50 protein-coding genes and 2 riboswitches (1 of these 52 running past the window's edge) are annotated in these 56,834 nt (G+C 67.3%); of the genes, 10 read left to right on the forward strand and 40 right to left on the reverse strand.

Annotated elements, in window-relative coordinates:
• The 10 genes from B5G43_RS05095 to B5G43_RS05140 form a co-directional block, all read right to left on the reverse strand.
• Nucleotides 1-2,716, reverse strand: a 2,716-nt coding sequence (locus tag B5G43_RS05095; protein WP_143382835.1) for a hypothetical protein, incomplete at its 3' end; no start/stop codon positions are given.
• A 3-nt stretch (nt 2,717-2,719) separates the two neighbouring features.
• A complete protein-coding gene (locus B5G43_RS05100; RefSeq protein ID WP_087259399.1) occupies nt 2,720-3,175 on the reverse strand; it encodes a phage tail protein in 456 nt (151 codons plus the stop codon).
• Between the two features lie 20 nt (nt 3,176-3,195).
• Nucleotides 3,196-3,339 carry a DUF6760 family protein gene (locus B5G43_RS05105; protein ID WP_204244524.1) on the reverse strand — a complete coding sequence of 48 codons (144 nt, stop codon included), beginning with the start codon at nt 3,337-3,339 and terminating at the stop codon, nt 3,196-3,198.
• 41 nt (nt 3,340-3,380) lie between these two features.
• Nucleotides 3,381-3,752, reverse strand: a complete 372-nt coding sequence (locus tag B5G43_RS05110) for a hypothetical protein (RefSeq protein ID WP_087259401.1) — start codon at nt 3,750-3,752, stop codon at nt 3,381-3,383.
• 91 nt (nt 3,753-3,843) lie between these two features.
• Nucleotides 3,844-4,266 carry a phage tail protein gene (locus B5G43_RS05115; protein ID WP_087259402.1) on the reverse strand — a complete coding sequence of 141 codons (423 nt, stop codon included), beginning with the start codon at nt 4,264-4,266 and terminating at the stop codon, nt 3,844-3,846.
• A gap of 26 nt (nt 4,267-4,292) precedes the next feature.
• Nucleotides 4,293-6,029: a phage tail sheath family protein gene (locus B5G43_RS05120; RefSeq protein WP_087259403.1), complete on the reverse strand. Its 1,737-nt coding sequence runs from the start codon at nt 6,027-6,029 to the stop codon at nt 4,293-4,295.
• 144 nt (nt 6,030-6,173) lie between these two features.
• Entirely contained in the window at nt 6,174-7,016 is an 843-nt protein-coding gene (locus B5G43_RS05125) for a hypothetical protein (RefSeq protein ID WP_087259404.1), read from the reverse strand.
• Entirely contained in the window at nt 7,003-9,048 is a 2,046-nt protein-coding gene (locus B5G43_RS17970) for an ATP-binding protein (RefSeq protein WP_087259405.1), read from the reverse strand. The genes B5G43_RS05125 and B5G43_RS17970 overlap by 14 nt, the downstream gene beginning before the upstream one ends.
• On the reverse strand, nt 9,048-12,128 hold the full coding sequence (locus B5G43_RS05135; RefSeq protein ID WP_158097358.1) for a BTAD domain-containing putative transcriptional regulator: 3,081 nt from the start codon (nt 12,126-12,128) through the stop codon (nt 9,048-9,050). Before B5G43_RS05135 ends, B5G43_RS17970 begins: the two co-directional genes overlap by 1 nt.
• Before the next feature lie 20 nt (nt 12,129-12,148).
• On the reverse strand, nt 12,149-12,508 hold the full coding sequence (locus B5G43_RS05140) for a hypothetical protein (protein ID WP_087259407.1): 360 nt from the start codon (nt 12,506-12,508) through the stop codon (nt 12,149-12,151).
• A 206-nt stretch (nt 12,509-12,714) separates the two neighbouring features.
• Between B5G43_RS05140 and B5G43_RS05145 the strand changes: the two genes are divergently transcribed.
• From B5G43_RS05145 to B5G43_RS05155, 3 genes are read left to right on the forward strand one after another with little or no spacing between them, the layout of a single operon-like run.
• Nucleotides 12,715-13,443: a response regulator gene (locus B5G43_RS05145; protein ID WP_158097359.1), complete on the forward strand. Its 729-nt coding sequence runs from the start codon at nt 12,715-12,717 to the stop codon at nt 13,441-13,443.
• On the forward strand, nt 13,440-15,251 hold the full coding sequence (locus B5G43_RS05150) for a hypothetical protein (RefSeq protein ID WP_087259409.1): 1,812 nt from the start codon (nt 13,440-13,442) through the stop codon (nt 15,249-15,251). Before B5G43_RS05145 ends, B5G43_RS05150 begins: the two co-directional genes overlap by 4 nt.
• Nucleotides 15,244-17,169 carry an ATP-binding protein gene (locus B5G43_RS05155; protein WP_087259410.1) on the forward strand — a complete coding sequence of 642 codons (1,926 nt, stop codon included), beginning with the start codon at nt 15,244-15,246 and terminating at the stop codon, nt 17,167-17,169. Before B5G43_RS05150 ends, B5G43_RS05155 begins: the two co-directional genes overlap by 8 nt.
• 50 nt (nt 17,170-17,219) lie before the next feature.
• On the opposite strand, the gene hemL is transcribed toward B5G43_RS05155, so the two are convergent.
• The 24 genes from hemL to cbiD form a co-directional block, all read right to left on the reverse strand.
• On the reverse strand, nt 17,220-18,509 hold the full coding sequence (hemL, locus tag B5G43_RS05160) for a glutamate-1-semialdehyde 2,1-aminomutase (RefSeq protein ID WP_087259411.1): 1,290 nt from the start codon (nt 18,507-18,509) through the stop codon (nt 17,220-17,222).
• Nucleotides 18,509-19,492 (reverse strand): porphobilinogen synthase, encoded by a 984-nt coding sequence (hemB, locus tag B5G43_RS05165; protein ID WP_087259412.1) that lies wholly within the window; start codon nt 19,490-19,492, stop codon nt 18,509-18,511. Before hemB ends, hemL begins: the two co-directional genes overlap by 1 nt.
• Before the next feature lies 1 nt (nt 19,493).
• On the reverse strand, nt 19,494-20,981 hold the full coding sequence (gene cobA / locus B5G43_RS05170) for a uroporphyrinogen-III C-methyltransferase (RefSeq protein ID WP_087259413.1): 1,488 nt from the start codon (nt 20,979-20,981) through the stop codon (nt 19,494-19,496).
• A complete protein-coding gene (gene hemC / locus B5G43_RS05175; RefSeq protein WP_087259414.1) occupies nt 20,969-21,844 on the reverse strand; it encodes a hydroxymethylbilane synthase in 876 nt (291 codons plus the stop codon). The genes cobA and hemC overlap by 13 nt, the downstream gene beginning before the upstream one ends.
• Nucleotides 21,844-22,281, reverse strand: coding sequence for an NAD(P)-dependent oxidoreductase (locus tag B5G43_RS05180; protein WP_087259415.1), 438 nt, complete (start codon nt 22,279-22,281; stop codon nt 21,844-21,846). Before B5G43_RS05180 ends, hemC begins: the two co-directional genes overlap by 1 nt.
• Before the next feature lie 13 nt (nt 22,282-22,294).
• Nucleotides 22,295-23,473 (reverse strand): glutamyl-tRNA reductase, encoded by a 1,179-nt coding sequence (gene hemA / locus B5G43_RS05185; RefSeq protein ID WP_087259416.1) that lies wholly within the window; start codon nt 23,471-23,473, stop codon nt 22,295-22,297.
• A gap of 1 nt (nt 23,474) precedes the next feature.
• Nucleotides 23,475-24,167, reverse strand: a complete 693-nt coding sequence (cobI, locus tag B5G43_RS05190; protein ID WP_087259417.1) for a precorrin-2 C(20)-methyltransferase — start codon at nt 24,165-24,167, stop codon at nt 23,475-23,477.
• A complete protein-coding gene (locus tag B5G43_RS05195; RefSeq protein ID WP_242960462.1) occupies nt 24,164-25,012 on the reverse strand; it encodes an ATP-binding cassette domain-containing protein in 849 nt (282 codons plus the stop codon). The genes cobI and B5G43_RS05195 overlap by 4 nt, the downstream gene beginning before the upstream one ends.
• Nucleotides 24,994-25,788, reverse strand: coding sequence for a cobalt ECF transporter T component CbiQ (gene cbiQ / locus B5G43_RS05200; RefSeq protein WP_087259418.1), 795 nt, complete (start codon nt 25,786-25,788; stop codon nt 24,994-24,996). Before cbiQ ends, B5G43_RS05195 begins: the two co-directional genes overlap by 19 nt.
• Nucleotides 25,778-26,068 carry an energy-coupling factor ABC transporter substrate-binding protein gene (locus B5G43_RS05205; protein ID WP_087259419.1) on the reverse strand — a complete coding sequence of 97 codons (291 nt, stop codon included), beginning with the start codon at nt 26,066-26,068 and terminating at the stop codon, nt 25,778-25,780. The genes cbiQ and B5G43_RS05205 overlap by 11 nt, the downstream gene beginning before the upstream one ends.
• Nucleotides 26,069-26,082: 14 nt before the next feature.
• Nucleotides 26,083-26,823, reverse strand: coding sequence for an energy-coupling factor ABC transporter permease (locus tag B5G43_RS05210; RefSeq protein ID WP_087259420.1), 741 nt, complete (start codon nt 26,821-26,823; stop codon nt 26,083-26,085).
• Between the two features lie 32 nt (nt 26,824-26,855).
• A riboswitch (cobalamin riboswitch) is annotated at nt 26,856-27,030 on the reverse strand.
• Nucleotides 27,031-27,034: 4 nt separating this feature from the next.
• Nucleotides 27,035-27,829: a sirohydrochlorin cobaltochelatase gene (locus tag B5G43_RS05215; RefSeq protein WP_242960463.1), complete on the reverse strand. Its 795-nt coding sequence runs from the start codon at nt 27,827-27,829 to the stop codon at nt 27,035-27,037.
• Nucleotides 27,826-28,482, reverse strand: a complete 657-nt coding sequence (locus tag B5G43_RS05220) for a precorrin-8X methylmutase (RefSeq protein WP_087259422.1) — start codon at nt 28,480-28,482, stop codon at nt 27,826-27,828. The genes B5G43_RS05215 and B5G43_RS05220 overlap by 4 nt, the downstream gene beginning before the upstream one ends.
• A gap of 5 nt (nt 28,483-28,487) precedes the next feature.
• The gene (locus B5G43_RS05225) at nt 28,488-29,984 is read right to left on the reverse strand and encodes a cobyric acid synthase (protein WP_087259423.1); all 1,497 of its coding nucleotides are present in this window, start codon (nt 29,982-29,984) and stop codon (nt 28,488-28,490) included.
• Nucleotides 29,985-31,025, reverse strand: a complete 1,041-nt coding sequence (locus B5G43_RS05230; protein WP_087259424.1) for an aminotransferase class I/II-fold pyridoxal phosphate-dependent enzyme — start codon at nt 31,023-31,025, stop codon at nt 29,985-29,987. It abuts the gene before it with no gap.
• A gap of 364 nt (nt 31,026-31,389) precedes the next feature.
• A complete protein-coding gene (cbiB, locus tag B5G43_RS05235; RefSeq protein WP_087259425.1) occupies nt 31,390-32,376 on the reverse strand; it encodes an adenosylcobinamide-phosphate synthase CbiB in 987 nt (328 codons plus the stop codon).
• Entirely contained in the window at nt 32,373-33,434 is a 1,062-nt protein-coding gene (gene cobT / locus B5G43_RS05240; protein ID WP_087259426.1) for a nicotinate-nucleotide--dimethylbenzimidazole phosphoribosyltransferase, read from the reverse strand. Before cobT ends, cbiB begins: the two co-directional genes overlap by 4 nt.
• The gene (locus tag B5G43_RS05245) at nt 33,431-34,813 is read right to left on the reverse strand and encodes a cobyrinate a,c-diamide synthase (RefSeq protein WP_206405005.1); all 1,383 of its coding nucleotides are present in this window, start codon (nt 34,811-34,813) and stop codon (nt 33,431-33,433) included. Before B5G43_RS05245 ends, cobT begins: the two co-directional genes overlap by 4 nt.
• Entirely contained in the window at nt 34,810-36,006 is a 1,197-nt protein-coding gene (gene cbiE / locus B5G43_RS05250) for a precorrin-6y C5,15-methyltransferase (decarboxylating) subunit CbiE (protein WP_087259427.1), read from the reverse strand. The genes B5G43_RS05245 and cbiE overlap by 4 nt, the downstream gene beginning before the upstream one ends.
• Complete coding sequence (cobK, locus tag B5G43_RS05255; RefSeq protein WP_087259428.1) at nt 35,996-36,751, reverse strand: precorrin-6A reductase; 756 nt, start codon at nt 36,749-36,751, stop codon at nt 35,996-35,998. The genes cbiE and cobK overlap by 11 nt, the downstream gene beginning before the upstream one ends.
• A 1-nt stretch (nt 36,752) precedes the next feature.
• Entirely contained in the window at nt 36,753-37,487 is a 735-nt protein-coding gene (gene cobJ, locus B5G43_RS05260; RefSeq protein WP_087259429.1) for a precorrin-3B C(17)-methyltransferase, read from the reverse strand.
• Nucleotides 37,478-38,530: a cobalamin biosynthesis protein gene (locus tag B5G43_RS05265; protein ID WP_087259430.1), complete on the reverse strand. Its 1,053-nt coding sequence runs from the start codon at nt 38,528-38,530 to the stop codon at nt 37,478-37,480. The genes cobJ and B5G43_RS05265 overlap by 10 nt, the downstream gene beginning before the upstream one ends.
• Nucleotides 38,527-39,285, reverse strand: coding sequence for a precorrin-4 C(11)-methyltransferase (cobM, locus tag B5G43_RS05270; RefSeq protein WP_087259431.1), 759 nt, complete (start codon nt 39,283-39,285; stop codon nt 38,527-38,529). The genes B5G43_RS05265 and cobM overlap by 4 nt, the downstream gene beginning before the upstream one ends.
• Nucleotides 39,282-40,433, reverse strand: a complete 1,152-nt coding sequence (gene cbiD / locus B5G43_RS05275; protein ID WP_087259432.1) for a cobalt-precorrin-5B (C(1))-methyltransferase CbiD — start codon at nt 40,431-40,433, stop codon at nt 39,282-39,284. Before cbiD ends, cobM begins: the two co-directional genes overlap by 4 nt.
• A 94-nt stretch (nt 40,434-40,527) precedes the next feature.
• Nucleotides 40,528-40,710: riboswitch (cobalamin riboswitch) on the reverse strand.
• Between the two features lie 220 nt (nt 40,711-40,930).
• Here cbiD and B5G43_RS05280 point away from each other — a divergent pair.
• The 4 genes from B5G43_RS05280 to B5G43_RS05290 are packed head-to-tail and all read left to right on the forward strand — an operon-like array spanning nt 40,931 to nt 43,057.
• Complete coding sequence (locus tag B5G43_RS05280; protein ID WP_087259433.1) at nt 40,931-41,230, forward strand: hypothetical protein; 300 nt, start codon at nt 40,931-40,933, stop codon at nt 41,228-41,230.
• Nucleotides 41,227-41,514 carry a hypothetical protein gene (locus tag B5G43_RS05285; protein ID WP_087259434.1) on the forward strand — a complete coding sequence of 96 codons (288 nt, stop codon included), beginning with the start codon at nt 41,227-41,229 and terminating at the stop codon, nt 41,512-41,514. The genes B5G43_RS05280 and B5G43_RS05285 overlap by 4 nt, the downstream gene beginning before the upstream one ends.
• Nucleotides 41,515-41,517: 3 nt before the next feature.
• A complete protein-coding gene (locus tag B5G43_RS17285; protein ID WP_158097360.1) occupies nt 41,518-41,688 on the forward strand; it encodes a hypothetical protein in 171 nt (56 codons plus the stop codon).
• Nucleotides 41,672-43,057 (forward strand): APC family permease, encoded by a 1,386-nt coding sequence (locus B5G43_RS05290; RefSeq protein ID WP_087259435.1) that lies wholly within the window; start codon nt 41,672-41,674, stop codon nt 43,055-43,057. Before B5G43_RS17285 ends, B5G43_RS05290 begins: the two co-directional genes overlap by 17 nt.
• A 32-nt stretch (nt 43,058-43,089) precedes the next feature.
• Here B5G43_RS05290 and B5G43_RS05295 read toward each other — a convergent pair whose 3' ends face one another.
• From B5G43_RS05295 to B5G43_RS17975, 3 genes are all read right to left on the reverse strand, one after another.
• Nucleotides 43,090-45,225: a HAMP domain-containing sensor histidine kinase gene (locus B5G43_RS05295; protein WP_087259436.1), complete on the reverse strand. Its 2,136-nt coding sequence runs from the start codon at nt 45,223-45,225 to the stop codon at nt 43,090-43,092.
• Nucleotides 45,200-45,901, reverse strand: a complete 702-nt coding sequence (locus B5G43_RS05300; RefSeq protein ID WP_087259437.1) for a response regulator transcription factor — start codon at nt 45,899-45,901, stop codon at nt 45,200-45,202. The genes B5G43_RS05295 and B5G43_RS05300 overlap by 26 nt, the downstream gene beginning before the upstream one ends.
• Nucleotides 45,902-46,062: 161 nt before the next feature.
• Nucleotides 46,063-48,231: a M28 family peptidase gene (locus B5G43_RS17975; RefSeq protein WP_143382836.1), complete on the reverse strand. Its 2,169-nt coding sequence runs from the start codon at nt 48,229-48,231 to the stop codon at nt 46,063-46,065.
• Nucleotides 48,232-48,441: 210 nt separating this feature from the next.
• Here B5G43_RS17975 and B5G43_RS05310 point away from each other — a divergent pair, with 210 nt between their 5' ends.
• Genes B5G43_RS05310 through B5G43_RS05320 form a run of 3 tightly spaced genes read left to right on the forward strand, consistent with a single transcriptional unit; the run spans nt 48,442 to nt 50,927 of the window.
• Nucleotides 48,442-48,810: a metalloregulator ArsR/SmtB family transcription factor gene (locus B5G43_RS05310; RefSeq protein ID WP_087259439.1), complete on the forward strand. Its 369-nt coding sequence runs from the start codon at nt 48,442-48,444 to the stop codon at nt 48,808-48,810.
• Nucleotides 48,811-48,828: 18 nt separating this feature from the next.
• Nucleotides 48,829-49,050, forward strand: a complete 222-nt coding sequence (locus tag B5G43_RS05315; RefSeq protein ID WP_087259440.1) for a cation transporter — start codon at nt 48,829-48,831, stop codon at nt 49,048-49,050.
• A 23-nt stretch (nt 49,051-49,073) separates the two neighbouring features.
• A complete protein-coding gene (locus tag B5G43_RS05320) occupies nt 49,074-50,927 on the forward strand; it encodes a heavy metal translocating P-type ATPase (protein ID WP_087259441.1) in 1,854 nt (617 codons plus the stop codon).
• A gap of 57 nt (nt 50,928-50,984) precedes the next feature.
• On the opposite strand, the gene B5G43_RS05325 is transcribed toward B5G43_RS05320, so the two are convergent.
• The 3 genes from B5G43_RS05325 to B5G43_RS05335 all read right to left on the reverse strand — a co-directional run.
• Entirely contained in the window at nt 50,985-52,631 is a 1,647-nt protein-coding gene (locus B5G43_RS05325; protein ID WP_158097361.1) for a stalk domain-containing protein, read from the reverse strand.
• A 161-nt stretch (nt 52,632-52,792) separates the two neighbouring features.
• Entirely contained in the window at nt 52,793-54,745 is a 1,953-nt protein-coding gene (locus tag B5G43_RS05330) for a bifunctional UDP-sugar hydrolase/5'-nucleotidase (RefSeq protein WP_087259443.1), read from the reverse strand.
• A 28-nt stretch (nt 54,746-54,773) separates the two neighbouring features.
• Nucleotides 54,774-56,834: the 3' portion of a homocysteine S-methyltransferase family protein gene (locus B5G43_RS05335; RefSeq protein ID WP_087259444.1), read on the reverse strand. The gene runs 333 nt beyond the window's last position; 2,061 of the gene's 2,394 nt are visible here — the last part of the coding sequence; its start codon lies beyond the right edge, outside the window; its stop codon occupies nt 54,774-54,776.

Raw genomic sequence — 56,834 nt, forward strand, 5'->3', positions numbered from 1 at the left:
GGTCTTGTGTCCGCTCCGAGGTTTGGACCACTGTTTCCGGAGAGCTCTCACGTGTAGTCTCCTGCCGGAGCACCATCTGCTCGCCGGGGATTGTCTGCCAGCGGGTCACTGGCAGCACCGAACGCTCTCGCGTCAGTCGTTCCAGAGCCTGGGTACGTTCTCGCTCGATGGTCCGGTCCAGCGTCCGCTCCGAAGATTGGACCAATCTTTCCGGGGAGCTCTCACGCATGGTCTCCTGGCGGAACACCATCTGCTCGCCGGGGACTGTCTGCCAGTGGATCACCGGCAGCACCGAACGCTCCCGCGTCAGTCGTTCCAGGACCCGGCTGCTTGCTCGCTCAATCGTCCGGTCCGAGGTTTGGGCCCTTATTTCCGGGGAGCTCTGTTGCACCATCTCCTGCCGGAGAACCATCGGCTCGCCGTGGACTGTCTGCCAGCGAGTTACGGGCAGCGTGGAGCGCTCCAGAATCCGGGTACCTTCTCGCGCAATCCTCCGGTCCGGCAACTCCGCCTCCGCGGTCAGGCGGGGCAGCGTCTGGGCCAGAATACCCAGGGGCGGCTCCTGCCGCTCCGCGGTCTGAAGGAGCCGGGCATAGACCAGGCCTTCCCCCCGGGCCAGCGCCTGGAGCACCGGGGCCGCCTCTGCCTCCCCGCGCTTCTCCGGCTGACTGCCCAGGAGATTCCAGGTCCACGCCGCCGGACGGCGCTCCACCAGCGGGGCCATTTGGCGGGCCACCGCCTGACCCTCAGCCCGGCGGCTCTCCTTCACCCAGCGCTCCAGCACCTGGGTGACCGGCTCGGCCGGGTGGGTATCCCTGCGCAGGTACTCATTCAGGCGGTAGCGGAAGGATTTATACTCCTTTTGGCTTTGAAAGGTGAGCATCCGCTCCACCGTCGCCAGTGCGGCGGACGGTGGGACGGCGGCGGGCGCCGGTGTGGTCCGGACCGCGCCGCTGTCGGTGAGGCGGCGGAGCAGGACCACGCCCTCCTCTTCCGCCAGTCCGGAGAGCAGGCGCTCCCGCTCTCCCTGCCAGCTGCCGCCCCGGCCCTGGACATAGGCGGTCAGGCGCTCCCGGACGACGCGCTCCCGCTCTGCCGCCCGCTCCAAGGCCCGGACCGGCTCCCCGGTCAGCAGGCGCTCCACCAGAGCGGCAGGGTCGCCGCTGCGCTCGATGAGGTGGACCAAGGTCTCCTCGCCCGCGCCGGTCGTGCCGCCCCAAATGTCCGGGGCTTCGGCCGCCAGAGCGGACGCAGAGGCCAGCAAAGCCTGCCGCTCCGCCGGGCGGGCGGCGGACAGGATCTGCCACAATTCCTCCCGCCGGTGGGTCCGCTGCTCGGTGACCAAGCTCCGCAGCTCCTCCAGTGCCCGGCTCTCCGCCGGGATGGGGGTGGCCTCCGCCTCTTGGGGGGCCTCCATCGCCGTCTCGTTCGGAATGGCGGGAACCGCGGGCGGCACGTCCAGAGACGGCCCGGCCGGGCGGCGCTCCTCCGCCCAGCGCACCAAGGCGATCAGCTCCCGCCGACGGCTCTCCCGCACCAGGATGCTCAGCCGCTCCCCTTCCGGGGCCTCTGCCGCCTTGGCCTGACGGCCCGGGGAGATGGCTCCGCTGCGCTGGATGAGCGTCAAAAAAGCCTGCTGCACCGGCTGCGGAGCGGCCTGGATGTACTCCAGCAGCTCCCCGCGCCGGACCGGTCCGGCCTCCAGCGCGGCGCGCAGCCACTGCACCACCGGTGCGGCCTGGACCGCGAGCGGTTCCGTCTCCCGGCCCCGGTCGGGACCACGGGACGCAGACGGTGCTTCCGGCACCCGGTCCGGGATGTGCTCCAGGGCCGTCTCCCCGCTCGCCCGATGGGCCGGGGCTTCTGCCGTCCGGGCATCGGCACGCCGGGCGGGCAGCGCTTCCCTCATTCCCGCCTGGACGGATACCGGGCGGCTCAGGCCCCGCTCCAGCACCCGCAGCAGCCGGGTATACTCCTCCCGGGAGCTCTCGCGGACCAGTTCCACGAGCCGGTCGCTGTGGTCCGAGCGGTCCGGCGTCTCGCCGTCCGGGGCGTGTTCGCGGCGGGGCACCAGACCCTGCTCCCGCTCCACCAGCGCCCACACCCGCTCCCGCTCCTCCCGGTCGGCCCGGAAAAAGAGGGATAAGAAGCGCTCTTTCTGGACGGTCAGGGTCTCCCGTTCGGCGGGTCTCGGGTGGGAGACCGGTGCACGCACCGTCCGCTCCACCTCCCGCAGGCGCTGCTCCAGCCGCTCCCGCAGGCGCTCCACGGTATGGGTGTGGGCTTCCCGGTCGGCCTGAGGCGCGGTCACCTGGCGCAAAATCTCCCGCACCTCCCGACAGGTCTCCCGGTCCCGGGTCTCCAGAGCGGTCAGGCAGTTGGTAAGGCTCCGGGTCACCGTCTGGCGCTCCATCGGCGCGGGGGCCTCCGCCCGGGCCGGAAGGCTCCAGAAGGAGCTGAACTGAAGGGCCAGACGCAGCGTGAGCTCCGTCAGACGGAGATCGCCCTCCTCCTGGACGGCCTCCCGCTCCTCTTCCTCCCGGAACACCAGCCAGGCCTCCGGATAGAGCTCCTCCCCCGTCCGGCCGAAGCGCTCCAGGATGGAGCGGGCAAACCGCGCCGCGCCGCCGTCCGACAGCGCCGCCGCCACAGGCCGGAGCCCGGGCCGCGTCAGCCCCCGGCGGATGGGCAGAGAGAGCACATGGGGCTTGAGCACTGCTTACACCTCCAGCTCGGTCAGTCCGCTGTGGGAGATCTCCAGCTTTTCCAGGGCCACGGAGCTGCCCAGGCCGTCCAGCTCGGTGAGCTCCCAGCGGGTGACCACGCCGTCCTCCAGCCCCCAGGAGCGCACCGCCGTCCACGTCTGCTTCTCGTTCCAGTGGTAGAGAGTGATGGTCACCGGCACCTGGATGCGCCTGCCCGGGGCCAGGGCGCGGAGCACCTTGGCGGCGTCCGTCTCCGCCAGGACCCCCTTTTCCAGGGTGAGGGTCCCGCTCTGGCTGCCCGGCCGGGTGAGCACATGGACGAAGTCATTGAGCCCGCCCTCGGTCAGCTCCTCGTGCTCCACGGCGCGCTGCAGGTTGCTCACTTTGGAAAAACTGACGCGGGTCTTGCCGAAATAGACCACAAAATACTGGTTGCCCACCACCAGATGGTGCTCCATCGTCGCGGCCATGGCCGGTCCCTCCTCTCCCCTCAGATCTGCTCAAAGATGTTTTCGCGCTTCTCCTCGTTGTTGAGCTGGGAGTTGATGCGCGATACCTCCCGGCACCAGCGCAGCCGCTCCAGGTGGTTCATGCTCAGCACCTCTTCCCGGCTCCAGTGGAGGTAGTAGCCCAAAAACGCGGCCTCCTCATAGATCTTTTCCGCCGGATAAACCGCTATTGTCCGGCTCCCAGAAAATTTACCGGGATCTCCACCTCTTCCCCGCAGTGAGGGCAGATCCCCTTGTAGCAGGGGGTCTCCATGGAGTTGATGCGCTGGTAGAGGTCCTGCAGGTAGGCCAGATCCATGGTGAAGAGCTTTTCCACGATCTTGGTGTCCACCGCCGGCAGCGAGCCCAGGCGCACGATCACCCGGGCCAGCAGGATGATGGTGAGATACGAGGGGTTCTGCTGCACCCGGGGGTCCCGCAGGGGCAGGATCTCATCCGCCGCGTTGGCCAGGCGCATGATGCCCTCCCGGTGGAGCATCCCCGTGTCGTCCACGTAGCCCCGGGGCAGGGTGAAATGAAATTCCGTCTCAAAGGTCATGCTGAAAACCTCCGCTCCTGGATATGCGGACAAGGCCGGAACGCCGCGGGGCTCCCCGCCCCGCGGCGCACCAGCCGCCGCTTTGGTCTATTTACGATACGCGGGTCATGCCCTCGTGGGCGATCTCCACCGTCTCGATGGCCACCTCGGAGGAAGTGGCGTTGAAGTCGGGGGCGGTATAGCGGATGGGCCAGGCGTTGATGACCTGCCAGGAGGCCACGTCCTGCCCCGCCTCATCCAGGGAGGTGATGGTGATGGTCTTGCGGTCCACGGGGCCGTCCACGCCGGTGATGAGCCACTCGTACATCACCAGGGAGTCGGTCAGGCCCTTTTTCAGGGTGATGTTGCCGTACTTCTTCAGGCCGGGGATCTTGTAGGGCGTCTGGACCATGTCGCCCTCCCGGTACTCCATGACGTCGATGGAGGCGTCGAAGCCAGTCACTTCGGAGAAGCCGCCGGCGTCCAGGCCGTCGATCTCCACCCGATATCTGAATTTTCCATAGGGGTAAGCCATAACTCAAGCGCTCCTTTCCAGTTGTGTTACTCGCCGGCCTCGCTGGTCTTCTGGGTGATGCGGAAGATCACGAATTCGGCGGGCTTCACGGGGGCCACGCCGATGACGCAGATCAGGCGGCCGTTGTCGATGTCGTCCTGGCTCATGGTGCTGCGGCCGATGTCCACGAAGAAGGCCTCCGAGGTCGAAGAGCCGGCCAGACTGCCGTTGCGCCACAGCCCGGTGAGGAACACATCGATGGTGCGCTTGACCCGGACCCAGAGCTGCTCGTCATTGGGCTCGAACACCGCCCAGTTGGTGTTGGCCTTGATGGACTCCTCGATGAAGATGAACAGTCGCCGGACGTTGACGTACTTCCAGCTGGCGTTGGAGGTGGCGGTGCGGGCGCCCCAGACGCGGATGCCCTGGCCGGGGAAGGCCCGGATCAGGTTCACGCCCTTGGGGTTGAGGATGTCCTGCTCCCCCTTGTTGAAGGGGGTGTCCAGTCCCACGCAGGCCCGGACCACCTCGTTGGCGGGGGCCTTGTGGACGCCGCGGGTGTTGTCGCTGCGGGCGTAGATGCCCAGGATGGAGCCCGAGGGCGGGATGGCGATGTTCTTCTTGTCCAGGGGATCGAAGATCTCCAGCCAGGGGTGGTAGAGGGCGGCGTAATTGGTGTCGAACATGTCGCGGTGGTTCAGGATGTCCTGGACCTTCCGGGCCTCCCGGGGCAGGTCCAGCACGGCGAAGCGGCTGCCCAGGTTCTCACAGTGGGCCACCAGCATCAGCTGCACGTTGGGGTCCACCACGCCGGGCACGGCCATCAGGGAGACCATGTCGTTGTCCAGGAAGGCCTGGATGCCGGTACGTCTGCCCGCGCCGTTGTCCACGCCGATGAAGTCGGCGGCGGAGAGATTCCCCACGCTGCCGTTGCTGCCGCCGGACAGGCCCACGGTCACCAGGGCGTCGCCCTCGGCGGCGCACAGGCTCTGGAAGGGGGCGGTGCTGTCCTCGGGCAGGGCGCCGAAGGACACGCTCACCAGCTCGGACTTGGCCAGACGCTTGCCCACGAAGGTGGGGGCCTCCACGTTGAAGGACAGGTTCTCATAGAGCTCCACCTGGTCGTCGTACTTGACCTCCATGGAGAACTCGCAGGTGCTGATGGTCTTGATGGGCAGCAGGTTCTTGTCCACCACGTCCTCGGCGAACTCCTCGGCGAAAGTGAGGACATTGTCCTGGCTCTTGACCACCTTGTTGTAGACGGCGGTCTTTTTGTCGTCATAGACCACCACGTCGCCGGCGTGGAAGCCCGCGCCGTTCTTCACCACGTACTCCTTGCCGTTGGGCGTCTCCCGGATCTCCAGGATCTGGGTCTTGGCCTTGCTGGCGGGGGTGAGGACCACCCGGATGTTGTCGCCCCAGATGCCGGGGTTCTTGGCGGCGAAGGTCAGCACCGCGTCCCCCTCAGCGGGAGCCGCGCCCTGGGCGCACTTGGCGTCGCCGGGGGCCACACGGGCCACGAAGCAGCGGGAGCCGCCGTTGATGAAGAAGTGCTCCACCGCGTAGGCCAGGAAGCGGTACTCCCCGAACTCGCTCTCGGACAGATACCCGCCATAGGTGCGCTTGAAGTCGGCAAAGTTGGTGATGAGCTGGGGCACGCCCTCCACAGGGCCGCGCTCGGCCAGACCGATGAAGCCCGCGGTACTGGTGCTCACACCCTCCATGGGCTTGCCGCCGGACTCGAACTCCTCGACGTAGACGCCCGGGGACAAATACTCAGCCATAGTTTCCCGGTCCCGGTCCTTCCCGGAACCGGCTTCCCCCTTTCTGATCTGATTTTCATAGATTGGGTTTCCGCTTTGGTGCTCTCATCATATCAGCCTGCTCTGAACCGTTCTCTGAACAATTGACTGAACAGGTCGGATTTTTCACTTTTTTTCCGGGCGCTCCCCGCCGTCCCCGGCGGGCTCCTCCGGCAGGTCCGGCGTGTTCTCCGGCTCCTCGGGCGGGGGCTCCTCCCCGGCGGGCGCGGCGGTGAGGAGCCAATAGCGCCGGGGCGGCTCGCTCTCCCCCGCCCGGCGTTTGGACTCCTCCCTGGCCTTCTGGAGCATCAGGCGCACCTTCCGCTGCTGGGCCGCCTTCTCGGTCAGGCTCTGGCGGAGGGCCTGCCGCCGCCGCTCGAGAGCGCCCAGCTCCGCCCGAGCCTCCGCTCCGCCCCGGGCGCGCAGGTCGTCGGCCCGCTCCCCCAGGGCCTTGAGCGCCTCCCGCTCCGGCCGCCGGTCCAGAAAGGGCACCTGCTCGGCGAGCACCTCCTGCGCCCGGCCGTGCATCATCCGCTGGAACTGGCCCAGCATCCGCCCCGGCGCGGGCTTGTCCGGGCTGCGGAAGGCCAGGGCGCTCTGCTCCGGGTCGTGGGGATTGGTAAAGAATTCCCCCCGGACCCGCTCCATCTTCCGGGCTCCAGAGGCCCGGAGGGCCTTCTCGTCCCGGGTGGCCGCCGGTCCCTCCCGGCTGCGGCGCTTGGAGACCACCAGGGTCAGCTGCTTTTTCCGGTCCGTCCCCACCGCCAGGTCCCCGTAGGAGCCGGACAGCCGCGCCGCCTCCCGGGGGCGGTCCTTCTTCTCCTGGGCGGGGTGGGGCTCATAGCCGGTGAGGCGGTCCTCCCCCTCCCGGCGGGAGAGGGGCGAGACTTCCCGCATCCGCCCCTCGGAGGTGCGCCAGAGGGGCTTCCGACCCTCCTCCCGGCGCTCCTTTTCCTCAAAACTCGCCATCGTCGTCCTCCTCCGCCAGCATGTAGTACTCCCCAAAGTCCGCGCGGGTGAGCACCTTGCCGCTCTTGCTCAGCTCCCGCCGCACCGCGGTGAGCAGGTGCTCCATCCCCACGGCGCGGCCCTCCCCGGCGGCCAGAAAGGCGGCGTTCACCGCCACGTTCTTGATGCCGCTGCCGGTGAGCTCGAACTGGCCGGCCAGGTACTCCCAGTCCACGTCGGCCTCCACCGGCGTCTTCTTGGGAAACACCGAGCGCCACAGCAGCAGGCGGTAGTGGGCGTCGGGAAAGGGAAAGGGGATGATGAATTTCAGACGGCGCTTGAAGGCCTCGTCAAAATTCTGGAGGAAGTTGGTGGCCAGGATGCTGACCCCCTCGTACTCCTCGATCTTCTGGAGGAGATAGGCCGCCTCCATGTTGTTGTACTTGTCGTGGGCGTCCTTCACCTCGGTGCGCTTGCTGAAGAGCACGTCGGCCTCGTCGAAGAAGAGCACCGCCTGGCTGCGGGAGGCCTCCCGGAAGATGGCGCTCAGGTTCTTCTCGGTCTCCCCCACGTACTTGCTCACCACGGCGGACAGGTCCACCTTATATAATTCCAGCCCCAGCTCCCCGGCGGCGATCTGCGCCCCCATGGTCTTGCCGGTGCCCGGCGGGCCGGAGAAGAGCATGGACAGTCCCGCGCCGTAAGCCAGTTTCTCCCCAAAGCCCCAGGCGCCGTAGACCTGAGGGCGGTGCTTCATCTGGTCGCAGGCGCTGCGCAGCAGGCGCTTGGAGCGGGGCGGCAAAATGAGGTCGTCCCAAGTGAAGGCGGCCTCCACCTTCCGGGCCTTCTCCCCCAGGTCGCGGCGCAGCTGGCTGCGGCAGCCCTCCTCCAGGCACGCCCGGTCCACCCCGTCCAGCCCCGCCCAGCGGGCCAGGGACCGGGCGCTGTCCAGCGCCCGCCGCATCTGCCCGGGGGTGAGGCGGTAGGCGCCCGCCAAACGCGCCGGGTCGGCCTCCTCCACCAGAGGCTGATCGGCCAGCAGACGGCTCCAAAGCCGACGGCTCTCCTCCAGGCCCGGGAGAGGGAGGGGCACCGTCACCGGGCGCCAGCCCGCCGGGCCCGCGCCCACCGGCCAGCTCTCTCCGCACACCAGAAGGGACACGCCCCCGGCACGGGCCGTCTCGTCCAAAAGCTCCCCCAGCCACGCCGCGGCGGCGGGGTCGGTCCGGGCTTCCTCCACCACGCCGTCCAGCCCGGTGAGGCACGCCCCGCAGTGCTGGAGACGCTCCTCCCGCAGGAGGGCCCGGCGGAAGGCTTCTCCCCCTTCGCCCCGCAGATACGCCCCGTCGGCCAGCAGCAGCGGTTCCTCCAGCCGCCCGGCCAGGGCCCGGGCCAGGGTGCGGCGGCCCGCTCCCTCCAGCCCGGTGAGGAGGAAGGTGGTGTGCTCCCCCTCCGCCCGGCGCAGGTACTCCGCCATGCGCCCGGCCAGGTCCCACAGCTCCGGCGGGAACGGAGCACCATTCCCGGCGGGTACAAGGGTCAGGCCTGGGGTCTCCGGCTCCTCCCAGGCGTCCCAGAGGGCAAAGTCCACCACCCGGCGCTCCGGCCGCAGGGGGGTGGTCAGGCGGGTGGGACCCTCCGCCGGCTCCAGCGCACAGCCCATCAGCGCCCCGCTGGGTGCCAGAGCGGAGCGCAGCTCCCCCCGTCCGGTCCCCTCCAGCAGGCACAGGGCCAGCCCGGCAGTGAGGAAGCCCTCTCCCACCGGCTCCAGCGCGGCATAGGCATCGGCGAAACCCTCCTCCAGTTCGGGCAGGAGCGCCAGAGCCAGACACTGGCTCTGGACCCAGTCCAGACCCAAGGCGGCCTGGAGATACGGGAAGGGCAGGAACACACCCGCCGCGGCGGAGGCCCGTGCACGGCCCTCCAGCGTCTCCCAGTCCGGTGCTTCCGGTTTTCTCCCCTCCGCTCGGTCCAGCAGCCCCCGGCCCCAGGCCGCCAAATCCCGCCAGGCGCTCTCCCGGTTTGGGTAGGGGGCAAAATCCTGTTCTCTCATCACGACGACCTCCCGCTGCCCAGCCGGCGGAGCAGACATTCCTGATAGACCCGGGTGACTTCTTCCCCCGGCTCCGCGCCCAGGTCCTCCTTCAGGGTCTCCTTCAGGCGGTTATAGAGGCTCATGGCGCTCTTGACCTCCCCCAGCGCGCCGTAGCAGCGCAGCAGCTGACAGGCCAGCTCCTCATCGTAGGGCTCCTGCCGGATGGCCGCCCGCAGACACTCCGCCGCCCGGGCATAGTCCTCCTGCTCCATCCAGCGCTGGGCCCGCTCCCGGTGGTAACGCAGAAATTGCCCGGCATACCAGGTCCGCCGGTCCTCGGCCCACACCGACTCCACATCCTCCAGATAGGCCCCCTCACAGAAGCCCTCCGGCTCGTCCGTCTCCTCGCCCCGGAACAGGGCCTCCACCGTCTCCCGGTCGGAGCGCACCCGCTCCAGATCCAGGCGGTAGCGCTTTTTCTCCCGCAGGATAATCCCCTCCAATCCGTAGGGCGCCAGGCTCTTGCGGATGTTATAGAGGCTGGTGTGGAGCAGCGAGGTGGCCTTGGCGGCGGGCGACTGGGGCCAGAGCATGTCCATCAGCTTCTCCCGGTCCACCCAGGCCCCCTCCAGATGGAAGAGGTAGGCAAACAATTCCTGGGTCTTGCGGGTGCGCCAGTGCAGCTCCTGTCCGTCGGGGAGCAGCACCCGGAAGGGACCGAAGCACTTCACAAAAAGCCCGGGCTCCTCCCCGCCGGCCGGCTCCGCGCCGCGCTCCAGCTCCTGCAGCGTCCCGCGCTCCCCGGCGGTGAGGCCGGGGCATACCAGTCCGTTCTCCCGCAGGTAGGTCCCGCAGCGGCGCACCAGCGCCAGCGCCCCGGCGCGGTCCTCCTCCCGGAGAAGAAGGGCCTCCTCCAGGTCCAGAAACGCCAGGAAGGCGTTGCCCCATCCCCGTCCGTTGTGCCAGTCCTCCCGCTCCGGGCGGGTGCGGCGGCACAGTTCCAGCGCCCGGGCATACGCGCCCCGGCGGGCGCACTGCCGCACCGCCAGCCAGCGCACCCCGTCCAGCATGGCCGGGATCTTCCGCCGCTCCAGCGTGAAGAGGGCCTCCTCGGTCTCCGCCGCCATGGGCTGTTGCAGCAGCGCCCGGCAGAGCACCGGAAAGGCTCCCTGGAACCGGCTGCTGCTCCCGCCCCGGAGGACGCCGCTGTCCCAGAAGGTCTGGACCGGGGGCTCCGCGTCGCCCCCCTCCATGCGGGCGATCTGCTCCACGATGGCCTGGATGAGCACGATGTCCTGCATGGTCTGGTGATAGACCCAGTCGGGCATCTCCTCCACGGCCTTGCCCATCCGGGCGCGGGCCGGACCGGGCCGTCCGCTCAGGGCCAGGTAAAATTGGATATAGGGCGCCACCGCCGCACCGGCGCGGTCCCCCTCGCCCCGGAGGAGCACATACATCTGCATGGCTCTGCGGTACTCCCCCATGGCGAAGCAGCAGATCACGGCCTGCTCCCGGCACCAGCTGCGCTCCAGCGGGTCCCGCCGGGCTCCGCTGCTCTCCAGCTCCTCCAGGACCTGGCGGAGCACCTCGTCAGCCGGATAGAGGTCCAGCCGGTTGTAGAGCCGCAGCTCCCACGCCTGCCGGCGCAGGGGGCTGTGGGGCAGCCGGTGGCGCATCCGGGGCAGCAGCTCCTCCACCAGGCCCAGGCTCTCCGCCGCGCTGCCCAGCTCCCGGGCCAGCTGGGCCCGTAGGAGCTTGGCCTCCAGCAGACAGCGCTCCCCGGTCCGGTCGGGATAGCCGTCGATCAGCTCCTCGGTCAGAGCCAACGCGCCCGTCTGGTCCCCCACCTGCTCCAGATACTGGCCCTTCAAAAGGCACATCTCCGGCGTGAGGGGCGCGCCGATGGCCCGCAGCTCCTCCAGCCAGCGGCGCACGGTGCTCAATTCGCCCCGGAACAGCGCCTCCCGGCCAGCGTCCTCCAGGGCGCGCTGCAGCCGCTCCCCGTCGCCGCAGGCGATGGCATACTCCGCCGCCTGGGCTTTATCGGGGGTACGGAGGTAAAAATCCGCCGCCTGGGCCAGCAGTGCCGCGCGCTGCCCCGGCTTGAGACGGCTGTCCAGGAAATCCCGGAACAGGGAGTGATAGCGGTAGATCGGCCCCCCAGACAGGCGCAGGATGAAGAGATTTTCCTGCTCCAGATAGGCCAGCTGCCCCGCGGCATTGTCGATGCCCAGCAGCGCGTTGCACACGTCGGGGCGGAGATACTCCAGCACCGACGTGCACACCAGGAACTGCTGCAGGTCAAAGGGCAGCTTCCGGAAGAGCTCGTGCATGATGTAATCCCGCAGATAGGGCTGCTGACAGGCCTGGTCCAGGTCCAGCTGGTCCACCCGCAGCCGGGTCTGCCGGGCGTAAAGGATGGTGAAGCACAGCCCCGCCGGCCAGCCCTCCATCCGGTTTTGAAGGGCCTGTGCCGTGGCCGCCAGCCGGTCGGGCGCGGTATCGGCGGCGATGAGCTGCTCCACCTCCTCCAGATCGAAGGCCAGGCTCTCCGCCCCCAGCACCAGGGCCGAGCCCTCCAGCAGATAGCGGGCGCAGAAGGCCGGCGGCGCGCTCTTGGTGGCCAGGATAAGCCGCAGGCCCCGGGGACGGCTGTCCAGAAGCAGATTCAGGAACAGAAAGATCCACTCGTTCTGGATCACCTGAAAATTGTCCAGGATCAGGTTCAGCCGCTCCCCCTTCCGCCCGCGCAGGACCACGGCGAAGTCCAGGGCCAGGTTGCGCACCAGCTCCTCGTCCTGCTGGAGCGTCAGGTAGGGCGACAGATCGAACTCCAGCTCGGGCGCCGCCCGGGACACTGCCGCCCACAGGTAGCGGGAAAAGACCATGATGTCGTTGTCGCTCTCCCCCACGTGGTACCAGACACATTGCTCCGGGTGGCGCTTGGTGTAGTGGGTGAGCAGCACCGTCTTGCCATAGCCCATGGCGGCGCTGATGACCAGCAGCGGCTCCTCCGCCTGGTCCAGCCGGTCCAGGAGCCGCTCCCGGACCAGGAAATGCCGGGGTGCGGTGGGCGCCTGGAGCTTGCTACTCAGCATCCGCTCCCTCTGCGCCCCGCTCATACGCACCGCTGCAGGGCCCGGGTCACCTGCTCCTCCTCCACCGGGAAGCGCAGAAACATCCGCGCCCGCAGCCGGTAGCTCTGCATGCCAAAGTCCTCGTCGTCTGAGATCCAGATCAGCGGGACGCTGGCGTCCAGCGCCCGCACGCCGATGGCCGACTCCATCCCCAGCGCACCCTGAAGGGCCACCACCACCGCGTCGCAGCTCCCCCGCCGCAGCCGGTAGAGGAGATCCTCCCGCCGGGCAAAGCACTCCACCGCCGGGCAGCGCCCCTCCTGGCGGGCAAACTGATGCACGCTCTTCTGAAAAAACGCCGTCTGCTCGGGAGCACACAGCACCAGACACCGAAATTCCATCCCGTCGTCCTCCTCTTCTCTGGCCGCGTTCGGTGGGGGGACCGCGCCGAGCTGCCGTTTTTTCCAACATAGCACAATTCTGACCGGAAAAAAATTCAATCGACGGGAAAGGCATTTTTTCACCGTGAAAAGCAGATTCCATGTTATACTGATTATGGTACACTGAACGAGCCGTCTTTTTCTCATGTCAAATGGAGGTGAATGCTATGCTCCTGGCCATTACCGATGACTCTTCCCAGGACCGGGAAGAGCTGATCGCCCTGTTGGAGCGCTATTTCAAACAGCGGCGGAGCACCGTGGAGTATGCCTGCTTTTCCTCCGCAGAAGAGCTGCTGGACGGCTTCGTTCCGGGTAAATATCAGATCGTCTTTCAGGATATCTACCTGTCCGGTCTGGACGGGATGGAGGCCGCGCGCCGCATCCACCAGCTGGACCCGGCCTGCCGCCTGATCTTTTTTACCATCAGTCACACCCACGCCGTGGAGAGCTACACCGTGCAGGCGGCCTACTACCTGACAAAGCCGCTGGACTACGCCCACCTGGAGGCCGCCATGGACGCGGTCTGCGCCGGGCTTTTACGGGACAGCCGCTTCCTCACCGTCCACTGCTCCGGGCTGCCGCTGGATCTGCTGCTGCGCAACCTGCTCTTCGTGGACTGCCAGGCGGAGCGCACCCGCCTCCACCTCTCGGACCGGGTGGTGATCGTGGACGACCGGGCCTCCAATGTGCTGGGCGCCCTGTCCGAGGACGGACGTTTCCTCGCGTGCAACCGGAACACCGCGGTGAATATGGACTGGATCGAGAAGGTCCTGGAGGATGATTTCCTCCTGAAAAACGGAGAACGGGTCCCCATCCGGCAGCGCGGCCGCAAAGCGGTCAAGCTGGCCTTTCTCCAGTACACCTTACAAAGCCTGCAAAAGGAGGGTACGCCATGATGCCGCCCCGCCGTCTGCTTGCGCTGGCGCTGGCCGCGCTGTGCTGCCTGGGCGCCGCCCGGGGGGCGGAGACCGGCTCGCCCGCTGAGGAACCCAGCCCCGCTGTGGAGTCGCCGCTGCCCGACGTCACTCCCTCTCCCTCAGAGGAGGCGGAGGCTTCGCCGGAGCCCACGCCCTCTACCCCGGATGAGGGTGAAACCTCGCCCGAGCCCGTTCCCTCTCCTTCCGAAGAAGCCGATGCCTCACCGGAGCCCACGCCGACGGTCTCCGCTGAGGTGAGCCCTTCGCCGGAGCCCTCCCGCCCGGCCCTCATTCCGCCCAGACCCACGCCGACAAAGGAGGTCATCACCTGGGTGGGGACCGAGCCCGCGCTGACGGATGAGCTCTATCTGATCCCGCTGGACTCTGGCCTGTTCGGGACCGCCCCATTTTCCTATCTCGGCATGTTCCGCACCGAAGCCTCGGACCTCATCCAATACTGCTTCATCGACTGGGATATCTCCGCTCTGGAGTTGTCCGGCGACGATCTGGTGGTCCACTCCTACGGCCGATACACCATCTCCGGCCTGCCCGAGTGGAGCAAATACTATGTCTTTGCCGAGGACCTGGAACGGCTCTCGTTCCAGATCGCCATTGTGAATCCAGACTACGTGGACCTTACCGGCTTTTCTCTGGACGAGGACGGCAGCGTCGTCTGCCTGCTCTACTGCCAGCCGAATGACCTGACAAGCGCCACCGTCCTGCGCCGCACCGGCGACGGTCCCTGGGAGCCCCTGACCGAAGGGACCGACTACGTCTGGCAGGAGGACTCCATCCGCTTTTACACCGAGATGTTGGAGGCAGGTGTGACCTATCAATTCCAGATCCGTTATGACGGGAACGGCCAGTCCAATGTGCTGTCCGTCTGCCGCACCGACGAGGGATTCCAGGTGGAGACGGACGGCGACACCGGGACCCCCGCCTCGGTGGCCCCAATCGTCACCCCGTCCCCCACACCCTCCGATGACTGGAGCGGGGACCGGGACGGCGGCGACTGGGAGGATCAGGAGGTGACCACCCGTCCCTCGGACGACGGGTCCTCCGGTGAAACGCCCTCGCCGTCTCCTGCTCCCCCGTCCCCTCCGCCGGAGCCCAGCATTTCCCCGTCGCCGGAGCCTGCCGTCTCTCTCACGCCGGAGGTCGAGCCCACCGTGTCCGCCCAAGCCCCCTCCGCCTCGCCGGAGCCCACGGGCGAACCCGCGCCCGCCGAGTGGGAGGACACCCAAAACACCACCGTGCTCACCGGCGGGCAGGTGGAGCAGCTCGTGGAAAGCGCCCCTTCCTCCACCCTTCTCTTTGAAAACGACGGCGTGGCGGTAGAGCTCTCCTCCGCCTTTTTGCAGGAGCTGGGTCTCAGCGATTCCCAGCAGTTGGAGGTCGCCGTGGAGCTCCTGGCGTCTGATACCTTCCGCCTGACCGTTCACGCCGCCGGCCAGACCGTGACGGAGCTCCCCGACACCACGGTGCGCGTCCCCTGGGATGGACCGGAGGAGGCGCTCACCTGCCGGAATGTGGATTCCGGCGAGACCTTCGACGCCGTCTATGAGGCCTCCAGCGGTACGGTGGTCTGTACCATCCGCGCCGCCGGGACCTATCAGATCCAGGCAACCAGCACTAACGCGGTTTCTCCGTCCCCCACCGCCGTCCCGACGCTCTCGCCCGTACCCGACGATACCGCACCCACTGCACCCACCGCCCTGCTGTGGGCGGTCCCGGTGGCCGGTGTAGCCGCCGTGGGCGCGCTGTTCTGGAGGCGCCGCCATGACTAGAACGAGATGGGCCGGCATTCTGGCCGGTGGGCTGGCCATTTGTCTGGCCGCGCTTCTGTGTCTGGCCCTGTATCAGGTCGACAACAAATACACCTGGCCGGGCACACAGCCTATGAACGGTCTGCTCACCCTTTCCCGGGAGGAACTAGAGGAACAGCCCCTGCGCTACCTGGTGCAGGACTGGGAATACTGGCCCGGCGTCCTCCTCACCCCGGAGACGCTCCAGGGCCACGAGGGCTACCGCACTTACCGCTCCATCGGCGAGACCTCCCGGCTGGAGCGCCGCCAGGCCCACGGCTGCGGGACCTACCGGCTCACCCTGGTGCTGCCCGAGGAGAGCGCCTCCTACGCGCTGGAGCTGCCCGAGGTCTACTCCGCCTGCCGCCTCTACGTGGGAGACCGTCTGGTCCTGGAGCTGGGCGATCCTGAGCAGGAGAACTATTCCTCCGCCCTGGCCAGCCGGGTGGTCACCTTTACCGCCTCCGGCACCACGGAGCTGCTGCTGGCGGTGGCCGACTACTCGGCGGTGTATAGCGGGATGACCTATCCCCCCGCCTTCGGCACGGTGGAGGCCGTGCTCCAGGCCCGGGAGGGGCGCCTCCTTCTGCACGGCGCCATGGTGCTCCTGTCCCTGCTGGGTCTGGCCCTGGCACTGTCCTTCGGGCTGCGGCAGAGCCGGCGGCGCGGCCTGCTCTGCGCCCTGATCTGCCTGTGCTGCCTCGCCCTTACCGGCTATCCTCTCCTCCACAGCCTGACCACCGTCTCCTATCAGCCCTGGTACACCTTGGAGCTGGCCTCTTTCTACCTCCTTCTCCTGCTGGCTGTGCTGCTCCAGTGCGATCTGTACGGCCTGTGGGGCCTGCCCGCTGCGCTGTTCGCGTTCCCCTGTGCGCTGGGTGTGCTGGCCGCGCTGCTGCGGGCGGGCGGAGCGGCCCACTGGAATATGCAGGCCTGTCTCTTCTTCTCCGGCCTCGCCGCATTCCTGAAGGGCTATGCCGCCCTGTGTCTGGCTGGCCTGTCCGCCTGGGCCCTCTGGCGGGGCAAGCGCTATTCCGCCGCCCTGCTGGCCGCCTCGCTGGCCCTGGGGACCTGTCTGGTCGCCGACCGCCTGCTCCCCCTCTATGAGCCGGTCCTCGGCGGCTGGTTCAGTGAGCTGGGCGCCCTCTGCCTGTCCATTACCCTGGCCTGGGTGCTCTGGTGCAGCGCGGTGGACGCCTACCGCTTCCGCCAGACCTATGAGCGGGAACACCGGCAGCTTCTGGCCCATCTGGAGCTCCAGCGGGAACACTACTTACAGCTCTCCCACCAGATCGAGCAGACCCGGAAATGGGCCCACGACCTGCGCCACCACATGCGCCTCCTGCGCGGCATGGCCCAGCAGGACCAGCGGGACGCGGTGCTGCACTATCTGGACGATTACGAGAGCCACCTGGACGAGCAGGAGATCACCACGTTCTCCGACCACCCCGCCGCCGACGCCATCCTCTGCCACTATGCCGCCGCCGCCCGGGAGGCCGGCGCGGTCTACGATGTGCGCCTCCCGCTGTCCGCGGATCTGGCGTTTCCCGCCGATGAGCTGGGCGTCCTGCTGGGAAATCTGCTGGAAAACGCCCTGGACGCTCTCTCCAGCCAGAATGGCGGCGAGCGGAGGCTCTATCTGCGGGGGGACGCGGTGGATGGACGGCTGCGGCTCCTGCTGGAGAATACGTACAGCGGCCCCCTGCGGGAGCGGGACGGGCATTTCCTCTCCACGAAACACGGCGGCACCGCGCTGGGGCTGCGCTCCGTGACCAGCATCGCCACCAAATACGGCGGGTTGGCCGACTTTACCGCACAGGGCGGGGTCTTTCGCTCCAAGATCATGATTCCGCTGCCCGCCGCGCCTCTGAGACAAGACGAGGCATTCGCCACCAAATAAAACGAGAGCCGGGACCCAAAATGGGTCCCGGCTCTCTGCCGTTTTTCTGTTCAGTTCAACCGGGCCAGGGCCTCCCGGGCGGCCTCCACCGTCCGGTCCACCTCTTCCTCCGTGTGAGCGAAGGAGAGGAACATGGCCTCGAACTGGGCGGGAGCCAGATAAATGCCCCGCTCCAGCATCTGGGCGAAGTACCGGGCGTACTTGCCCACGTCGCTGCCCTTGGCGTCCACGAAGGTGCTCACGCCGTCGGGGGTGAAGAAGGGAGACAGCAGGCTCCCCACCTGGTTCACCGACACCGGCGCGCCGGTGTCCGCCGCCGCCTTCCGCAGGCCCTCCGCCAGCCGGTCGGCCAGGGCGGAGATGTGGGTGTACACCTCCGGGTGGTCCTTCAGGTAGTGGAGCTGGGCCAGGCCCGCCGCCATGGCCACCGGGTTTCCGCTGAGGGTGCCCGCCTGGTACACCGGTCCGCAGGGGGCCACTTCCTCCATGAGAGCCCGGCTGGCGCAGTAGGCCCCCACCGGCATGCCGCCGCCGATGATCTTGCCGAAGGTGACGATGTCGGCGTTCACGCCGAAAAACGCCTGAGCACCGCCCAGGGCCAGGCGGAAGCCGGTGATGACCTCGTCAAAGATGAGAAGGGCGCCGTACCGGTCGCAAAGCTTCCGAAGGCCGGGCAGGAACTCAGGCTCCGGCAGCACCACGCCCATGTTGGCCGCCACCGGCTCCACGATGACGCAGGCCACCTGCCCAGGATTGGCCTCCAGCAGGCCCTCCACGCTGGCAAGGTCGTTGAACTGGGCCGTGAGGGTGTGGCGCACCACGTCCTCCGGCACCCCCGCCGAGGTGGGGTGTCCCCCCGCCAGGGCGGAGGATCCGGCCCCCACCAGCAGACAGTCGCTGTGGCCGTGGTAGCAGCCCTCGAACTTGATGATCTTATCTCTCCCCGTGGCTCCCCGAGCCAGGCGGATGGCCGACATGACCGCCTCGGTGCCCGAGTTCACCATGCGCACCATCTCGATGCCCGGCACCAGCTCCACCATGAGCTGGGCGATCTCCACCTCCCGCGCGGTGGGCGCGCCGAAGGACAGGCCGTCCTTCACCGCCTTCTCCACCGCCTCCCGGATGACCGGGTGGTTGTGGCCCAGAATCATGGGGCCCCAGGAGCAGACGTAGTCGATATAGTCCCGCCCGTCCACGTCAAAGATGTGGGAGCCGTCCGCCCGGGTGATAAAGCGGGGGGCCATGTTCACCGCCCGGAAGGCCCGCACCGGGGAGTTGACCCCGCCGGGGAGGACCTGCACCGCCGCCTCAAAGAGGGATTCCGAGGTTTTCCCGTTCATCAGCCGATCTCTCCTTCCTTCATGGCGTCGGCCAGCTCCTTGGCAAAGTAGGTGATGAGCATGTTGGCCCCCGCCCGGAAGATGGACACGGCGCTCTCGCACATGACCCGGTGGCCGTCGATGAGCCCCGCAGCCGCCGCGGCCTGGATCATAGCGTACTCCCCCGATACCTGGTAGGCACAGAGGGGCAGATCAAAGGCGTCCGCCGTCTCCCGGATCACGTCCAGGTACGGCAGGGCCGGCTTCACCATCAGCAGGTCCGCCCCCTCCGCCACGTCCAGGGCGCACTCCTTGTGGGCCTCCTTCCGGTTGTGGGGGTCCATCTGGTACCCCTTCCGATCCCCGAAGGAGGGCGCGGAGCCCGCCGCCGCCCGGAAAGGCCCGTAAAAGGCCGAGGCGTACTTGGCCGAGTAGGACAGGATAGGCACGTTCTGGAAGCCGTGCTGGTCCAGGACGGCCCGGATGGCCGCCACCCGGCCGTCCATCATGTCGGAGGGCGCCACCATGTCCGCCCCCGCCTGGGCGTGGGAGAGGGCGGTTTTCGCCAGCAGCTCCAGCGTGGCGTCGTTGTCCACCTCGTGGCCGCAGAGCTGGCCGCAGTGGCCGTGGTCGGTGTACTCGCACATGCACACGTCGGTGATGACGTAGAAGTCCGGGTGGGCCGCCTTGATGGTCCGGATGGCCTCCTGCACCACGCCGTGCTCCGCCCAGGCCGAGGAGCCCACCGCGTCCTTGTGGGCGGGCAGGCCGAAGAGGATGCACCGCCCCACCCCGTGGGAAAGGCACTCCTCCACCGCCTCGTTCACGCAGTCCAGCCCATAGTGGAACTGCCCCTCCAGGGAGGGGATGGGGCGCTTGCCCTGTAACGTCTCATCCACGAAAATGGGGTAAATGAGGCTATCCGGGGACATACGGGTCTCCCGGCACAGACGCCGGATGCTGTCGTTGCCCCGCAGGCGGCGGGGCCGGATGGTCAGGTCCATTTCAAACACCTTCTGTTATGATCTCGATGAGGCCGTCGATGGTGGCCTCTCTGGCAATGGTCACGGGGATTTGAAAACTCCGGGCCTCTTTGGCGGTCTGCTCCCCGATGCACACGCCGGTGATGCGGGAGAAGTCGGTCCCCTCCCCCACCGAGCGGACAAAGCCGCGCACCGTGGAAGCCGAAGTGAAGGTCACCAGATTTACCTCTCCCGCCTCCACCGCCCGGCGCATTTCCTCGCTCTGGGGGGCGGCGTAGTGCGTCGCGTAGACCGCCACGTCGTCATAGCTCAGTTTAGCCCCTTCCAGGGCCTCCGTCAAGGCGGGGGAACCCCACTCGGCCCGCAGGAGAAGCACCCGCCCGGTACACCGCTCCGCCAGGCCCGCCCCCAGGTGGGCCCCGTCGTAGACGTCCGGGATGAAGTCGGCGGTCAGGCCGTGGGCGTCAAGCGCTTTGGCTGTCCCCGGCCCTATGGCGGCGATGGACACCCCGGCCAGGGCCCGGGCGTCCCGCCCCGTGCGCCGGAGTTCGTCCCACAGACACGCCACCCCGGCGGGGCTGGTGAACACCAGCCACTGATAGCGGGAAAGGCCCTCCACCGCCTCGGTGAGGGCGGGACAGGGATGCAAGGGGGCCGTCTCGATGCAGGGGAACTCCCACACCGCCGCCCCCAGGGCCCGCAGGCGGGCGGAGAGCGTTCCGGCGCGGTCCTTGGGCCGGGTGACCACCACCCGCTTCCCCTTCAGAGACAGGCGGTCGAACCAGTCAAAGTCCTCCGCCAGCGAACACACGCCCCCCACCACGATGACGGCGGGGCTCTCCACCCCGGCCGCTTTCGCCTGTTCCGGGAGGGTCGCCAGAGTGGCGGAGATGCGCCGCTGCCGGGGGGTGGTCCCCCGCTCCACCACGGCGGCGGGGGTCTCCGGGACCATACCCGCCTTCAAAAGGCCCTCACAGATGTGGGGCAGGGCCGCCACCCCCATGAGAAAGACCAGGGTGCCCCCCGCGTTCACCAGGGCGTCGAAGGGGATATCCGCCTCCTTCCCCGCCCGGCGGTGGGCGGTGACGATGTGGAGGGAGGAGGCGAAGTCCCGGTGGGTCACCGGGATGCCTCCGTAGGCCGGGGCCGCCAGGGCGGAGGTCACCCCGGGCACCACTTCAAAGGGCACATGATGGGCGGAAAGGAGCTCCAGCTCCTCGCCCCCCCGGCCGAAGAGGAAGGGGTCGCCCCCCTTGAGCCGCACCACCAGCTGGTCTTTCTGGCCCTCCTCCAAGAGGATGCGGTTGATCTCCCCCTGGGGCACCGGGTGGTCCCCGGCGTGCTTGCCCACGTCGATGCGTTTGGCCCGCTCCGGGATGAGGTTCAGCACTTCCTCCCCCACCAGGCGGTCAAACACCACCACGTCGGCCCGCTCCAGAGCGGCCTTGCCCTTGACAGTGAGGAGCCCCCCGTCGCCAGGCCCGGCCCCCACCAGGATCACTTTTCCCATGTGACTTCTCCTCTCATCCGCCGGGCCAGGGTACGGCCCAGCTTCTCCGCCTGTGTCCGGGGCCCGGTGATGGTAGCCCGGCTCCCCTCCTCATCCATGCCGGTGAGGGTCAACACTTCTCCCTCTGGGACGGCGTGGGCCGCCACCGGGGAGGAACAGCCCCCCTCCAGCGCCGCCACAAAGGCCCGCTCGGCCAGGGCGCAGGCCCGGGCGTCCGGGTCGTCCAATCCCGCCAGGAAGGGGTAGTCCGCATCCGCGCGGACCTGCACCGCCAAGATCCCCTGCCCGGCGGCGGGGAGCAGTTCCGAGGGCTCAAAGTACCGGGCGATGCGGTGTTCCAGCCCCAGGCGCTTCAATCCGGCGGACGCCAGCACCAGTGCCCCGTACTCCCCCCGGTCCAGTTTGTCAAGACGGGTGAGGACGTTGCCCCGGACGGGGCGCACCTCCACGCCGGGATATAATTGTTCCAGCTGGAGCTTCCGCCGCAGGCTGGCACAGCCCACCGGCTTCGTCCGGTCCCAGATGGATTCCCCCTCCGGGAGCACCAGGGCGTCCCGTGGGTCCTCCCGGGGCGGGAATGCTACCACCGGCAGGCCCGGCTGGACCTCCATGGGGATGTCTTTTAAACTGTGGACGGTGAGGTCCACCCGCCCGTCCAGGAGGGCCGCGTCCAGCTCCTTCACGAAAAGGCCCTTACCCCCCACCTTATCCAGGGTGCGGTCCAGGATCTTGTCCCCGGTGGTTTTCATGGTCACCAGCTCCAGACGGAGCTCCGGGCAGAGGGCCCGGATGCGCTCCATCACCAGCTCGCTCTGAATCACCGCCAGGCGGCTCTCCCGGCTCCCGATGCGCAAAACGTCCATTAAAACTCCTCCAGTGTCCGGCGGATGGCTCTGGTCCCCGCCGCAGTCGCCCGGTGGTCCGCCCCGTTTTTCGAGATCACCCCGGCGATCAAAGTTTCTCCCTCGCAGACGGCGGGGAAAAAGAAGGTACACTCCTCCGGGCAGTCGGCAACGCTCACCGGGATGCCCCGTCTCCGGGCCTCCTCCCCCACGGTGCGGTTCACGGCGCGGTCATCGGTGGCCGCCACCGCCAGGAAAGCCCCCTCCAAATCCCCCGGGGCGTAGGGGCGGGACAGATAGGTCACGCCGTCGGGAAAGGGGGCATTCAACTCGGGCGCGATGACCATCACCGCCGCTCCGAAGCGGAGGAGCACCTCCGCCCGGCGGGCCGACACGGCGCCGCCGCCGACGAGCACCGCCCGTTTCCCGCTCAGATCCACGAACAACGGAAAGCGCATGCGTGGTACCTCCTCAATCCCGTGTATGGGCCCGGATCTTTTGGGCACAGGCCATCAAATCCTCCGCGCTCAGTCCCCCGGGCAGATTGCCCGCCAGCAGCTCCACCGTCCGGCGGACCGCCAGGGCGGCGGCCTCCTCGGGCGTGAGGCCGGAAAGGTCCTCGCTCCGCAGGCGGTCCAGGGCGGCGCTCTGTACCTCCTCCAGGGCGGGGAGGGCGGCGCGATAGGCCCACCAGCGCCGGAACTCCTCCCGAGCGGCGGTGAGGATGGCCTCTCCCTCCGGCGGGACGGTGCGCTCCACCCGCTCCCCCAGGGTGTCAATGTTGTAGAGCTTCACCCCGGGGAGCTCCCCCACCGCCGGCTCGATGTCCCGGGGAATGGCCAGGTCCACCAGGAAACGGGGCGGGTTTTTGAGTGCCGCCAGGGCCTGGGCGGTGACCGTGTAGTGGGGGCTCACCGTGGCGGAGAGGAGGAGATCCACCCCCTCCATCGCGGCGAAGCGGTCCTCATAGGGCACCGCCCCGCAGCCGGTGGGCACCACGGTCTCCCCGTGGCGGTAGCTGCGCAGGGTCACGTTCACGCTGCACCCCGCCTCCCGCAGGAGCCGGGCGGAGAGCCGCCCCATCTCCCCGTTGCCGATGACCAGGGCCCGCTTGCCGGTGAGGTCCCCCAGCTGCTCCCGCAGTACCTCCACCGCCCGCTGGGGAGCGGAAGTGGGGACGCCGGTGAGGCGCACCCGGGTGCGCAGGCGCTTGCCCGCCGAAACGGCCACGCGGAAGGCGGTCTCCAGCTCGGGGCAGGTGCTCCCCGCCTCCCGGCTCAGGGCGATGGCGGCGCGGACCTGCGTCAAAATCTGGTCCTCCCCCCAGATGCGGGAGTGAAGTCCCGCCGCCACCTCCAGAAGGTGAGTCAGGGCCTCGTCTCCCTCCAGCACCTGAAAGGCCCCGGGCAGGTTTTCCGGCAAAGCCCCCGCCGCCCGGCACAGGAGGGCGGGGCCGTCCGGAAATTCCCCGGAGCAGGCGCAATAGAGTTCCGTGCGGTTGCAGGTGGAGAGGAGGGCACAGCCCTCCACCCCCGCCGCCTCTTTGAGACGGCGGTCCAGCTCCAGCACCCGGCCCCGGGTGAAGGAGAGGCGCTCCCGCAGCTCGATGGGCGTGCGTCGGTCGCTGACGGCGCAGCAGTAGAGGGCCATGCTAGTTCCCCTCCCCGGCGAGGGAAAACACGACGGTGAAATAGCCCTCGTCCCCCGCCATGTCCCGGAAGTGGGGCCACACCTCCTCGTTCGCCATGCCGCAGTTGCTCACCGCCATGGCATCCTCCAGCCGCCCATGCCGGGCCAGGAGTGCTTGCAGCTCCCCCAGCTTCCGCCCGGCCTTCATGTAGATCTGATTGGTCGGCAGATCCACCCAGCCCTCCACGTTGTGGCTGGCGGGCACGATGAGGAGTTTTTCCTCCCCCTGGCAGAGACTCACCCCTAGCCTGGCCGCCGCCGCGCAGAAGGAGGGCACGCCGGGAATGAGCTCCGCCTCATACCCCCGCTCCACCACCAGACGGTGGATGTAGATGTAGGTGGAGTACACGGTGGGGTCCCCCAGGGTGATGAAGGCCACCGTCTTCCCCGCGTCCAGCAGGGCGCAGAGGGCATCGGCGCTCTTGGCGTAGCACTCCTCCAGCACCTTCCGGTCCCGGGTCATGGGAGTGGGGCAGCTCAGCCGCTCTTTTCCCGCCAGGTACGCCCCGGCGATGGCCTCGGCGGTGCCCTCGCCGCTCCCCTTGTCGGGCATGGCGATCACGTCGGCCTCCCGCAGGATGCGCGCCGCCTTCAGCGTGAGGAGCTCCGGGTCCCCCGGGCCCACCCCCACGCCGTAGAGAATGCCTCGTCTCATGTCGTTCCTCCTTTGCCCAGCAGGGCTGTCAGTATCCGGGCCGCTTCCTCCACCGTGGCCGCCCCCGGGTCGGCGGGATAGCCTTCCTCCGCCAGCGCCGCCATCAGGCGGGCCAGAGGCGGCAGGCGCAGGTGGTGCTCCTCCAGGAGCCCCTGCTGTCGGAAGAGGTCCCCCGGCGTCCCCTGCCACACGGTGCGCCCCCGCTCCAGGAGACAGACCCGATGACAGCACCGGGCCACCAGGTCCATGTCGTGGGTGGCCAGGAGGATGGTCCGCGCCCCGTCCTTTCCGAGCTCCGCCAGCAGGTCTACCATCTCCTCCACTCCCTCCGGGTCCAGCCCGGCGGTGGGCTCGTCCAGGATGAGCACTTCCGGCTCCATCACCAGCACTCCGGCGATGGCCGCCCGCTTCTTCTGGCCGTAGGAGAGGGCGTGGGTGGGTTTGCGGGCAAAGGCCGCCGCGCCGGTGCGCTCCAGGGCCGCATCCACCCGGCGGCGAACCTCCTCTTCGGGGAGGCCCAGGTTCACCGCGCCGAAGGACACGTCCCGGTACACATCGGCGGAAAAGAGCTGGTCGTCCGGGTCCTGGAACACGATGCCCACCCGGCGGCGCAGCTCCGGCAGGTCCTTCCGCCTCCAGGACACCGGCTTTCCGCCCAAAAAGACCGCGCCCGACGCGGGAGTGAGCACTCCGTTCAGGGTGAGGAACAGAGTGGACTTCCCCGCCCCGTTGGCCCCCAGGATACCGGTGACCTCCCCGGCCCGGGCGGTGAGGGAGAGGCCGTCCAGAGCTCGGGTACCGTCCTCGTAGGTGTAGGTGAGGTCCTTTACCTCCAGAGCATCCACGATAGTCCTCCCCTCTCCAGTGTCCAAATGAAGATCTGTACCGCCGCCGTGGCCAGCAGCAGCCCATACAGCCAGGTTCCCTTCTCGTACTGCCCCGCCACGGTGGCCAGGGAGCCGGTGTAGTACCGGCTCTCCAGAGCGGCGTACACCCGCTCCCCCCGGCGCAGAGCGCGCACAAAGAGCACCGACAGCAGCTCCCCCAGGGAGGTGATGCTCCGCCGCCAGGTGCCGTAGCCCAGCCGGGCGGCCTGGGCGGTGTGGATGCGCCCGGCCTCCCCGCTGAGGACGAAGAGGAAGCGGTAGATGAGCTCCATCAGCTCCACCAGCAGCGCCGGGGCGTGGAGCCGCCCCAGCGCCGCCGTCAGGTCGCACACGGGGGTGTTGAGGGCCAGGAAAAAGAGGCAGGCCGCCGCCCCCATGGCCCGGCACAGCACCGTCCCGGCCAGGGCCAGGCTTTCGACGCTCACGCCCCAGCGCCCCAGGACGGGGAGAGAGACCGCCCAAAGGGCGGCCCCCTCCCCCAGCGGGCGGAGCACCAGCGTCACACTCCCCGCCAGCAGGAAGGCAAGCGGGATCAGGAGGCATTTCACCACCGTTTTCACTGGCTGGCCCCCCAGCACCACGCTGTACGCGCTCAGCAGCGCCAGGGTGGCAAGGCCCACCCCGGCGCTGCCGCACCCCAGGCACACCACAAGGGCCCCCAGGGTGAGCCACAGCTTGGCCAACGGGTCGATCGCCCGCAGCCTGGACCGGTAGGCCCAGCGGTCAGTTCCCATGGTCCTTCCGGCCCGGGGCGGTCATCCGGCCCAGGATGAAGCACACCACGCCGGAGCCGATGGCCGCCTGAAGGGCGAAGAGGAGGGATTCCACCTCGCCGCTGGCGGGCTCGAAGATGGGCTGGAACCAGGGCTCGTAGTCCGGGTCACTCTCGGTGATGAGCTCCTCGGCCATGCCGTCGGCCCCGCCGAACTCGGCGTCCCGCAGCAGGAAGAGGGGCACAAAGGCAATGAGGACCACCAGCAGCAGGAGGATCACATTTTTCTGCCACAGCTTCATGGTAAAACCCCTCCTTACAGCACCGACAGAGCCTGAAGCTCGGTCTTGGAATACTTCTCGAGCACGTTAAAGACCACTACGGTCAGCAGTCCCTCGGCGATGGCCAGGGGGATCTGGGTGGCGGCGAAAATGGCCAGATAGCCCGCCGTATTGCCGTACACCACGCCCAGCTGGAGAGAGGTGGTGACATAGGTCAGCAGGTCTCCCAGCGCCGCCGCACAGAACACCGCCACCGCCGGGGAGGCTTTCACCCGCCGCAGCAGACGGTACACCCCCCAGGACACCAGGGGCCCCACGATGGCCATGGAAAAGACGTTGGCACCCAGGGTGGTGATGCCGCCGTGGCCCAGCAGCAAAGCCTGGAAGAGCAGCACGATGAGGCCCAGCACCGCCGTGGCCGCCGGGCCGAACAGGATAGCCCCTAAACCCACGCCGGTGGGGTGGGAGCAGGAACCGGTGGCCAGGGACGGGATTTTCAGGGCCGAGAGCACAAAGGCGAAGGCTCCGCACATGGCCAGGAGCACCTTGGCCTTGGGCTCCCCGGCGGTCTTGCGGGCAATGGAGCGCAAGCCTACCCCCAAAAAGGGCAGGCACGCCGCCATCCAGCCAAAGGCCCAGGTCTGGGGTAAATACCCTTCGGCGATGTGCATGGCTCCCGCGCCGGTGGTGAGGGACAGGGTCAGAACCGGCAGGGCCCAAAAAAGCCGCGCCGCCCGGGCCGCGCCCGGTGAGGGATGGATGTGGGGTTTGTTCATACGTTTTTTCTCCTTTCCTATCGTCCGTAGGATGGTGGATGGTACAGCAAGGCCGGTCTTCCGGCTTGGGCGTCCTGGCGGAACGCGCCTTCCCAGGTCTCCCCAGTGGCGTTCTGCGCTCCGCTCTTCCCTTACGGCAGCGGGACTGCGCGGGATTTGCACCCGACTTCCCGATTGAGCTTACGCACCTTGCCTGGTATGGATACGGACCTCAGTCCGTAAACATTGTTTCGATGGCCGCCCTGGCGTGGGCCAGGAAAATGGCCCGCAGGGCCGGGTACTCCCCCAGCCCCTTCAAAATGCAGGACACGGTATAGCCCGCGCCCTCCAGACGGCTCTTCCACGAGTCGGGCTCCTCCCCCGCCATGTCGTTGGAGGCGTGGTCCCCCGCCACCAGCATGAGGGGGTGGAGGGTCACCCGCTCCACCGGCCCGCGCTCCTGGAGGCGGCGGAGCACCTCGTCCAGGGTGGGATAGCCCTCCACGGTGCCGAAAAATGCCCCTTTCCAGCCCAGGTCGTGGAGCAGGTACTCCAGCTGACAGTAGGCGGGATTGGCCGCGTGGCCGGTGCCGTGGCCCATGAAGACCAGGGCCTCCCCCTCCGCCGGGGCGGGAAGGGACGCCATCAGGGCGTCAGCCGTGGCGCGGTAGTCCTCCAGCGTGGTGAGAAGGGGCGCGCCCACCGAAAAGCGGGCAAAGCGGCCTGCGAAGGGCGCGGCCTGGGCGCAGAGCTTGTCGTACTCGTCGCCGTTCAGGATGTGGGTGGGCTGGATCGCCACCGCCTCATAGCCCTCCTCCGCCAGACGGGTGAGGGCGGCGGGCACGTCGTCGGGGGCGGCGCCGTCCCGGCGGGCCAGCTTGCGCAGGATCATGCCGCTGGTGAAGGCCCGGCGGACCGTCCAGCCGGGGAAGGCCGCCGCGGCCTCCCGCTCGAGGACGGCGATGTTCTTTTCCAACGTCTCCGGGTAGCTGGTGCCGAAGGAGACCATCAAAAGAGCCTGTTTCAATGCTGTTCCTCCTTTGCCCGGTCACGGGCCATGTAGAGCAGAGCGTTGCAGATGGCGGCGGCGATGTTGCTGCCCCCCTTACGCCCCCGGGCCACGATGTGGGGTACATCCATGGTGAGCAGCAGCTCTTTGGACTCCACCACGTTCACAAAGCCCACCGGCACGCCGATGACCAGCGCCGGGCGGAGCTTTCCCTCCTCCATGAGCTGGCAGGCCCGGATGAGGGCGGTGGGGGCGTTGCCCAGGGCCAGCACCACCGGCCCGGGAAGCTCTGCCGCCCGCTCCATGGACACGGTGGCCCGGGTCTCCCCCCGCGCTTTGGCCTCGGCGGCCACGTCTGGGTCGGACATGAAGCAGACCGCTTTCCCCCCAAAAGACTCCAGCACCCCCTTGTTGACCCCGGAGCGGGCCATCTGGGTGTCGGTGACCAGGGTGCAGCCGCTCAGAAAGGCGGAGATGCCCGCCTCCACCGCGCCGGGCGAGAACACCAGATTGTCGGCGTAGTCGAAGTCGGCGCTGGTGTGGATGCACCGCTTCACGACGGGCAGCTCCTCCGGCGGGAAAGTCCGCCCGTTTAACCCCTCTTCGATGATGGCCATGCTCCGCGCCTCGATGTCGGCGGGGGCCACGTGCTCCAAGTGGATGTCTCTCATGTGCTTTACTCCTTCCGGTCCAGGATGCGGTACACCCGCTCCATGTCCAGCGCGCTCCGCACCGTATCGGCCAGCGCATTGTATTGCCGCTCCTTGTAGTGGGCCCAGTCCTCCGCCGCGCCGACGGGTGATAATCCCTTGGCCGCGCGCAGGCAGTCCACCAGGCCCCCGGCGCAGCTTCCACGCTCGAAAAGGCCGTGGACATAGGTGCCCAGCACATTTCCCATCGCGCCGCCGTCCGCCTTCTCCACCCCGTCCAGGGTGTGCAGAGCGGTGCAGGGGGGCACGGTGGAGGTGGTCTCCCCCATGTGGATCTCGTACCCGTCAAAGGTCACGCCGTTGAGAGGGGCAAAGACGCCCTGGGCCCCGGTGAAGGTCCCCTCCACCCGGGTGCGGGTCTTTTCGCCCCAGAAAACCGTCTCGCCGGGGAGCAGACCCAGGCCCGCCTGGGCGCCGCCGCCCTCCACGCATTCCGGGTCGGACACCCGCTCCCCCAGCATCTGATAGCCGCCGCACACCCCGAGTACCGCGCCGCCCCGTTTGTGGTGGCTCAGGATGGCCTCGGCCAGGCCGGTCTCCCGCAGCCACTTCAGGTCTGCCAGGGTGTTCTTGGTGCCGGGCAGGATCACCAGGTCAGGCGTGCCCAGCTCCTTGGGGGAGCCCACATAGCGCAGGGACACGTCGGGAAAGCGCTCCAGGGGGTTGAAGTCGGTGAAGTTGGAGAGCTTGGGAAGGCGCACCACCGCGATGTCGATGGCCGCGGCGGCTCCCCCCTTCCCCAGCCGGCGGGACAGAGAGTCCTCGTCCTCCAGGTCCACCGCCGCCATGGGCACCACACCCGCCACCGGGATGTGGGTCAGCTCCTCCAGCATGGTGAGCCCCGGGCGGAGGATGTCCACGTCCCCCCGGAATTTATTGATGACAAGGCCCTTTACCCGCGCCCGCTCCTCCGGCTCCAGGAGCGCCACCGTGCCGTAGAGAGAGGCGAACACGCCCCCCCGGTCGATGTCCCCGCACAGGAGGACCGGCGCATCCACCAGTTTCGCCAGGCCCATATTCACGATGTCGTCCTGTTTGAGGTTGATCTCGGCGGGGCTCCCCGCCCCCTCGATGACGATGACGTCGTATTCCCGGGACAGTCGCTCATAGGCCGCCAGAATGTCGGGGATGAGGGCTTTTTTGTACTGAAAATAGTCCCGGGCGCTCATGTTGCCTCGGGGGACGCCGTTCACGATCACCTGGGAGCCCATGTCGCTGGTGGGCTTGAGCAGGATGGGGTTCATGTCTGCCGTGGGCTCCACCCCCGCCGCCTCAGCCTGCACCACCTGGGCCCGGCCCATCTCCAGACCCTCCCGGGTGATGGCCGAGTTGAGGGCCATGTTCTGGGACTTGAAGGGGGCCACCCGCAGGCCGTCCTGCCGGAAGATGCGGCACAGCGCCGCGCAGAGAAAGCTCTTCCCCGCGTCGGAGGTGGTGCCCTGGACCATGATGCACTTCGCCATTTACAGCACCTCCCCCAGCGCCCGCAGCAGCACATCGTTCTCCGCCTCCGGGCGCACCGCGATGCGGTAGTAGTCCGCCCTTAATCCGTGGTAATTGGCACAGGAGCGGATGAGGACGCCCCGCTCCACCAGCCGCTCCTTCAAATCGGTCCGACCGGGGGCGCGGAAGAGGATATAGTTCGCCTGACTTTCCCACACGGTGAGGCCCAGGGAGCGCAGCTCCGCCGTCAGCCGGGCGCGCTGGGGGCGCACCACCTCCGCCATGGCCTTCTCCGGCCAGTCGGGACAGCCGCAGGCCGCCACCCCCGCCGCCTGGGCCACGTTGGACACGCTCCAGGGCTGGCCCGCCCGGGCGATGGCCTCGGTGAGATCAGCGTTGGACGTGAGGCAGTAGCCCAGGCGCAGACCCGGTATACCGTAGCTCTTGGTAAAGGCCCGCAGGAGGACCAGATTGGGGTAGTCCGCCAGCTTGGGGGCCAGGCCAGGGCCGGGCTGGTCGGAAAGTTTCAAAAAGCACTCGTCCACCACCAGCGTGATCCTTGCATTCCGGCAGTACCGCAAAATCACGTCCAGCACGCCCGGTTCTACCAGGCGGCCGGTGGGGTTGTTGGGGTTGCAGAGAAAGGCCACGTCGGCCCCCGCCAGCGCCGCCACATAGAAGGCGTCCAGGCGGAACTCTGCCTCCGGGTCCAGCGGGGACCGGAATACGCGCCCCCCAGCCGCTGTCACCGCCTGCTCGTACTCGGAGAAGGTGGGGGCGGCGGCCACCGCCCACTCGGGTTTCAAAGCCCCGCAGAGCCGGAACAGGAGGTCCGCCGCGCCGTTACCGCAGGTGATGTATTCCTCCGGCACGCCGTCCAGGGCGGAGATAGCCCGGCGGAGGGCGGTGCAGCGGCTGTCCGGGTAGCGGTCGGCTTCCGCCACTGCCGCGCGGGCCGCTTCCGCCACGGCGGGCGGCATTCCCAGGGGGTTCTGGTTGGCCGAGAAGTCCAGCACCGGGGTATTGAGGCTATAAATGTCGCCGCCGTGGGTGTATTCCATCCAAATTCCTCCTTATTAGTGTCCTCGCCGGACGGGCGTCCTGCCCGGACGGGGCACCGCTTTCTTTGCAAAGAAAGCGGTGGGAAAGAAAGCCCAGAGGGGGGATACCGCCCCTCTGAACTCCCCCAAAACGCATCCCGGCGTATCTTCTACTGCCGAGGGATTTCCTCGCCCTGGTGGAACAAAAACCAAGCTTGTTGCCTATGAACAGCCTGTTGTACTGCCGGCAAAACCAGGTGGCCGAAGGCCGCCCACTTAGGGGGATTCTCAAGGGGGCAGACAGCCCCCTTGAGGCCTTTTCTTTCCCCCATTTCTTTTCGCGAAAAGAAATGGGGCTCCCGCCGAGTAGGCGCGTCCTTCGGCTCTACAAGGGCCAGAGCAGAAAGAGCAGCGGTATGCCGCAGAAAATCAGCAATGCCAAAAAGGCCGTGCCGTAGAGCAGCCGGTGGGCGCGCAGGATGTCCAGCGGCTCCACCGGACGGAGTGGGTCCCCCAAGGTGGGCTTTTCCACGGTCTTGCCGAAGTACACCGCCGGGCCTGCCAGCTGGATGTGCAGCGCCCCGGCGCAGGCCGCCTCGGTGTGGGCCGAGTTGGGCGAGGCGTGCTTTTTCCGGTCCCGCCGGAAGATCCGCAGGCCCCCCCGACCGTCAAAGCCGGTGAGCGTCGCCGCCAGACACATCAGCGCCCCCGCCAGTCGAGCGGGGATGAAGTTGGCCACGTCGTCCAGCTTGGCGGCGCAGCGCCCGAAGTTCAAATACTTCTCGTTCTTGTACCCCACCATGGAGTCCATGGTGTTGATGGCCTTGTAGGCCAACCCGGCCAGCGGTCCGCCCACGGCCAGGTAGAGAAGCGGCGCGATGACCCCATCGGAGGCGTTCTCCGCCACCGTCTCCACCGCCGCCTTGGCGACGCCCACTTCGTCCAGACAGTCGGTGTCCCGCCCCACGATCATGGAGACAGCCTTGCGCGCCCCGGGGAGGTCCCCCGCCTTCAGGGCGGCGTACACCTTCCCGCTCTCTACCCGCAGCGATTTGCAGGCCAGGAGCTGGTAGCACAGCAGCACCTTCGCCGCAAAGGCTAGCGCCGGGTGGATACGCGAGCACAGGGTGAGCACCAGCCAGGCCGCCCCCACCGAGATCACCGGCACCAACACCGCCAGCAGTCGCCCGGCCCAGCGCTCCCCACCGGGGGTGGCGGGAAAAATCCGCCGGAGGAGCCGCTCCAACAGCGAGATGAGGCTCCCCATGGCCCGCACCGGGTGGGGGGCCCACTGGGGGTCCCCCAGCAGCAGGTCCAGGCAGAAGCCCAACAGGAGAGCGGTGAGATTTGCCGTATAAAAGTCCCGTATCATGTCAGCGGCTGGTAGGCCTCCACCTCAATTTCGTCAAAAGTCGCCATCTCCCGGTACACCGAGAGGGCCATGTCCAGAAGCGGCATCACCGCCGCCGTGCCGGTGCCCTCCCCCAGGCACATGTGGGCCCGCAGGAAGGGGGTGAGCCCCAGGGCGTTCAGCACCAGCTCCCCCGCCGGTTCGGCGGAGACGTGGCTGGCCAGGAGGTAGTCCCCCGCCGCAGGACATAGCCGCACGGCACACAGGGCCGCCGCCGCCGAGATAAAGCCGTCCACCAGCACCGGCGTGCGGCACAGCGCTCCGCCCAGGAACACCCCGGCAAGCCCCGCCAGGTCCAGGCCGCCCACTTTGGCCAGCACATCCACCGGGTCGGCCGGGTCGGGCTCGTTCACCGCGATGGCCCGGCGGATGGCGTCCACCTTCCGGTGCAGGCCCTCAGTGGAGAGCCCCGCGCCACGGCCGGTAACGGTCTCCGGGTCCACCCCCAGCAGCACCGACACCACCGCCGACGAGGCCGTGGTATTGCCGATGCCCATTTCGCCGGTGCCCAGCAGCTTCACGCCGCCCCGGCACAGGTCCCGGGCCACCTCGATGCCGGTCTCGATGGCCTTTTGGCAGATATCCCGGTCCATGGCCGGGCCCTGGGTCATGTTGCGGGTGCCTCGCATGAGGTTTTTCTGTAAAATGTGCTCCCCCTTCACCGGGCGGGCCACGCCGATGTCCACCGGCACCACCTCCGCCCCCGCGGCCCGGGCCATGCAGCACACGCTGGTGTCCCCCCGGGACATGTTCTCCGTGACGATGGCGGTGACCTCCTGGCCGGTCTGGGTCACCCCTTCGGCCACCACGCCGTGGTCGGCGCACATGGCCACGATGGCCCGGCGGGACAGGTCCACGTCCGGGCTCCCCGTCATGGCGGCGATACGCACCACCGCGTCCTCCAGCAGCCCCAGGCTGTGCAGGGGCTTGGCGATGGAGTCCCACCGCCGCTGGGCCCGCTGGGCCGCGGCCGGGTCGGCCGGGACGATTTTACCGATGGTCTCATCCAAAAGGCTCATAACGATCCCTCTTTTTCTCGTTTGTAGGTCCCGCAGGCGGCCACGAACCGCGCCGCCGCCTCCGGACAGCCGCAGAAATGCAGATGGGGAAAGCCCGCGTACAGGGTGGGTGTGTGGAAGGCGCAGTCCCATCCCCGCTCGCTCAAGGGCTTTTGTGCCCGGAAATCGCGCCCGGGGGTGGTACTGTCCCAATAGTGGAACTCGTGGGCAGGGAGGCTCTCCCCCACCCCGCACAGTAGGCCGTCTTTCCGGGCCGTCAGGGTCACATACCCGAACCGCCCCGGTTTCCCGGTGTTGTGGGCGTTTCCGGAAACGACCCCCGCCATACGCCAGTCGTACCGGCCGTCCCCGTCGGTCAGGGTGCGCTGGAGGTAGAGAAAGCCCCCGCACTCGGCCACCGTGGGGAGGCCGCCCAGGACTTTCTCGTGGATCTCCCGGAGCAGGGCGTGGTTCTCCGCCAGCGTCCGGGCGTGGAGCTCCGGATAGCCACCCCCCAGGTAGAGCCCGGCACAGCCCTCGGGCAGGCTCCGGTCGGTGAGGGGCGAGAAAAACTGTAACTCCGCCCCCAGTTCCTCCAGAAGGGCCAGGGCGTCGGCGTAGTAAAAGCAAAAGGCGTCGTCCTGCGCCACGGCGATCACCGGTCGCTCCCCTCCCACCGCCACGTGGCGTGACTGGGGCGTCTCCAGGGCCGGAGCGGTGCGGGCCAGGGCCAGCAGCCCGTCCAGGTCCACCGTCTGCTCCGCCTGGGTGGCCAGCCTTCGGAGTTTTTCCCGCAAATCTGCCACCTCTCCGGCGGAGACCAGCCCCAGATGGCGGCTCTCCAGGGTGCAGTCGGGCAGCTTGGGCAGGAACCCGTAGACGGTCAGGCCGGTCTCCTCCTCGATGCAGGCTTTCAGCCGGGGGTAGAGCATGGGGGACACCCGGTTCAGGAGGACGCCCCGGAGCATATCTTCCTCTTCCAGGGCCTGAAAGCCCTTCACCACCGCCGCGATGGACCGGGCCGCGCCCCGGCCGTCCACCACCAGCACCGCCGGGGTCCGGGTGGTGCGGGCCAGGTCCCAGGCGCTGGCCTGACTGGAGAGGGAAATGCCGTCGTAGTAGCCCATAGCCCCCTCCAGAAGGGAGAGCCCGTGCCCGGCGGCGTGGATCGCCAAAGACCGGCGCACCGCCTCCTCCCCCATGAGGAAGAGGTCCAGATTGCGGGAGGGTACCCCCAGGGCGGTGGTGTGGAACATGGGGTCCAGGTAATCCGGACCAGACTTGAAGGCCATGGGGGCAAGGCCCCGGTCCTTCCAGGCCTGCAGCAGGGCGCAGGTCACGGTGGTCTTACCGCAGCCGCTGGCCGGGGCGGCCAGGAGCAGCCGGGGGGCTTCCGTCATGGCTTCCCCTCCCCGGCAAAGAGCCACACCGGATTCTGGGCGTCCATCAGATGGTAGCGCCCCGCCGCCCGGGTGCGGGTGACCGCCAGCTGCACCATCTCCGCCCCCTCCAGGGCGGCGAAGGCCTGGGCGGCCTCCCCCACCGTCTCCAGGGTCACGGCGGTACACACCACCCGGGCCGCCGGATTTTTCTGGAACACCGTGTCCAGGATCTCCTTCAAATGCCCACCGCTGCCGCCGAGAAAGACCCGGTCAGGTGCGGGCAGGTCCTCCAAGACCTCGGGTGCGGTCCCCGGTACCACGGTGAGATTGGACGCGCCCAGGCGCTCCCGGTTCGCAGCCAGCAGCTCCAGGGCGGCCTCATCCCGCTCCACGGCGTACACCCTCCCCGCCGGGGCGGCCAGAGCGCACTCCACCGCCACCGAGCCGGTGCCGGCCCCTACGTCCCACACCACGCTGTCCCGCTCCACCCGGAGTTTGGAGAGCGCCAGGGCGCGGACCTCGCCCTTGGTCATAGGGGTTTTCCCGCGCTGAAACGCCTCGTCGGGAAGTCCGGAGCTGTTCCAGGGGCGGACCACCGGGGACGGATTGTGGGCCAGCACCACCGCCAGGTCCCCGAAGCTGGCTCCGGCCAGCTCCTCCGCCGTGCCGGTGATGATGCGCTCGTCGGGGTAGCTCAGGCGCTCCCCCACCCACACCCGCACAGACGAAAATCCACGGCGGCACAGGTCCTGACACAGATCCCCCGCCCGGGTGGCCCCGCCGGTGAGGACGAAGGTCCAGGGACGGCACTGGATCTCCCCCGCCGCGTTGTGCTTCCGCCCGTGGGCGCTCACCACAAACACGTCCTGCCAGGGCAGGCCCAGCTTGGCGCAGAAATAGGAGAGGGACGAAATACCGGGAAGGGTCACAACGGTTCGCCCCACCAGCAGGGGCCGCAGGCGGTTGGCGCCGCTGAAAAAGCCGCTGTCCCCCGAAAAGAGGACCGCCGTGGGGCCGTCGTGCTCCGCCACGGAGGCGGCGATCTCCTCCGGTCGAATGAGGGGCAGCACGGTTTTCTCCTCCCGCCAGGGCTCCAGTAGCCGGGGGGCCCCCACCAGCAGGGTACAGCGCCGGATGGCCTCCAGGGCCTCCAACGTGAGGGTCCCCACGTTGCCCATACCCACGCCGATGAGATAGACCTTATCGTCCATACGAAAGCTCCCTCCTCATGTCCTCCAAAAAGGTATTGTAGTCCACGCCCTCCTCCTGCCGGGGGCGCTCCACCATTAAGAGGGCGCACCCCGCCGCCTCGGCCGCCTCGGCCTTCTCCCGGAAGCCGCCAAAGTCCCCCGACTCCTTGGTGACCAGGGTGCGGATGGAAAACTGCCGCAGCAGGGCCAGGTTCAGCTCCTTGGAAAAGGGCCCCTGCATGGCGATGATGTGCCCGGGCGGGAAGCCCAGGGCGCGGCACTTCCCCACCGCCTCCACAGTGGGCAGCACCCGGGGAAAGCACCGCTCCACCAGGCCGGGGACGGCGAAGGGCTCCAGCTCCTTGCTGCCGGTGGTGAGGAGGACGTTCCCGGGCATCACGCGGAGCATCTCCGCCGCGCCGGTGAGGCTGTCGGTCTTGTGGCAGCCGTCCTCCCCGTCGGAGGCGCGCAGGATGCGGGTATAGGGTAAGCCCGCCAACTTGGCCGCCGCCCGGATATGTTCCGTCACCTGGACGGCGTAGGGGTGAGTGGCGTCGGCCACGGCGCGGAAGGGGCGGCTCTCCATCAGGGCCGCCATCTCTGCCGCGTCCAGCCGCCCGGTGTGGACCTCCACGCCGGGGCAGTGGGGAGCCAGGGCCGCGCCGTACTCGGTGGCCACGCACAGGGTCACCCGCCAGCCGTCGGCGGCCAGAGTCTCGGCCAGCTCCCGGCCCTCGGTGGTACCGCCAAAAAGAAGCAGTTCCATCTTACTCCCCCCGCTGGAGGTAGCCCCGGGGGGTCACCATCTTCCCGTTCAGCAGCACCGTCTGGCTGTTACCAACAAACACGGTGGTGAACATGTCGGCCTCCACGCTTCCCAGCTCCGCCAGGGTGCAGGTATGGCCCTCCTCCCCCGGCCGGCCGATGTTGCGGACATAGCCGCAGACCGTGTCCGCTTCCTTCTCCCGCAGCAGGATGGCGCAGGCCCGGCGCAGGTAGTCCGGGCGGCTCTTGCTGGCAGGGTTATAGAGGCAAAGGACAAAATCCGCCTGGGTGGCGGCGGCGAGCCGCTTCTCGATCTTCTCCCAGGGGGTCATCAGGTCGGAGAGGGAGATCACCGCGAAGTCGTGGGTCAGCGGCGCGCCCAGCACGGCGGCGCCACCGCAGGCGGCGGTGATGCCGGGCACCACCTCGATGTCCACCGGGGGGAATTCCCGGGCCACCTCGAAGGCCAGCCCCGCCATGCCGTACACCCCCGCGTCCCCCGAGCAGACCAGAGCCACCTCCCGGCCGGACACGGCGGCCTCCACCGCAGCCCGGCAGCGCTCCACCTCCCGGCGCATGCCGGTCTTGAATCGCTCCGCCTGGGGGAATTGTCCCTCCAACAGAGACAGATAGGTGGTGTAGCCCACGATGAGGTCACACTGTTCCAACGCGGCCCGGGCCCGGCCGGTGAGGTCCGCCCCGCCGCCGGGGCCCAGTCCCACCACGGTCAATCCCATAAAATTCCTTCCTTCCAGTCCAGTGAAATGGTCCCCGTCCGCCGGGCCACCGCCACGGTGACCCCGTGGGCGGATTGCTTGGGGACGATCAGAGTTCCGCCCGCCTTGACGGCGGCGCGCTCGCAGACGTTGTCCACCCCGGTCACCGAGCGGACGAAGTCCGAGGGGGTGAAGCTCCCCGGCACGGCCAGCAGCTCCTCCGCCGTCCAGGTCACCAGGGGAAGCCCCCAGCTCTCACAGAAGGCCAGGAGGCCCTCTTCATCCTGTTTCAGGTCGATGGTGCTCACCTGAAAGACCGCCTTGGGGTGCAGCCCCGCCTCGTCCAGCGTGTGCTCCACCACCCGCTCGATCACCTCCCGGGGCGTGCCCCGGCGGCAGCCGATCCCCAGGGTCAGCGTGGGGGGCACCAGCCAGACCGTGGGGATGGGCCGGGGGCTTTTGACCCGGTCCGAGAGGGCCATGCCCGCCGTCCAGGGCCCCAGGCCAAAGCCGGAAAACAGCTCTCCCTGTAAAGGAAAATCACTTTCGATCTGGCAGCTTTCACCCCGTAAAAGGGCGCTGGAGAGAGATCGTGCCTCCGTCCTTCCGTCAAGGTATAATCCTTTACACTTTGCCCACAGGTCCACGGCGAACACGCCGTTCACATCGGTGGCGGTGGAGATGGCCGCCGCCCCTCCGGTGTGCTCCGCCACGCGCCGGGCGAGCTCATTGGCGCCCCCCACATGGCCGGACAGCAGGGGCACCGTCCAGGCGCCCCCCTCGTCCACCGCCACCACGGCGGGGTCGGTGAACTTGTCCTTCACATGGGGGGCGATGGCCCGGACGGCGATGCCACAGGCCCCCACGAAGAGGAGGGCCTCACAGTCCCGGAACCGCTCCCCCGCCCACTCGGTCAGGGAGTCGTAGCCCATCGCGTGGAGCTCCGCCCCCAGGCGGCGGGGGTAGGCGATCTGGACCGCGTCCCCGTCCCGCTGAAAGGCGGCGGCCAGCTCCTCCGCCAGCGCCGCGCCCCGGCGGGTGAAGGCGGTCACCGCCACGTTCACGGGGTCCTCCCCTGCCGGCAGCCGTGGGTGAAGTCGGGGTCGTAGAGCTTGGAGCGCTCATAGTCCTTTCCCAGGAAATCCCCCACGGTGATGAGGGCGGTTTTGGTGATGTGGTGTGCGCGGGCGGTGGACGCCAGGGTGGACACCGTGCAGCGGAACACCCGCTCTTCCGGCCAGGTGGCCTTGTAGACGATGGCCGCCGGGGTGTCGGGGGCGTATCCCCCGGCCAACAGCTCCTCCTCCACCCGCTCCAAAAGGCCGGTGGACAGGAAGAGCACCATGGTGCAGCCGTGGCTGGCCAGCTTGCGCAGCTCCTCCCCCTCGGGCACCGGGGTGCGCCCGGCCATGCGGGTGATGATGACGCTCTGGGAGACACTTGGCAGGGTGTACTCCGCCTCCAGCGCCGCTGCCGCGCCGGAAAAGGCCGACACGCCGGGGGTCACATCGTAGGAAATGCCCCGCGCGTCCAGGGCGTCCATCTGCTCCTGGATGGCCCCGTAGAGAGAGGGATCGCCGGTGTGGAGGCGCACGGTGGTGAAGTTCCGGGCCTCGGCCTCCTCCATGGCGGAGAGCACCTCCTCCAGCGTCATGGAGGCGGTGTCCCGCACCGTGCAGCCGGGCTTTTTCCCGTCCAGCAGGGCGGGGTTCACCAGGCTCCCGGCGTAGAGGATCAGGTCCGCCTCGGCCAGCAGCCGGGCCCCCCGCACGGTGATGAGATCGGGGGCTCCGGGCCCCGCGCCGATGAAGTAAATCATGGGTTTGCTCCTTCCCCGCGCCGGTGGCGCGCCAGCAGTTCTTCCGCGCCGGGGGTCATCCCCAGCACCCCAAAGCGGTTGGAAAAGACCACCGCCTGGATGTTCAGCTCCCCCGCCCGGTGGCGGAGGTTTTCCTGGAGCGCGGCGGTGAGAGAGGCCATCACCGGCTCCCGCAGCCCCGCCGCCTTCAAAAGCTCCAGGGCCGCGTCGGTGGTCACCGCCTCAAACATGGCCCGCACCAGGGCGGTATCGCCGCCACAGAGAGCGGTGTGGGTGCACAGGGCCTCCCGCCGCCCGTCGGCAGTGTTGGAGTGGGTGTTCATAGCCCCCGCCGCCACCTTGGCCAGCTTCCCCAGGTGGCCGACCAGCAGGAGGCTTTCAAATCCCAGCGCGGCGGCCCGGTCGAGGACCACCCCCAGGTAATTGCTGCATGAGACGGCCCGATGGGTGTCCAGATGCAGGACCTGTTGGGCAAAATCCAGGCCGTAATTCCCCGGGGTGACCAGCAGGTCTGTGACCCCCTCCGCTCTGGCCTGCTCCAGCTCCAGGAGGATGGAGTCCACCAGGGCGGACTCGCTCATGGGCCGCACGATGCCGGAGGTGCCCAGGATGGAGATGCCCCCCTCGATGCCCAGCCGGGGGTTGAAGGTGCGCTTGGCCAGCGCTTCCCCACCGGGGACCGACACCACCGCCGAAAGGCCGGTATCTACCCCCACTGCGGCGCGGGCCGCCTCCAGCTGCTCGCAAATCATCCGCCGGGGCACCGAGTTGATGGCCGCCGCGCCGGGGGCCTGGTCCAGCCCGGGCCGGGTGACCCGGCCCACCCCCGCGCCGCCGTCCACGGTGAGGAGGCCGTCCCCCCGCCGGGCCACCCGGACGGTGATGGGAAGGCCGTCGGTGACGTCGGGGTCGTCCCCGCCGTCCTTCACCACGGTGCACTCCGCCCAGTCCGGCCCGGTGCGGCAGGCGGTCAGCTCCGCCGTCACGTCCACCCCCGCCGGGGTGGTCACCGTCACCGCCGGGGGGAATTCCCCGGTGAGGAGGGCCTGGGCCGCCCCCCGGGCCGCGGCGGCGGCGCAGGTGCCGGTGGTGAAGCCACAGCGCAGGCGCTCCTTGCCCACCGGAATATAGAGTTCCAGCCGGCCCATGGTCCCCCTCCTCTCCAAACATACAAAAAGCCCGCTCCGAACCGGGAGCGGGCCGCATTTTGGGGTCACCAAACACGCGGCGCTCTCCACCTCAGAGCGACGGTCCCCGAACGGCAGATATCCTGGCTCGCGCTTCACCCTCCGGCGTCCCTTCTCAGCTCCTCGCCAATGGTCCCGACGCCCTCGTCCGCGCTGACAGTAGAGGTAAGACTGCGCCGGATTTCCACCGGCTTCCCTGTTGGGCGGCCAACGCCGCACCGCTCGATTTTTTTATTATACCAGCCCGGAGGCCGCTTGTAAACAGGCCGCTTCCGGTTGTTCCTCCCTGCCGCTGTGCGATCAGATTGCACAAAAATATAAGTTTATTCTGCTATTTTTGTATGAAAAACCCAAAATCCGTTGACATTCTCCCAAGTCTTATATATTATTTATCCATCAAGTAAAACTTGGTAAACTGTACGGTATATGGTCAACGCCGTACAAAAGGAGTGAATGGGATGAAACCTCAGGAAACCGCCGTGAAGCGGATGCTGCGGCAGGATTGTATCCTGCTGTTCGTCTTTCTTCTGGCCGCATTGGGCATCAACGCCTTCGTGCTGACCCAGACGCTGGCCATCGTGGACAGCGGCGCGCTGCGGGCGGGCATCACCGCCGTATTCGCCGTGACCATGCTGGTTCTGGCCGGGGCCATCGTGTGGGTGGGCCGCCACCTGCGCCGCAACCGGGACGAGGTCTATGGCGACGACCTCTACTACCAGGATCTGATCCGCCAGCAGAAAGAAGGCGGCCGCGTATGAAGAAAAAGAGGGATTGGAAGGGACTCTTCCTCATGGTGTGGGACATCCTGTTTGTGCTGATCCTCTGCTTCGTGGTGCTGCTCACCACCATGCTGGTCACCCGCTCCTCCGGCAGCACCGAGTTCACCGGCTACACCGTCCAGCCCGCTCTGCTCATCGGCGTCATTGCCGCCCTGGTAATCTATCTGGGCTTCATGGTCACCGCCAGTCTGAAGAGTCTGCGCAGCCTCATCGAGCGGTACTTCCGCCGGCACGGTGAGGATGGGTCAAAGGAGGAGGAGTAAGCCGTGAACATCGCCGATATCTGCAACATCACCGCATGGGTCCTGTGCGTGGTCGTGGCCTTCCTGCTGCTGCGGGACTTCGTCCGCACGGAGATTCACTTCCTTCAGGAGAAGAAAGAGCAGGCGGAACAGGCCGCGGAGCAGGAGGGATCGGAAGATGGAACAGCCGAATAAGAAGCCCGCGGAGAAAAACAGCATCCGCCGGGTGCTGGGCCCCATCCATGTGTGGGCTCTGGGCGTGGGCATCGTCCTGGTGGGCGAGTTCATGGGCTGGAACCTGACCATCAAACAGGGCGGCTCCATCGCCGCGCTGCTGGGCCTGTGGGTCATGAGCATGATGTACGTGGGCCAGGTGATGATGGTGTCCGAGATGGCCACCGTCATGCCGGAGGCCGGCGGACAGTACACCATGGCCAAGTATCTGCTGGGCCCTCTGGCCGCCTTCAACGTGGGCCTGATGCTGGTCTTTGAGTACGCCATGCTGGAGGCCGGCGACGTCATCGTGGTGGGGCAGCTGCTCAATTCCCTCAACCCGGACATCCAGATCCTCCCCTTCACCATCCTCACGCTGCTGGTGCTGGCCTTCATCAACTACCGGGGCGCTCAGGCCACCCTGACCCTCAACTTCGTCATCACCGCCGTGGCCTTCACCTGCGTCATCGTGCTCCTCATCTCCACCAATTTCTACGACCCCCAGGCCACCCTCATCCAGCTCAAGGAGCTGACCAACGGCCTGCCCTACGGCCCGCTGGGCATCATGGCGGCCATCGGCTACTCCTGCTGGTTCTTCCTGGGCATCGAGGGCACCGCCATGGCCGCCGACGAGTGCCGCAGCCCCGCCCGCTCCATCCCCCTGGGCGCCATCGTGGGTCTGTCCACCCTGCTCATCGGCGGCACCATCACCTGGTTCGTCTGCTCCGGCCTCATCCCCGCCGGAGAGCTGGGCCCCTCGGTGTACCCCCTCTACGACGCCGCCCTGGCCACCGGAAAGCTCTTTGTGGCCATCGCCCTGTTCGTGGGCTCCATCCTGGCGTGCCTGGCCAGCGCCAACGGCTGCATCAACGACGCCAGCAACGCCTGGGCCGCCCTGTCCCGGGACACCCTGCTCCCCAATGTGTTCGCCAAGGAGCACCCCAAGTATAAGTCCCACTACCGCGCCATCATCTTCCTGCTGCCCATCTCCCTGGCCTTCGCCATGACGGGCCTGCTGGACCAGGTGGTTACCTTCTCCATCTTCTCCGCGCTGATGGTGTACCTGCTCACCTGCGTGATGATGTACCGCTTCCGCAAGATGTACCCCCTGGGCACCGTGAAGCGCTCCTTCGTGGCTCCCCTCTTCCCGCTGCTCCCCGCCGTGGTGGCGGTCATCGTGGTGTGCGGTCTCTTCGGCCTGCACCTGAACTACGGCATCAACCTCATTTCCGGCGCCGTGTTCTACCTGCTGGCCTCCATCTGGTTCCTCAAGCGCCGGGCCAAGTTCATTGACCAGGACCGCTTCCTGGAGGCCGGTCTGAAGCAGTGGGGCAAGCCCAAGTGGATGTAAAAAAACTGCCTGGCAGCTGCCAGGCAGTTTTTTTATTCCTTTGGCGTCTCCGGGAGCGGAGCCTTGCTCAGGGGCAGGGCCACCCGGGCAGTAAAGAGGTCGGCGTCGGTGGTCACGGTGAGGGTGCCGCCGCAGGCCTGGGTAAAGCTGAGGGCGATGGCCAGCCCCAGACCGCTGCCGCCGTCGGTGCGGCTCTCGTCCCCCCGGACGAAGCGCTCGGTGAAGTCGATGTTCCGGGGCAGCTCCTCCTTGGAGATGTTCTGCACCCGGGCCACCGCCTCGTCTCCCGCCACGTTCAGGTCCACATACACCCGGGAGCCGGGCAGGGCGTACTGGAGAGCGTTGTGGATCAGATTCTGGAACACCCGGTACAGCCGGTCGCCGTCGGCCCGGACGGGCACCGGCTCCTCCGGAAGATTCACCCGGAACTGGAGGCCGCTCTCCGCGATGGGGTCGGCCTGGTCGGCCAAGGTCTGGCGGATCAGCTTCGCCAGGTCCAGGTCCTTCCAGTTCAAAGTCAGGTTCCCCGAAGCCGCCTTGCTCACATCGAACACCTCCTGCACCATGGTCTTGAGGCGCAGGGCCTTGTCGTTCAGAATCTGCACGTAGTCCCGCACGTGGTCGGGGAGATCTTCCTCCTCCCGGAGGAGCTCGGCATAGCTGAGGATAGAGGTCAGGGGGGTTTTCAGGTCGTGGGAGACGTTGGTGATAAGCTCCACCTTCATCCGCTCGCTGCGGGTGCGCTCCTCTACGGCCCTTTGCAGGCCCCCGCCGATGTCCTCCACCGCCTGGGAGAGGGGGGCCAACGGCCGCTCCGGAGGCAGGGCCGGGGCCCTTCTCCCCTGCCGGACCTCCTCCACCTGGGCGTTCAGGGCGGAGAGGTCCTCAATGAGGGTCCGCTCGTCCTTCCAGTGGCGGTACAGCAGAAGCAGCAGGAGCAGTCCCAGCACGCCGATCAGGACCGGCACCCAGGGGAAGCCGTATCCAAAGTCTCGCCAGTACAGAAGCAGGAACCCATCCGCTGCCGCCGCACCCACGGCCAGCACCAGGGCAGCCACATAGGCCACCACAGCGCTCCGCAGGAGCTTTTTTTGCAGCGGTTGGTCCACCCCGTCCCCCCGCAGGAAGCCGGCGAGCCAGCCGCAGAAGCTGGAGCGGAACAGCTTTCCCCGGTTGCAGATGAGGTCGTTCAGGTAGAACACCAGCAGCCAGCAGATGGCAATGGCGATGGCCAGGAAGATGGGCTCACTGGCATAGGAGATGGACAGCAGCAGGGGAAATACCAGGGCGACCAGCACGGCCACTTTGAGCTCCAGCCAGATTTTCCCGGTGACCGTTCCCACCGCCCGGAGAGCCAGCCCCAGCCAGCGCCGCCACAGGATGGCCCACACCAGCAGCGCCACGCCCAGCAGGAAGCAGCCGCCAACGATGGACACCGCCTGACGGGTGAACTGCATGGAATCCAGGATGCCATAAATCCCGGAGTAGGTGTAGCCGGTAAAGGGGATGGGTACCTCCGCCGCCGCCAGCCGGATGGTCAGCCCGTTCCAGGGGTTCTCCTCCGCCGCTTCGGGTGTCGTTTCGACCGGCGCGGCGCTGCTCTGAGGAGTGGCAACGTCGCCGCTGATGATGCCGCCCCACTTGGCCGTGGCGTAGTCTCCGGCGTACCCCAGGAAGGTGATCAGGTCCATATTCTGATAACCCGGTACATTCCACTGGCTCCACTGGTCCCGGTACACTCCGTCGCCGTAGACGTCCACCTCTTCCCCATCCTTCCAGATGGTCACTGTGCCGTTCCGGTAGTACAGGTAGAAGTTGTAGCCTTCCTCGTTAGGCGTAATCAATTCGCGTTCGATCCCAGTGAGGTTACCCTCCTGGAACGCTCCGTCCTTCCAGACGCCCCAACGGAGATTAGGGTCCCGGAGGGGGTAGCTGATCTCTTTCGTCTCCACCTGGGCCTCCAGGATGGTGCGCAGATTGTGGCTCATCTCGCTGCGGAACCTCTGGGTGTTCTGGTAGTCGCTCTGAAAACTGTCCATGATCTCCCGAACATCCAGGCTGGTCGCACCCAGCGCGGCAATGCCGCCGAAGATGACCGTGAGCGTCAGCCCCACCAGGAGGAAGAGGACGCTCAGAACGCCTTTACTTTTTTTCCATTTTGTATCCAATGCCCCACACCACCTTTAAATATTCCGGTTCCTTCGGATTGAGTTCGATCTTCTCCCGGATGTGTCGGATGTGGACCATCACCGTGTTCTCGGTGGCGTAGGCCTCCTCGTCCTCCCACACCCGGCGGTAGATCTCCTCGGCGGGGAACACCCGCCCCAGGTTGCGTATGAACAGGTCCATGATCTTTCGCTCGGTGGCGGTGAGATGGACCTCCTCCCCGTCCACCAGCAGTTCCATGGCCTCGGGCCGGTAGGTGAGCCGCCCGTTGACGATCTCCCCCTCCCGGTGCTCCGCGTGGACGTCCCCCAGCAGGGTGTACCGCCGCAGCTGGCTGCGCACCCGGGCCACCAGCTCCTGGGGGTTGTAGGGTTTTGAGACGTAATCGTCCGCCCCCATGGAGAGGCCCAGAATCTTGTCGCTGTCCTCGCTCTTGGCCGAGAGCACGATCACAGGCAGGTTCCGCTTCTCCCGGATCTTCATCAGCGCCGACAGTCCGTCCAGCTTGGGCATCATCACGTCCAACAGAATGAGCTGTACCGAGCGGCCCATGGCCAGCTCCAGGGCCTCCAGGCCGTTGTAGGCTTTTAAGACCTGATAGCCCTCCTTCTCCAGCAGCAGCGCAATGGCCTGCACGATCTCCCGGTCATCGTCTACCACCAACACACAGGGTCCCATGAAGATCGACCTCCTTCTCTACGGTTTTGAGTATAGCCGCCTCTTCTTAGCGTGGGGCGGGGGAAATTCTTATGGTTTTCTTAACATGATACCACGGACCCCGAAGGACGTCAAAAGCCCGCCGTCTGCCAGGCAGACGGCGGGCTTTTGGATGAAACAACTTAGGCGGCCATGGCGGTCAGCTGCTCGGTGAGTCCGGTGAGGGACTCCACCTCGTGGGTCACCTGCTCCGCCAGGCGGGCGTTCTCGTCGCTCTGGGCCTGGGTGAGGGTGGCCAGCTCCTGGGTGAAGTCGGTGGAACCGTTCTCCGCCTTCTCCTGCAGGGAGTTGATGACGTCGAAGAGGTCCACATGGCCCTGCACCCGGCCGGCGCCCCACATCAGGCGGTCGGCGGGCTGGTCCAGAACGTAATTGGTGAAGTAATCAAAGGTGTCCCGGCTCCAGTCGTAGGCGTACCAGTTGTTATCGACGAGATACAGGTACTCGTCCAGAGGGGTGACGGCGTCCCCGTTCTGGAGGCACTCCACCGCGGCGTCCAGGGCGTCCAGGTTATTCTGGCTATGCTCGTGGGGGAAGATGGACGAGTCCTCCCAGGTCAGGCGGACGAACTGGTCCTCGGCGTACTTGAAGGTCTCCAGCACCTGGGCGTTGAGCTCGCGGCTCTCGGCCAGGAGGGAGTCGGCCTTCTCGGTGTCACCCTCATCCAGAGCGGCGGCGTAGGCGGTGTTGACCTCCTGTACCTTGGCCCAGGCGGTCTGGGCGGCGGCATCGGCCTCGTCCAGGGCGGCGTTCAGGGCCTCCAGGGCGTTGGAGCCGTCAGCCAGGGTGATGCTCCCCAGCCGCTCGGTGTCCATGGTGTCCCGGAAGGCGTTCAGCCGGGTGGAGAAGTCCAGGGGGGACACGGCGCAGTGGTCATACTCCAGCATCAGCATGCCGTACAGGTTGTGGTGGAAGCGGAAGGCCTCCTCGCTGTACGTATCGGAGTTGTCGAACTGGGAGTGATAGTGGGTCTGAGAGAACCCGCCCCGCAGCGCGGTGACCGTGGAGGGCACACCGGCGATGGACAAAGAGAAGTCGTCGGACCAGGTCTGAGTGGGGACGATGACCTCGATGCCGTCGGCGAAAATGCCGTCCACCGCGGGCACGTCGGGGGCGAACTCCTCCAGGAAGGTCTTCAGCTCGTAGGAGGAGCGGATCTGGTCGGTGGTGCCCTCGTTCATGGCGGGCAGCTCGAAGTTGATGTCGGCCACCACCTTGCCCACCCACTCGGGGTGGACCCGGAAAATCTGGTTGTAGGCGCCGGTGGACCAGTCGTAGCGGGTGTTGGACACACCCCACTCCTCGGCGGCCATGGCGCAGAACACCAGGGTCTTTTCGGGCTGATAGCCGCTGTCAATGATGCCCTTGGCGATGCCGAACATGAGGGCGATGGCGGCGTTGTCATCCTGGAAGCCGGCAAAGTAGGAGTCGTAGTGGGCACTCATGAGCACCATGGCGTCCGGGTCCTTGCCGGGGATGGTGCCCACGATGTTATAGGAGGTGCCGTCCAGCTCCACATTGCTGCGGGCGTTGAAGGTGACGGTCATCTCGTTGGTCCCGGAGGCCTCCATGGCGGCCCGGATGGCGTCGGCGTCGGTGCGGGAAATGGAGAAGGCGGGGGCGTCCTCGGGGCCGCAGATGTCCTGGGCGTTGAGGGCGTCGTCGCTCACCTCGGCGTAGCCGCCGTCCTGGGCGGCGATGACCGCGGCGGCGCCGTGGAGGTGGGCCTCGTAGGCGGGATAGTTGATCCACCAGTTCTCGCGCTGATTGATATCGACAAGTACCAGCTTGCCCTCCACATCCAATCCGGCCAGATCGGCCTCGGTGCCCTGTCCGCCGTCGATGATGGTGAACGAAGCGGGCCCGTCGGTGGTGAAGTCAGCCTGGTAACCGCCCAGCTCGGCGGTATACTCGGTACCGTCGGCCTTGGTGTAGGTGAGCTGTGCGGTCTCAAAAGTCCAGGTATCCAACGTGAACGGATCCTTGGTGACGTCGCTGAGGCCGATGGCCTCCATCTCGGCCTTGAGCATGTCGCCGGTGTCCAGCTCGGCCTGCGAGCCGGCGGTGCGATAGCCCAACGCCTCATTGGATCGGATCTCCTCCATCTTGAGCGCCAAGTTGTAGGAGTAGTCCACATCCACATGCTCCAGATAGGCCTGCTGGGCCGCCTGGAGGGTCACTGCGCTCCCATTGGGGGTGGCGCTGGAGTCCGGTACCTCTTTCTGGGTACACGCGGACACGAGCAGCATCATGGCTGCCGTCAATGCGATGCATTGTCTGGTCTTTTTCACTTATCAACATCCTTTCTCTTTTCTCACGCTTCCGGTCCGGCCGGAAAATACGCGGGTCCTATGGTACCAGTTTGTTCCTGAAATTGCAAGTGCTGATATGCAAAATCTTTGAAAAAAATTTCAGCCCGTCTCCCCTCTTGACAATGGCCAAGCCGGTGCTATAATAATATATGAACAAACGCTCATATGTTAATTTGAGGAGGTGTGAACATGAGCGTTCCCGATCCCCGCGAGCCGGAGACCTGTGAGTACATCCACGTCCACGAGGACATCGTCTCCCAGGTCAACGAGAACATGCCGGATGAGGAGATCCTCTACGATCTGGCGGAGCTCTTCAAGATCTTCGGCGACTCCACCCGCATCAAGATCCTGTATGTGCTCTTCGAGTCGGAGATGTGCGTGTGCGACATCGCCCAGCTGCTGGGCATGAGCCAGTCGGCCATCTCCCACCAGCTCCGGGCCCTGAAGCAGAGCAAGCTGGTCAAGTACCGCCGGGAGGGCAAGACCGTCTTTTACTCCCTGGCCGACGGACACGTGCGCACCATCCTGGACCAGGGCATGGAGCACGTGGCGGAATAATCATAGGAGGAATTTGGTATGAAAAAGCGTTTCAAGCTGGAAAACCTGGACTGTGCCAACTGCGCGGCCAAGATGGAGGCCGCCATCAAGAAGCTGCCCGGCGTCCACGATGCCACCGTCAGCTTCATGACCCAGAAGCTGACCCTGGACGCCGACGACGACCGCTTTGAGGAGATCCTGGACGAGGCGGCGCGCCTGTGCAAAAAGGTGGAGCCCGACTGCACCATCGTGCGCAAGTAAGACGGCGGCGGGAGGGATCGTTTATGTCCGGCAGACAAAAGCGGACGCTGGTCCGCATCCTCGTCAGCGCCGCGCTGCTCATCCTGGCGGCGCTGCTCCCCCTCACCGGCTGGGGGAAACTCCTGGCCTTCCTGGTCCCCTACTTCCTGGTGGGCTGGGACGTCCTCTGGAAGGCCATCCGCAACATCGCCCACGGCCAGGTCTTTGACGAGAATTTCCTCATGGCGCTGGCCACCATCGGCGCCCTCATCACCGGCGAGTACCCCGAGGCGGTGTTCGTCCTCCTCTTCTACCAGGTGGGCGAGCTCTTCCAGTCCGTGGCGGTGGGCCGCTCCCGGAAGAACATCGCCGCCCTGATGGACATCCGCCCCGACAGCGCCAACGTGGAGCGCCCCGGCGGTGAGACCGAAGAGGTGGACCCGGAGGACGTGGAGGTGGGGGACGTCATCGTCCTCAAGCCCGGCGAGCGGGTGCCCCTGGACGGGGTGGTGCTGGAGGGCACCACCACCCTGGACACCGCCGCCCTCACCGGCGAGTCCCTCCCCCGGCCGGTGGGCCCGGGCGGCGACGTCATCAGCGGCTGTGTGAACCTCACCGGCGTGCTGCGGGTGCAGGTCACCAAGCCCTTTGAGGAGTCCACCGTCTCCCGCATCCTGGAGCTGGTGGAGAACGCCGCCAGCCGCAAGGCCAAGGCCGAGGCCTTCATCACCCAGTTCGCCCGGTGGTACACCCCCGCCGTGGTGCTGGCCGCGGTGCTGCTGGCCGTGGTGCCTCCCCTCTTCTTCCACGGGGTCTGGAGCGACTGGCTGCTCCGGGCCTGCTCCTTCCTGGTGGTGTCCTGCCCCTGTGCGCTGGTGATCTCGGTGCCGCTGGCCTTCTTCGGCGGCATCGGCGGGGCCTCCCGGGCCGGTGTGCTGGTGAAGGGCGGCAACTACCTGGAAGTCCTGGCCCGGGTGGACACGGTGGTCTTTGACAAGACCGGCACCCTCACCCGGGGCGTGTTCAACGTCACCGCCATCCACCCCGACCACGTGGACGAGGGAGAGCTGCTGGAGCTGGCCGCCCTGGCCGAGCGCTGGTCTGACCACCCCATCTCCCGGTCCATCCGGGAGGCCTACGGCAAGGAGCCCGATGCCGCCCGGGTGGAGGAGGCTCAGGAGCTGGCCGGGCGGGGCGTCCGGGCCCGGGTGGACGGCCACACCGTCTGCGTGGGCAATGACAAGCTGATGGAGGACATCGGCGTCACCTGGCACCCCTGCCATAAGGTGGGCACCACCGTCCACGTGGCGGTGGACGGGACCTATATGGGCCACCTGGTCATCTCCGACGAGGTGAAGCCCGACGCCAAGGAGGGCATCGCCGCCCTGAAGGCGGTGGGCGTGCGGAAAACCGTCATGCTCACCGGTGACGCCAAGGCCGTGGGCGAGGATGTGGCCAAACAGCTGGGCCTGGATGAGGTCCACACCCAGCTCCTCCCCGCCGACAAGGTGGACCAGGTGGAGCGCTTGCTGAAGGAACGCTCCTCCGGCGGGGCCCTGGCCTTTGTGGGAGACGGCATCAACGACGCCCCCGTTCTCTCCCGGGCCGACCTGGGTATCGCCATGGGCGCTCTGGGCTCCGACGCCGCCATCGAGGCCGCCGATGTGGTCCTTATGGACGACAAGCCCTCCAAGATCGCCCTGGCCATCCGCATCGCCCGGAAAACCCGCACCATCGTGCGGCAGAACATCGCCTTCGCCCTGGGGGTGAAGTTCCTGGTGCTGGCCCTGGTGGCCGTCAATCAGGCCACCCTCTGGGAGGCGGTCTTTGCCGACGTGGGCGTGTCGGTCATCGCCATCCTCAACTCCATGCGGGCCCTGCGCGCCCCCAAGGATTAAAAACAGGAGCCGAAGCTCAGATGAGCTTCGGCTCCTGTTTTGTCTCGTGGGTGTAGATCAGGGATTGATGGTGCCCGCGCCGTTGCAGCCGGGGCATACCCGCCAGCCGGAGCCGCCGCAGAAGGAGCAGCGGTTCCCATAAAAGTCCACCTTGCTGCCCTCACACAGGGCACAGACCATCTGCCCCGAGCCGTGACAGACCGGGCAGGCCATGGGCTGGATGGAGCCGCCGCCCAGGTCGCCGGAGTTGCTGCCGGAGGAAGAGGTTTCGCCGTTGTTGATGATCTCGGTCAGGCCGTTTCCGTTGAGGTCCATGATGTAGACGGAGGTGTCCCCCCAGCCGGAGCCGACGGAACCGGCGTTGAAGCCGTTCTCACTCTGAATAAAGACCACGTGGGAAGCGTCGTTGGTCAGGTAGCGGCAGCCGCTGCCGTTGTAGAGGGTCTCCCGCAGGTCGCCGTCCCGGGTCTTGCGGTAGACCCCGCTGTTGTTGCTGCCAAAATACCAGTCCTCCGTCCAGCAGGTGTCATTGGTCCGGTTATAGCCGGTCTCGGCAGCCGAATAGGCGCTCTCACTCACCGTCTGGCTGGAGCCGGTGGCGGCGTCGTAGAAGTAATAGGTCTTGCTGCCGCTGACCGTTTCATAGAAGTAGACCCCCGATCCGTCACCGGCACAGAAGAGCTGGTTGCCGATGCCGGTGTACAGCGTCCGGGTGCTCCCGGTGGCCGGGTCGGCCTCCACCAGGTCGTAGCGCCAGCGGTTCTCCTCCTTCAGATAGAGGTGGCTCAGGATGTAGACCTTCTCGCCCGCGGCGGTGAAGAGGACGGCGTGGTCCTCGTCCAGCATACGGCCCGCTCCGGTGTTCAGGTCCACGGCATAGATCTGGCTGTCTCCGTCGGAGGCCAGCAGATAGTTCCGATAGAGCTTGAGCTGCTCCACATCGTCCAGATCGCCGGAGGTGAGGAGGGTCTCCCGCTCGCCGGTGGCGGCGTCCAGGCAGTAGACTGCCCCGTTGTTATGGCCGTAATAGTAGACCTTGCCGTCCCGGGCGATGATGTCCCGGGGGTGATCCCCGGCGTTCCAGGAGCGGACCATGGAGCCGTCATAGATATAGAGGGTGGCCCGGTTGACGAAGTTGAAATAGAGGACGCCGTCCTCCAGAATGGCGCTGGTGTAAGCTCCGTCCGCCTGATGCCCGGCGTTGAAGTACACCCGGTCGTCATCCACAACTGTAGAGCCGGTCTGGCTGCCGCCGGCGGTGGTGATGAGCACCCGGTTGCCCGCCGCGTCCCAGGTCACGTCGCAGTCAAAGGACTCCGACACCGCCCGGACCGGTACCAGCGTGCGGTTGTTGATGGCCACCGGCGGCTGGTCCAGCTCGATGTACTGCGCCTCGCCGTTCCCCACCTGTTTGGCAAAGGTTTTTCCTCCCAGCTGCATGACGATGAGGGTGTCCCCCTTCTGGGCGGAGATGCCCTGTTTCTCCGGGTACCACTCCACCTGGGCGCCCAGGGCCTCAAAAATGGCCCGCAGAGGCACCAGGGTGCGGTTGTTCATGGCCACCGGCGGCTGGTCGAAGGAGAGCTGTCTGCCGTCCACATAGACCGTGATCTCTCCCGCCGCTGCCGCGGGGACACAGAGCAGTCCCACCGCCAGAAGAAGGACCGCGGCAAGTCGCGCAGCGATGTGTGTGGATTTTTTCATAGATGATTGTACTCCTTTCTTTCCCAAACTCAGGTCCTGTCCGCAGTATAACACTTGCCGCCTCTGTTGTGGCCGAAGTCCCATATGATTTGGGAACATACCGTCCTTTTTCACGCAAAATATAGGAGCCGAAGCTCAGATGAGCTTCGGCTCCTGTTCTTTTATCCGCGATAGGGGGAGTAACCGCCGCCCCGGCGGCGTCTCCCCTTCAGGCCCCGGCTCCGGCGGGAGCGGCGGCGGCAGATCAGCACTACCACCAGCACCACTACGGCCACCAAAAGCAGCACCACGCCGTACACGATCAGCGCAAAGCCGTTGGGATGGGCCAGCAGGTCCACCGGGTTCCAGGAGGGCGCCACGGTCTTTCTCCCCTCCGGGGCGCTGTACCGCTCTTCCACGGTGCCCATGGACTGGAGGTAGGAGGCCAGCGCGTACCACTCCTTCACCTCGGTGCCGTCCTCGTTGTGAATAATATAGGCCTCCAGATCGGTGATGGGCTCCCCCTTTTTATCCCGGGGGGTGATGCCCAGAATGCCGAAGGACTTGCCGTTCACCGTGCCCAGCATCTGCCCGGAGTAGAGCCCCGTCACCACCCGGTAGAGCTGATCGTCCTCAATGGGGACGCGGCTTCCGTCGGGCAGGACCTGGGCGCAGTCGGTGACCTTGTTGAAGATGAGCCGGTTGGGGTTGAAGGTCCACTCCATCCCCGCGCCGTAGAGCTGGGCCGCCGACATGAGGGGCGTCACCGAGGCGTCCACCTCAAAGGCGTCTTTCAGCTCGCTGCCGTAGATGTAGACCGATACCAGGGGATACCCCGGCGTGCCGTCCGCCCCCGAGCCCAGGGAGGAGATATCGAAGGCGTCAGAGGTGGTCACCTCCCCTTTGGGCAGGGAGGCCCGGATCACGCCCGCGGCCACCACCGCGAAGTCCACATCCTCATAGTCGGCCCCCTCGGCCTGCTGCACCGCATAGACATAGGAGTCGGCAATGAGATTGCCCAGGGTCTCCTCCCGCTGCTCACTCCCCAGCTCGCCGATGGAGGGGAAGGTCCAGGGGTTTTCCGCCAGCACCTGGTCGAAGGTGAGGCCGTAGTCCGAGAGATACCGCTCCCCCACCAGGGTCTGGAACTGCTCCGCCATGGCCGTCATGTCCGGATTGGAGGAAACGGTGTCGTCCACCGGCTCCAGCCGGTACTCCTCCAGCTGCACCGCGCCGTCGCTCCCCCGGCTCACGGTGAGCACCCCCAGGTTCTGGGTGTACTCGCCGCAGGAGACGATGAGGGTGTCATTGACCTGAATAGGCTGCTCCAGGGTGGTGTGGGTGTGGCCGGAGATGATGACGTCGATGCCGTCCACCGCTTTGGCCAGCTCGTAGTCCTCACCCGTTCCGTTGGAGGTGCCCGAGTGGGAGAGGCAGACGATGTAGTCCGCGTCCTCCTCCGCCTGGATCTGGTCCACCACCCGCTCCGCCGCGTCGGCGATGGGCTCGAACTCCATGCCGGACATGGGGGCACAGTCGTCCGCATCCACTCCCAGCACGCCAAAGACCGCCACCCGCACCGGCTCACCGCCGGCGGGGTCCTCCTTCTCCAGGACCACATAGTCGGTGACGCCGTAGTTCTCCCAGGCCGCCCAGCTCTCCGTGTCCTCGGCCGGGGGCTTGTAGTTGGCCTGCACCAGCGCCGGGAGGGGGTCGCCGCTCTCCACCGCGGCGTTGAGCATCCGAGCCGCGCCCCCGGCGCGGTAGTCGTACTCGTGGTTTCCAAAGGTGGTCACGTCGTACCCCATGGCCCCCAGCGCCCGCAGCTCCGGCGCATCGGTGTCATAGATGGTCTGGAACAGGGAGCCCATGGAGAAGTCGCCCCCGTCCAGGGTCACCACCGGGTGCTCCGCCGCCGAACGCTCCCGGTCCAGCAGCGTGGCCAGGCGGACATAGCCGCCATAGGTGCCCCCCTCCTCGTCCGCGGAGGGGAGAAAGTGGTCATGGGTATCGTGGGTAAACAGGATCGTCAGCGGGGCGGGTTCCTCCTCCGCCGGTGCGGCGGACGCCCCGGTGCCCCAGAGCAGCAGTCCCGCCAGGCACACCGCGCCCAGCCGGTACCATCCTCGCAGCATCGTCAAGCTCTCCTTCCCAATTTGTGGCTTATTCCGCGCCGTAGACCTCCCGGGCATAGCGCACGGTGGCCATGGCGTCCTTGGCATAGCAGTCCGCGCCGATGCGCGCGGCGTATTCCTCGGTGAGCACCGCGCCGCCCACCACCACCTTGACCTCCGGGGCCTTTTCCCGCAGGAGGCGGATGGTCTCCTCCATGTGGACCACCGTGGTGGTCATCAGGGCGCTCAGGCCCACCAGGCGCACCTCCGGCCGGAGGGCAGCCTCCACAATGGCCTCCGGGGCCACGTCCTTCCCCAGGTCGATCACGGTGAAGCGGTAGTTCTCCAGCAAGACTTTCACGATGTTCTTGCCGATGTCGTGGACATCTCCCTTCACGGTGGCCAGCACCACGGTGCCCTGGGCCTCCCCCTCCTCGCCGGAGAGGGCCTCCTGCACCACGGCAAAGGCGGCCTTGGCGGCCTCGGCGCTCATGAGGAGCTGGGGCAGGTACAGCGTCCCCGCCTCAAAGCGCTTGCCCACCTGGTCCAGCGCCGGGATGAGGGCCCCGTCCACCAGCTCCAGCGGGGCTTTTCCGCTGGCCAGGGCGGCCTTGGCGGCCTCCCGGGCGCTCTCCTGCCGGCCCTGGAGCACCGCGTCCTCCAGGCTCAGCCCGGCGGCGGGAACGGCGGCAGGGGCGGGCGCGGCGGCGGCTCCGCCATACGCGGCGATGTAGTCCCCGCACTGGCTGTCCAGGCCGCTGAGGGCCCGGTAGGCCCGCCAGGAGGCCATCATCCCCGCCGAGAGGGGGTTCAGAATGGCACAGGAAAGGCCGTTTTGCATGGCGAGAGTGAAGAAATGGCTGTTCACCAGCTCCCGCTGGGGGAGGCCGAAGGACACGTTGGACACGCCCAGAATGGTCCGCAGCCCCAGCTCCCGCCGCACCAGGCGGAGGGCCTCCAGGGTGATCTGGGCGGCCTGGGGATCGGAGGAGATGGTGAGGGTCAGGGGGTCGATCACGATGTCCTCGGGGCGGATGCCCTCGGCCACCGCCCGGTCCAGGATCTTTTTCGCCACGGCGAGCCGCCCCTGGGCCGTCTCAGGAATGCCCCCCTCGTCCAGGGTGAGGCCCACCACCACGCCGCCGTACTTCTTCACCAGGGGCAGGACGGCCTGCAAGCTCTCTTCCTTGCCGGAGACCGAGTTCACCATGGGCTTGCCGTTGTAGCGCCGCATGGCCCGCTCCATGGCCACCGGGTCGGAGGTGTCGATCTGGAGGGGCAGGGGCAGCACTGCCTGGAGGGCGCACACCGCCTCGGTGAGGAGGGCGGGCTCGTCGATCTCGGGCAGGCCCACGTTCACATCCAGCACCTGGGCCCCCGCCTCCTCTTGGGAGAAGCCCTCTCCCAGCAGGTAGTCGATGTCGTGACGGCGCAGGGCCTCCTTGAACTTCTTCTTGCCGGTGGGGTTGATGCGCTCGCCGATGAGCACCGGGTCCTCCCCGATCACCACCGCCCGGGCGTAGGAGGATACCACCGTCCGCCCCTTGGGGGTAGTCTCTGTAAAGGAAATCTCCTTGCATGCGTTTTTCAGGGCCGCAATGTGCTCCGGGGTGGTGCCGCAGCAGCCGCCCAGCACGTGGACCCCCTCCCCCGCCAGCTCCGCCATCTTTTGGGCGAATTCCGCCGGACCCACGTCGAAGCGGGTGGCCCCGCTCTCGGTGTGGGGAAGGCCCGCGTTGGGGTTGACCACCACCGGGATGGAGGCATATTGCAGCAGGTCCCGGGCGATGGGGGCCATCTGGTCGGGGCCCAGACCGCAGTTGACGCCCAGGGCGTCCACCCCCAGGCCCTCCAGCAGGGCCACGGTGGACTCCACCGTGCCGCCGGTGAGGAGCTTGCCGTCGGCGCCGTAGACAGTGGTCACCACCACGGGAAGGTCGCAATTCTCCTTGGCGGCCAGCACGGCGGCCTTGGCCTCGTAGCCGTCGCTCATGGTCTCGATGAGGACCAGGTCGGCCCCGGCCTCGGCTCCGGCGCGGACCACCTGGGCGAAGAGGGACACCGCGTCCTCAAAGTCCAGGTCCCCCATGGGCTTCAAGAGCCGCCCGGT

Source organism: Flavonifractor sp. An92 (assembly GCF_002159175.1).
In the GTDB taxonomy this organism is placed as follows: domain Bacteria; phylum Bacillota; class Clostridia; order Oscillospirales; family Oscillospiraceae; genus Pseudoflavonifractor_A.

Coding starts and splice junctions, on each gene's coding strand:
- B5G43_RS05100 (WP_087259399.1), bottom strand. CDS start 3,175: ATGGCCGCGACGATGGAGCACCATCTGGTGGTGGGCAACCAGTATTTT.
- B5G43_RS05110 (WP_087259401.1), bottom strand. CDS start 3,752: ATGACCTTTGAGACGGAATTTCATTTCACCCTGCCCCGGGGCTACGTG.
- B5G43_RS05115 (WP_087259402.1), bottom strand. CDS start 4,266: ATGGCTTACCCCTATGGAAAATTCAGATATCGGGTGGAGATCGACGGC.
- B5G43_RS05120 (WP_087259403.1), bottom strand. CDS start 6,029: ATGGCTGAGTATTTGTCCCCGGGCGTCTACGTCGAGGAGTTCGAGTCC.
- B5G43_RS05125 (WP_087259404.1), bottom strand. CDS start 7,016: ATGGCGAGTTTTGAGGAAAAGGAGCGCCGGGAGGAGGGTCGGAAGCCC.
- B5G43_RS17970 (WP_087259405.1), bottom strand. CDS start 9,048: ATGAGAGAACAGGATTTTGCCCCCTACCCAAACCGGGAGAGCGCCTGG.
- B5G43_RS05135 (WP_158097358.1), bottom strand. CDS start 12,128: ATGCTGAGTAGCAAGCTCCAGGCGCCCACCGCACCCCGGCATTTCCTG.
- B5G43_RS05140 (WP_087259407.1), bottom strand. CDS start 12,508: ATGGAATTTCGGTGTCTGGTGCTGTGTGCTCCCGAGCAGACGGCGTTT.
- B5G43_RS05145 (WP_158097359.1), top strand. CDS start 12,715: ATGCTCCTGGCCATTACCGATGACTCTTCCCAGGACCGGGAAGAGCTG.
- B5G43_RS05150 (WP_087259409.1), top strand. CDS start 13,440: ATGATGCCGCCCCGCCGTCTGCTTGCGCTGGCGCTGGCCGCGCTGTGC.
- B5G43_RS05155 (WP_087259410.1), top strand. CDS start 15,244: ATGACTAGAACGAGATGGGCCGGCATTCTGGCCGGTGGGCTGGCCATT.
- hemL (WP_087259411.1), bottom strand. CDS start 18,509: ATGAACGGGAAAACCTCGGAATCCCTCTTTGAGGCGGCGGTGCAGGTC.
- hemB (WP_087259412.1), bottom strand. CDS start 19,492: ATGGACCTGACCATCCGGCCCCGCCGCCTGCGGGGCAACGACAGCATC.
- cobA (WP_087259413.1), bottom strand. CDS start 20,981: ATGGGAAAAGTGATCCTGGTGGGGGCCGGGCCTGGCGACGGGGGGCTC.
- hemC (WP_087259414.1), bottom strand. CDS start 21,844: ATGGACGTTTTGCGCATCGGGAGCCGGGAGAGCCGCCTGGCGGTGATT.
- B5G43_RS05180 (WP_087259415.1), bottom strand. CDS start 22,281: ATGCGCTTTCCGTTGTTCGTGGATCTGAGCGGGAAACGGGCGGTGCTC.
- hemA (WP_087259416.1), bottom strand. CDS start 23,473: ATGGCCCTCTACTGCTGCGCCGTCAGCGACCGACGCACGCCCATCGAG.
- cobI (WP_087259417.1), bottom strand. CDS start 24,167: ATGAGACGAGGCATTCTCTACGGCGTGGGGGTGGGCCCGGGGGACCCG.
- cbiQ (WP_087259418.1), bottom strand. CDS start 25,788: ATGGGAACTGACCGCTGGGCCTACCGGTCCAGGCTGCGGGCGATCGAC.
- B5G43_RS05205 (WP_087259419.1), bottom strand. CDS start 26,068: ATGAAGCTGTGGCAGAAAAATGTGATCCTCCTGCTGCTGGTGGTCCTC.
- B5G43_RS05210 (WP_087259420.1), bottom strand. CDS start 26,823: ATGAACAAACCCCACATCCATCCCTCACCGGGCGCGGCCCGGGCGGCG.
- B5G43_RS05220 (WP_087259422.1), bottom strand. CDS start 28,482: ATGAGAGACATCCACTTGGAGCACGTGGCCCCCGCCGACATCGAGGCG.
- B5G43_RS05225 (WP_087259423.1), bottom strand. CDS start 29,984: ATGGCGAAGTGCATCATGGTCCAGGGCACCACCTCCGACGCGGGGAAG.
- B5G43_RS05230 (WP_087259424.1), bottom strand. CDS start 31,025: ATGGAATACACCCACGGCGGCGACATTTATAGCCTCAATACCCCGGTG.
- cbiB (WP_087259425.1), bottom strand. CDS start 32,376: ATGATACGGGACTTTTATACGGCAAATCTCACCGCTCTCCTGTTGGGC.
- cobT (WP_087259426.1), bottom strand. CDS start 33,434: ATGAGCCTTTTGGATGAGACCATCGGTAAAATCGTCCCGGCCGACCCG.
- B5G43_RS05245 (WP_206405005.1), bottom strand. CDS start 34,813: ATGACGGAAGCCCCCCGGCTGCTCCTGGCCGCCCCGGCCAGCGGCTGC.
- cbiE (WP_087259427.1), bottom strand. CDS start 36,006: ATGGACGATAAGGTCTATCTCATCGGCGTGGGTATGGGCAACGTGGGG.
- cobK (WP_087259428.1), bottom strand. CDS start 36,751: ATGGAACTGCTTCTTTTTGGCGGTACCACCGAGGGCCGGGAGCTGGCC.
- cobJ (WP_087259429.1), bottom strand. CDS start 37,487: ATGGGATTGACCGTGGTGGGACTGGGCCCCGGCGGCGGGGCGGACCTC.
- cobM (WP_087259431.1), bottom strand. CDS start 39,285: ATGATTTACTTCATCGGCGCGGGGCCCGGAGCCCCCGATCTCATCACC.
- cbiD (WP_087259432.1), bottom strand. CDS start 40,433: ATGGGCCGGCTGGAACTCTATATTCCGGTGGGCAAGGAGCGCCTGCGC.
- B5G43_RS05280 (WP_087259433.1), top strand. CDS start 40,931: ATGAAACCTCAGGAAACCGCCGTGAAGCGGATGCTGCGGCAGGATTGT.
- B5G43_RS05285 (WP_087259434.1), top strand. CDS start 41,227: ATGAAGAAAAAGAGGGATTGGAAGGGACTCTTCCTCATGGTGTGGGAC.
- B5G43_RS05290 (WP_087259435.1), top strand. CDS start 41,672: ATGGAACAGCCGAATAAGAAGCCCGCGGAGAAAAACAGCATCCGCCGG.
- B5G43_RS05300 (WP_087259437.1), bottom strand. CDS start 45,901: ATGGGACCCTGTGTGTTGGTGGTAGACGATGACCGGGAGATCGTGCAG.
- B5G43_RS05310 (WP_087259439.1), top strand. CDS start 48,442: ATGAGCGTTCCCGATCCCCGCGAGCCGGAGACCTGTGAGTACATCCAC.
- B5G43_RS05315 (WP_087259440.1), top strand. CDS start 48,829: ATGAAAAAGCGTTTCAAGCTGGAAAACCTGGACTGTGCCAACTGCGCG.
- B5G43_RS05320 (WP_087259441.1), top strand. CDS start 49,074: ATGTCCGGCAGACAAAAGCGGACGCTGGTCCGCATCCTCGTCAGCGCC.
- B5G43_RS05325 (WP_158097361.1), bottom strand. CDS start 52,631: ATGAAAAAATCCACACACATCGCTGCGCGACTTGCCGCGGTCCTTCTT.
- B5G43_RS05330 (WP_087259443.1), bottom strand. CDS start 54,745: ATGCTGCGAGGATGGTACCGGCTGGGCGCGGTGTGCCTGGCGGGACTG.